Origin of the sequence: Neoakkermansia glycaniphila, assembly GCF_001683795.1 — a bacterium.
Taxonomy (GTDB): domain Bacteria; phylum Verrucomicrobiota; class Verrucomicrobiia; order Verrucomicrobiales; family Akkermansiaceae; genus Akkermansia; species Akkermansia glycaniphila.
Genome location: NZ_LIGX01000024.1, coordinates 1 through 51,170, shown reverse-complemented (window position 1 = coordinate 51,170; position 51,170 = coordinate 1). Strand labels below are relative to the sequence as shown.

36 protein-coding genes, 1 tRNA gene and 1 pseudogene are annotated in these 51,170 nt (G+C 56.0%); 12 read left to right on the top strand and 26 right to left on the bottom strand.

The features are described from left to right. From AC781_RS07530 to AC781_RS07480, 10 genes are all read right to left on the bottom strand, one after another. Nucleotides 1–314, bottom strand: a 314-nt coding sequence (locus tag AC781_RS07530; protein WP_141675816.1) for a hypothetical protein, incomplete at its 3' end; no start/stop codon positions are given. 741 nt (nt 315–1,055) lie between these two features. Further along, entirely contained in the window at nt 1,056–2,153 is a 1,098-nt protein-coding gene (gene hemW / locus AC781_RS07520; protein WP_172801821.1) for a radical SAM family heme chaperone HemW, read from the bottom strand. A 176-nt stretch (nt 2,154–2,329) separates the two neighbouring features. Then, nucleotides 2,330–3,079 (bottom strand): glucosamine-6-phosphate deaminase, encoded by a 750-nt coding sequence (gene nagB / locus AC781_RS07515; RefSeq protein ID WP_067775984.1) that lies wholly within the window; start codon nt 3,077–3,079, stop codon nt 2,330–2,332. A 59-nt stretch (nt 3,080–3,138) separates the two neighbouring features. Further along, the gene (locus AC781_RS07510) at nt 3,139–6,618 is read right to left on the bottom strand and encodes an AsmA-like C-terminal region-containing protein (RefSeq protein WP_067775981.1); all 3,480 of its coding nucleotides are present in this window, start codon (nt 6,616–6,618) and stop codon (nt 3,139–3,141) included. A gap of 25 nt (nt 6,619–6,643) precedes the next feature. Then, nucleotides 6,644–7,030, bottom strand: coding sequence for a 30S ribosome-binding factor RbfA (rbfA, locus tag AC781_RS07505; protein ID WP_172801822.1), 387 nt, complete (start codon nt 7,028–7,030; stop codon nt 6,644–6,646). A gap of 50 nt (nt 7,031–7,080) precedes the next feature. Then, nucleotides 7,081–9,129 (bottom strand): translation initiation factor IF-2, encoded by a 2,049-nt coding sequence (gene infB / locus AC781_RS07500; protein WP_067775975.1) that lies wholly within the window; start codon nt 9,127–9,129, stop codon nt 7,081–7,083. 42 nt (nt 9,130–9,171) lie between these two features. After that, complete coding sequence (gene nusA, locus AC781_RS07495; protein ID WP_067775970.1) at nt 9,172–10,446, bottom strand: transcription termination factor NusA; 1,275 nt, start codon at nt 10,444–10,446, stop codon at nt 9,172–9,174. Nucleotides 10,447–10,718: 272 nt separating this feature from the next. Further along, the gene (locus tag AC781_RS07490) at nt 10,719–13,871 is read right to left on the bottom strand and encodes an efflux RND transporter permease subunit (RefSeq protein ID WP_067775967.1); all 3,153 of its coding nucleotides are present in this window, start codon (nt 13,869–13,871) and stop codon (nt 10,719–10,721) included. A gap of 64 nt (nt 13,872–13,935) precedes the next feature. Further along, nucleotides 13,936–15,054, bottom strand: coding sequence for an efflux RND transporter periplasmic adaptor subunit (locus AC781_RS07485; protein ID WP_067775964.1), 1,119 nt, complete (start codon nt 15,052–15,054; stop codon nt 13,936–13,938). Beyond that, nucleotides 15,051–15,518 carry a MarR family winged helix-turn-helix transcriptional regulator gene (locus AC781_RS07480; protein WP_067775961.1) on the bottom strand — a complete coding sequence of 156 codons (468 nt, stop codon included), beginning with the start codon at nt 15,516–15,518 and terminating at the stop codon, nt 15,051–15,053. Before AC781_RS07480 ends, AC781_RS07485 begins: the two co-directional genes overlap by 4 nt. Before the next feature lie 164 nt (nt 15,519–15,682). On the opposite strand from AC781_RS07480, the gene alr reads away from it, so the two are divergent. Continuing rightward, nucleotides 15,683–16,792, top strand: a complete 1,110-nt coding sequence (alr, locus tag AC781_RS07475; RefSeq protein WP_067775958.1) for an alanine racemase — start codon at nt 15,683–15,685, stop codon at nt 16,790–16,792. Between the two features lie 9 nt (nt 16,793–16,801). Here the strand turns inward: alr and AC781_RS07470 are convergent, their stop codons facing one another. Further along, on the bottom strand, nt 16,802–18,820 hold the full coding sequence (locus AC781_RS07470; RefSeq protein ID WP_067775955.1) for an alpha amylase C-terminal domain-containing protein: 2,019 nt from the start codon (nt 18,818–18,820) through the stop codon (nt 16,802–16,804). A gap of 317 nt (nt 18,821–19,137) precedes the next feature. Between AC781_RS07470 and galA the strand changes: the two genes are divergently transcribed. Next, nucleotides 19,138–22,422: a beta-galactosidase GalA gene (galA, locus tag AC781_RS07460; protein ID WP_083076758.1), complete on the top strand. Its 3,285-nt coding sequence runs from the start codon at nt 19,138–19,140 to the stop codon at nt 22,420–22,422. A gap of 154 nt (nt 22,423–22,576) precedes the next feature. After that, nucleotides 22,577–23,425, top strand: coding sequence for a hypothetical protein (locus tag AC781_RS07455; protein ID WP_067775946.1), 849 nt, complete (start codon nt 22,577–22,579; stop codon nt 23,423–23,425). Nucleotides 23,426–23,461: 36 nt separating this feature from the next. Here AC781_RS07455 and pgsA read toward each other — a convergent pair whose 3' ends face one another. From pgsA to AC781_RS07435, 4 genes are all read right to left on the bottom strand, one after another. After that, nucleotides 23,462–24,055 carry a CDP-diacylglycerol--glycerol-3-phosphate 3-phosphatidyltransferase gene (pgsA, locus tag AC781_RS07450; RefSeq protein WP_067775943.1) on the bottom strand — a complete coding sequence of 198 codons (594 nt, stop codon included), beginning with the start codon at nt 24,053–24,055 and terminating at the stop codon, nt 23,462–23,464. Between the two features lie 43 nt (nt 24,056–24,098). After that, on the bottom strand, nt 24,099–25,232 hold the full coding sequence (locus tag AC781_RS07445) for a prepilin peptidase (RefSeq protein WP_067775940.1): 1,134 nt from the start codon (nt 25,230–25,232) through the stop codon (nt 24,099–24,101). A 13-nt stretch (nt 25,233–25,245) separates the two neighbouring features. Continuing rightward, the gene (locus AC781_RS07440; RefSeq protein WP_067775937.1) at nt 25,246–26,337 is read right to left on the bottom strand and encodes an LOG family protein; all 1,092 of its coding nucleotides are present in this window, start codon (nt 26,335–26,337) and stop codon (nt 25,246–25,248) included. Nucleotides 26,338–26,437: 100 nt separating this feature from the next. Then, nucleotides 26,438–27,157, bottom strand: a complete 720-nt coding sequence (locus AC781_RS07435) for a hypothetical protein (protein ID WP_067775934.1) — start codon at nt 27,155–27,157, stop codon at nt 26,438–26,440. Nucleotides 27,158–27,457: 300 nt separating this feature from the next. On the opposite strand from AC781_RS07435, the gene AC781_RS07430 reads away from it, so the two are divergent. The 5 genes from AC781_RS07430 (at nt 27,458) to rplT (ending at nt 32,198) form a co-directional block, all read left to right on the top strand. Beyond that, nucleotides 27,458–28,510, top strand: a complete 1,053-nt coding sequence (locus tag AC781_RS07430; protein WP_067775929.1) for an L-threonylcarbamoyladenylate synthase — start codon at nt 27,458–27,460, stop codon at nt 28,508–28,510. A gap of 135 nt (nt 28,511–28,645) precedes the next feature. Beyond that, entirely contained in the window at nt 28,646–28,990 is a 345-nt protein-coding gene (locus tag AC781_RS07425) for a histidine triad nucleotide-binding protein (RefSeq protein ID WP_067775926.1), read from the top strand. A 24-nt stretch (nt 28,991–29,014) separates the two neighbouring features. Beyond that, nucleotides 29,015–31,396, top strand: a complete 2,382-nt coding sequence (locus AC781_RS07420; RefSeq protein WP_067775923.1) for a glycoside hydrolase family 31 protein — start codon at nt 29,015–29,017, stop codon at nt 31,394–31,396. Nucleotides 31,397–31,455: 59 nt separating this feature from the next. Next, nucleotides 31,456–31,665 (top strand): 50S ribosomal protein L35, encoded by a 210-nt coding sequence (gene rpmI / locus AC781_RS07415; RefSeq protein ID WP_067775920.1) that lies wholly within the window; start codon nt 31,456–31,458, stop codon nt 31,663–31,665. A gap of 149 nt (nt 31,666–31,814) precedes the next feature. After that, nucleotides 31,815–32,198: a 50S ribosomal protein L20 gene (rplT, locus tag AC781_RS07410; protein WP_067775917.1), complete on the top strand. Its 384-nt coding sequence runs from the start codon at nt 31,815–31,817 to the stop codon at nt 32,196–32,198. A 238-nt stretch (nt 32,199–32,436) separates the two neighbouring features. On the opposite strand, the gene AC781_RS07405 is transcribed toward rplT, so the two are convergent. From AC781_RS07405 to AC781_RS07370, 8 genes are all read right to left on the bottom strand, one after another. Further along, nucleotides 32,437–35,823 (bottom strand): glycosyltransferase, encoded by a 3,387-nt coding sequence (locus tag AC781_RS07405; protein ID WP_067775912.1) that lies wholly within the window; start codon nt 35,821–35,823, stop codon nt 32,437–32,439. Nucleotides 35,824–35,918: 95 nt separating this feature from the next. Then, the gene (locus tag AC781_RS07400; RefSeq protein ID WP_067775909.1) at nt 35,919–37,979 is read right to left on the bottom strand and encodes a DUF6056 family protein; all 2,061 of its coding nucleotides are present in this window, start codon (nt 37,977–37,979) and stop codon (nt 35,919–35,921) included. After that, nucleotides 37,976–38,809: a DUF1796 family putative cysteine peptidase gene (locus tag AC781_RS07395; RefSeq protein ID WP_172801823.1), complete on the bottom strand. Its 834-nt coding sequence runs from the start codon at nt 38,807–38,809 to the stop codon at nt 37,976–37,978. The genes AC781_RS07400 and AC781_RS07395 overlap by 4 nt, the downstream gene beginning before the upstream one ends. A 14-nt stretch (nt 38,810–38,823) precedes the next feature. Then, nucleotides 38,824–39,918 carry a glycosyltransferase family 2 protein gene (locus AC781_RS07390; RefSeq protein ID WP_067775903.1) on the bottom strand — a complete coding sequence of 365 codons (1,095 nt, stop codon included), beginning with the start codon at nt 39,916–39,918 and terminating at the stop codon, nt 38,824–38,826. Nucleotides 39,919–39,959: 41 nt separating this feature from the next. After that, on the bottom strand, nt 39,960–41,174 hold the full coding sequence (locus tag AC781_RS07385; protein WP_067775900.1) for a glycosyltransferase family 2 protein: 1,215 nt from the start codon (nt 41,172–41,174) through the stop codon (nt 39,960–39,962). Next, complete coding sequence (locus AC781_RS07380) at nt 41,171–42,310, bottom strand: glycosyltransferase (protein WP_067775898.1); 1,140 nt, start codon at nt 42,308–42,310, stop codon at nt 41,171–41,173. The genes AC781_RS07385 and AC781_RS07380 overlap by 4 nt, the downstream gene beginning before the upstream one ends. 17 nt (nt 42,311–42,327) lie before the next feature. After that, on the bottom strand, nt 42,328–43,194 hold the full coding sequence (locus AC781_RS07375; protein WP_067775896.1) for a glycosyltransferase family 2 protein: 867 nt from the start codon (nt 43,192–43,194) through the stop codon (nt 42,328–42,330). Continuing rightward, nucleotides 43,191–44,258, bottom strand: a complete 1,068-nt coding sequence (locus tag AC781_RS07370; RefSeq protein WP_083076746.1) for a glycosyltransferase family 2 protein — start codon at nt 44,256–44,258, stop codon at nt 43,191–43,193. Before AC781_RS07370 ends, AC781_RS07375 begins: the two co-directional genes overlap by 4 nt. Before the next feature lie 327 nt (nt 44,259–44,585). On the opposite strand from AC781_RS07370, the gene AC781_RS07365 reads away from it, so the two are divergent. From AC781_RS07365 to AC781_RS07350, 4 genes are all read left to right on the top strand, one after another. Beyond that, nucleotides 44,586–45,638, top strand: coding sequence for a glycosyltransferase family 2 protein (locus tag AC781_RS07365; RefSeq protein ID WP_067775890.1), 1,053 nt, complete (start codon nt 44,586–44,588; stop codon nt 45,636–45,638). A 13-nt stretch (nt 45,639–45,651) separates the two neighbouring features. Beyond that, entirely contained in the window at nt 45,652–46,728 is a 1,077-nt protein-coding gene (locus AC781_RS07360; protein ID WP_067775888.1) for a glycosyltransferase family 2 protein, read from the top strand. After that, the gene (locus AC781_RS07355; protein WP_141675813.1) at nt 46,679–49,117 is read left to right on the top strand and encodes a glycosyltransferase; all 2,439 of its coding nucleotides are present in this window, start codon (nt 46,679–46,681) and stop codon (nt 49,115–49,117) included. Before AC781_RS07360 ends, AC781_RS07355 begins: the two co-directional genes overlap by 50 nt. 251 nt (nt 49,118–49,368) lie before the next feature. Continuing rightward, nucleotides 49,369–49,444 (top strand) — tRNA-Ile (locus AC781_RS07350). A 139-nt stretch (nt 49,445–49,583) separates the two neighbouring features. Here the strand turns inward: AC781_RS07350 and bioC are convergent. The 3 genes and pseudogenes from bioC to AC781_RS14035 form a co-directional block, all read right to left on the bottom strand. Then, nucleotides 49,584–50,345, bottom strand: coding sequence for a malonyl-ACP O-methyltransferase BioC (bioC, locus tag AC781_RS07345; protein ID WP_067775882.1), 762 nt, complete (start codon nt 50,343–50,345; stop codon nt 49,584–49,586). Then, a complete protein-coding gene (locus AC781_RS07340) occupies nt 50,342–50,989 on the bottom strand; it encodes a pimeloyl-ACP methyl esterase BioG family protein (RefSeq protein ID WP_067775878.1) in 648 nt (215 codons plus the stop codon). The genes bioC and AC781_RS07340 overlap by 4 nt, the downstream gene beginning before the upstream one ends. Beyond that, a pseudogene (locus AC781_RS14035) lies at nt 50,971–51,170 on the bottom strand (aminotransferase class I/II-fold pyridoxal phosphate-dependent enzyme); the annotation flags it as partial. The pseudogene AC781_RS14035 and the gene AC781_RS07340, both read right to left, overlap by 19 nt.

Below are 51,170 nucleotides of genomic sequence, written 5' to 3'. Positions count from 1 at the left end.
AGGCCTGTGAGTTTGCTTTTGCCGGTGAGGTAGGCGTCCCAGCTGTTCCAGACGCCGAGGATGTAGGGATTGAAAGAGGTGGAGGTGTTGCCGCCGCTTTCGAAGTTGCTCTGCGTTTTGAGGTCGAGAATGCCGGAATAAGCTGAGACGCGCTGGTCGGAACCGAGGTTGGCCTGAAGGTCGCCGATGGCCATGTCGAGTGCGAGGAGGCATTGAGCGCGTGCTTCGGAATTGAGGAGAGCAGAGTCGGCAATCCTGATTTGAGAGGTGGCGAGAGCCATGAGGCCGACGCAAATCAGGGAAAGCAGTAGCATGAGAGTGACGGTAGCAATGAGGGCAAAACCTTTGCGATTTCGTTTTCTCAGTATAAATTGCAGGTGTTTTGAGAGGTACATGCTGTTCAATAGGTAAAAATATAATATCCCATAAACGCGGGCTGAGGGCAAATCAAATTTCTGGTCTTGTTGTGGCGTTTGCGATGAAATGAGGCTATAAGTTTATTTTGTGCAAATACACGAAAAAGAGAGAGAAGCCGGAAGCAGTTATTATTGAATGGGAATGAAGCCTGATATTCTATGAAAATTTGTGCTGCTTATGAGGATGGAGCATCATCCTCATTGCGGGAAGCAGGCGAGTGATTTGAATTCAGGTTTATTAAACCCTCGTTTTCTTGAAACATGAGTCTGTTTGTCTGACGGAAAAGAGTCAATTGCTTTTCTGCAGCAAGAGCCTCCACGACCTCCATCAGGTCGTTTTCAATGTCGAGAATGATGTGGCCGTTTCGGGCGGAGTCTGTTGTTGGAGGTATGTTTGGAGTTCATGGAGAATGGTTTCCCGGATGATGTCGGTGGGTGTACATTGCCTCATGGTGGCAAGCTTTTTCAGATGTTCGAGAACGGCAACGCCTTCTGCGAATGATTGTCGGCGTTGATTGGAGACAAACAAGGGTTCATATGCCCGGAACGGTTTGACCAAAATTAAATTCTTCGGATTTCTCCGTAGAATCAATGGCTGTGTTGGGATGATGTGGCGGATGTTGAGGGTGGCAAGAATCGTCAATCGATCAATTCGACGGCGATTGCATCGACGAGCAGCCGTCCGCGCCCCGTCAGAACGATATTTCCGTTATCTTGTCTGGCCGCCATGTGTTCGCGTATCAGTTCGGCCACCAACGGGCTGTCTTCCATGCGCAGCCATGAATCCGGCAGGCCCGTATCCGTACGCAGAAGGAGGCCGATGCGTTCCGTACGGTAAGCGGCGTCATCGAGGCGTTCCCTCTGTTCGGGGATGCGGCTGTGTTCCAGCAAGGCAGAGATGTAGTCGGTCGTGTTGCCTGTATTGAAGGAGCGGGTGCGGCCGACAGTGCTATAGGCGCCGGGGCCGATGCCGATATAGTCTTCTCCCTGCCAGTAGGCAAGGTTGTGCAGGGAAAGCGCACCGCCTTGAGCATAATTGGAAGTTTCGTAGTGGCGGTATCCGGCTCCGGTCAGCATGCCATGCGCCAGTTCGAACATGGCGGCATCGCGGTCCTCATCGCTTTCCATCAGCCCGGCGGCGTGCCTGCGGTAGAAATCAGTGTCCTCTTCGTAGGTCAGGTTGTATGTGGAAATGTGATCGGGGTTTTGTTCCAGCGTCGTTTCCAGAGTTTCCTTCCAGGATGCGACGGTTTGGCCGGGCAGGGAGAACATGAGATCGATATTGACTTGGGGCATGCCGACCTGCCGGAGCAGAAGGATGGATTCCCGAGCCTGCTCCGGCGTGTGAGTGCGGCCGAGCATGGACAGGAACGAGGCATCCCATGACTGGATGCCCAGCGAGATGCGAGTGATGCCGAGCTGCCGCCACAACTCTGCTTTTTTGGCGGTAAATGTGGCGGGATTGGCTTCGAAACTGAATTCTTCGACCGAGGAAATATCGGCATACACCCCGAGTCCTTCGACGAGCCGGGACAGATGCGTGGAAGAAAGCATGCTCGGCGTGCCGCCGCCGAAGTAGATGGTCGTCACCGGAGGGCACCCGGGAAGGCGCAAGGAGGCTTCTTTCAACAATGCATCGATGAATCTTTTCATATCCGTCTTGCCCGGTGTGTGCTTGTAGAAGGAGCAGTAGGGGCAGATACGATGGCAGAAGGGAATGTGGATATAGAGATGCATGCGGCAGGCTTGGTTTAGCATGAAACTCAGGCAGCGTCAAGCCGGGGAGCGGAGACCTCCGGGCTATTCATGAGGTGCGTTCGCAACGGGGATGAGGGCAAAATGATGTATCCGGAATCGAAGAAAGCCGTTCCACATGTCATGGAACGGCTTTCAGGTAAGGTGTGCAGTCCGGCTTATTTCTTGAGGTCGGCGGCGGCGGCGCTGTCGAGGTAGAAGGAAGCGTTCGGATGCTTCTGAAGGTAGGAGGCGGCAACGTCGATGGTGACGGGGCCTTCGACGGCTTTCTGTACGATGGAAGCTTTCTTGTCGCCCCAGGCCATGAGGGCTACCTTGCGGGCTCCCATGATGGTGGCGACGCCCATGGTGATGGCGGTTGCAGGGACATTTTCCTTGCCTCCGAAGGCGGGTGCGGCGTCCGTGATGGTGAGGTCGTCGAGATGCACCTGGCGGGTGATGGTGGTATCGTCGGAGCCGGGTTCGTTGAAGCCGATGTGGCCGGTGCGTCCGATGCCGAGAATCTGAAGGTCGATGCCGCCGCAGTCCTTGATTTTCTGTTCGTAGGCGGCGCAGTGGGCCGGGATGTCGGCATCGGCCAGCATGCCGGAGGGCAGGTTGACGTTTTCAGGCTTGATGTCGATGTGGTTGAAGAGGTTCTGGTGCATGAAGTACCAGTAGGATTCCTTGTGTTCGTGGGGGAGGCCGCAGTATTCGTCGAGGTTGAAGGAGACGACGTTGGCGAAGGAGAGGCCTTCTTCCTTGTGCAGGCGGATCAGTTCGGCGTAGAAGGGGAGGGGGGTGGCTCCGGTGGCAAGGCCGAGGACGACCTGTTTGTTTTCCGCCGAGCGGGAACGGATCAATGCTGCTACTTCGGCGGCGAGGGATTTGGCCGCGTCCTGGGGTGTATCGAAAACATTCACTGTCATAGCGGGCGCATTTTACTCCCGTTGGATTGCGTTTTCAACCCCAAAAGCGCAGGGAGGAGTTATCTTTTCCGTTTCGGCTCGGCCGGTTCCTCGGCTGGCGGATCCGGTTTGGACTGGCTTTTGCCGCTGTAAGGTGTCATGGTCCATGAGACGTTTTCAAGCGGGCCTGCGCCTCGGAATTCGAAAATGCCCTTGGTCAGGAGGTAGATGGGAAGTGTGACGATGCCCATCAGCCCGCGGAAGCGGAGCCGCAGGAAGGCATTGACGTAAAGTGTGTCGAGATTGATGTTGCCGTTGCCGGCCAGGGCGATGTTGGTGCCGGAGCAGGTGAAGTTGCCGGTGTTCAGGTAGCCTTTGTCGATGGTGTAGTCGAAGGTGGCCTGCTGGATGTTGTAGTTGACGACATGGTTGAGGCCGGGGATGGCATCGCCGAGGAGGCGTCCGATCATGCTGAAGAGGGAGAATTCGACGAGGTTGCCGTTGCGGATTTCGGCATGTCCCGAGCCTTTGATGGTGGAGGTGCGGCCTCCGCTGGAGGTGAAGGCGATGTAGTTGTTGACGGTGGCGGCGCTGAGCGTGGTGTCGTAGGATTTGGCAATGGCGGAGAGGTCGCATCCGGTGGTTTGCAGTTCCGCATTCAGGGCGTCGCCACCGTCGATCTGGGCGAGTACCTGCCCGCTGAAGGAGCCATTCCAGATGATGCCGTTCAGGTTTTTGACCTTGACCCATTGCGGGCTGATTTCAACCCTGCCGGTCGTGTTGACGAGTTGGAGGTTCGTGCCCAGAAGGGGATAGATGGTCAGGCCGTTGGTGTTGAAATTGATGGCGCTGGACATGCAGCCCATGTCGTCGCCAAGGGGGTAGATCCCCGATCCGGCGAGAGTCACAGCCTGCTGGAACTGAAAGCGGTCCAGAGTGCGGGCTGCGGCCGGAGCGAACATGCGGAGAGAGTAGTCCGGGAAGACGGTGCCGCGGAAGTTGTTGACGGCGACGGTTTCCTTTTGCAGGTCGAAGAGGACGGAGTCGGCTGTCAGTTTGCTGGTGGAGCTTCCTTTTTTCTTTTTAGCTTGCAGGTAGTTGCGGTTGTTGTAGACGATGACGGGAGTTCTCAGCAGGACGGCTCCCTTTTTGGCTTCGACGTACGTGGAGGCATCGTCGATGTCGACTCCTCGGAAGTCGACCTGTTTGATTTGGGCATTTCCTTTGACGGCGTATCCGGTACCGGGATCAAGTGTGTTGAGGCTGACGGTGAATTGTGCGGCAGTTTTGCTGTCCGGTTTCCATTTGAAGTAGGCGGCGATGTCGTGAAGGTCGGGGTCTTCCACGAGTTTGTCGATCACGTCCAGGCGGATGCTGCTTTTGCCTTCGATGAGCGTTTTGTCGAGCAGGGAACCTTTGGCGACACACTGGAGTTCACCGGTGTCGTGCTTCAGCAGGAAATTGCTGACGGTCAAGCGGGCGTCGTTATTCTCCGCCTGTTCGTAAATGCCGTCGATCGTGAGATTTTGGAGGGGGATGTGTTTCCATGAGAAGTCGTCCAGATCGGCACCGAGATAGAGGTATTTCAGCGTTTTGGCATTCGGCTCGCCGTGCAGGATGCTTGCAAGATCGACAGTTGCCCGTGCCTTGATGTTCGCTTTTTTGGGCAGCGTGAGAGCGGACGGCATGTCTCCACCCAGAGAGAAGATGTTCTGATAGACGTGCAGGGGGAAGTCGCTGTCGAGGTTGATCATGCCGAGTGCGCCGTCCGATTCCGCCACGAGGCTGATGGTGCCGTCGTGCCGTTTGAGGGTGCAGGTGCCGATGCGGACATTGTCGCCTTGCGTCGCGGCCTGCAGCTGGAAGTTGCCGAGGTTTTCACCGTTGTAGGAGCAGCCTTCCGTGCTGAGCGTGATGCTGGAGGATCCCGGGTAGGCCAGTTCTTTCCAACTTTTCCAATCGATTTCCCGAATGGTGGCTTGCAGGTTGAGGTCGTCGAGCTGCATGTCTTCGCGGGTAAGGCCTGCCATTTTCAGGTCGACCATGCAATGCTGAATGACGGGAGGGAGGTTCCACCCGCGGGTGAAGTCTCCGGCAAGTTGGAGGTGCAACTCCATGTTTTTCAGGGAGGTGTCTTCGTAGGAGGCATCCTGTAGCTTGACGTACAGGGCGCTTTCGTTCAGGATCATCGGCTCGTTCCACCCGTTGGGGAAAGCCATGTGCGCATCCAGCGTGAAGTCGGTCGTTCCTTCCAGTTTGAGGCCGGTGGGGAGGTTTAGGTCCGTTTTGCCGAGTTCGTTGATCAGGTTCGAGAGGACGGATGCCGGCAGCCTGTTGTCGAGATAGACGTGCATTTGCCGATCATAGGCAAGAAGGGAGCCGGAGAGTCCCTTGGTATGGGTGCGGATGGAAAAGTCGTGGATGTAGAGGGCCTCGTCCTTGTAGTAGAAGGAGCCTTCGATCATGCTGAATTTCTGGGTGCCGACGGAGAAGTCGTTCAGGGCGAAGTCGCCGTAGGCGTTCATGGTTTCGATGCCCTTGTAATCTGCCGTGAATTGCATGCTGACTTCGGCCTTGAGGTCCGGCAATCCTTCGAGTTCGACGGATGGGGGAAGGAGGGAGTCGTTCGTCAGGCGGGAGTACCAGCGGATGAGCGGGATGCTGCTGGTGAGGGTGGAGCGGAGCTCCCGGGTGGTGAGGTTCAAGCGGCCCGTCATGTTGAACCAGCCGATGGGATCGGCGGAGTGGAAGAGGCAGCGGTCAACGATCAGTGCGTCGTTGGTGTAGAGGACGGAGAGGTTGAAGCGATGGAAGACCAAGCCTTGGTAGCCGAGTTGCGGAGCCGTGAGGGAGATTTCCACATGCGGGTCTTTGTCGCGTTCCTGGTTGAAGCGGACTTCGAGGGAAGGCGGATCTTCCTTGTTCCAGGTGATGCGGTCGGTGTAGGCGAGGATGTCGCCGAGCGTCGGCCGTATGTCGTCGATGGATTGGTCGAGGTCGAAGGTGGTGGGCTGGCTTGTTTTTTCAGGTTTCAGGTCCAGCGGAAAACGGCCGACGACGGAGACGTGCATGCCTTGAAGGGTGAATCCGGCGTTTTCAATGGTGGCATTGCCGTCATGTCCAATTTCAATGTCGGCATGCAGATCGCCGATGTCGAGTTGGCTGGATCCGGCGATTTCCGTTTGCGTCGGGATGGTGACTTCGGCATTGCCGATCCGGATGCTGTGGATGTCGAAGTTGCCGGAGAAGAGTTCGCTGATGCTGATGTCGACACGTGCGCTGCCGATGCGGCCGACGGTGCGTTTTTGTCCGTCGAGCTTCGCGTCGAGGCAGATGTCGTCCGCATGGATGACGAGCCCCGAGAAGATGGTGATGCGCAGGTTGCCGATGGAGACCGGTATGCCCGCCTTGTGCAGTTCGTCTTCGATGTAGGTGCAGACGAAGCGGGGCAGGCCCCATGTGGCGACGATGAGGTAGCAGATGCCAAATCCTGCGAGGAAGAGCAGGGCAAGGGATGGGAGCAGCCCCCGTGTCCAGCGTTTCACCGTCCCTTTGTTCATGGCAGCGGAGCGTCCTTGCTGATGGTTATCTGAAGATGTCTTCTTCTCCTTCGGGAGCAGGGGGAGCCTTCGGAAGATTTTTGTCGATGTCGTCGATCAGGTTGACGAGGTCCACGCCTCGGCGGGCGGAGTCGTCGTACAGGAAGTTCAGCCGCGGCGTGCATCGCAGGACGACGCGTTTGGAGACGATGCTCTGGATGAGGCCCCTGTTTTTGTTCAGTTTTTCGATGACCTGCGCAGGGGGCATGGCGCCGACGATGCCGATCCATACCTTGCCTTCCTTGAGGTCTTCGGTGATGGAGACTTCAAGGACGGAGATGATGGTGCCGTGCCAATCGAACTCCTTCTGGATGACGGAGCTGATTTCGCGGCGCATGAGTTCGTTTACTTTGTCGAGTCGTCTGGCGCTCATTTGCGGGGATGGGGTGGTGGCGAGCCGCCGGAGACGGCCCGCCGCTGTGGTTAGAGTGTCTGCTTGATCTTTTCGAGCGTGTAGCACTCGATGACGTCGCCGGGTTCGTAGTCGTTGTAGTCGCCGAGGCGGATGCCGCATTCGAGACCGGCCTTGACTTCGTCGACTTCGTCCTGGAAGCGGCGCAGGGTGGACATTTTACCGTCGAAAACGGCTTGTCCGCCGCGCAGTACGCGGGCTTCGCAGGTGCGCTGTACCTTGCCGTCGGAGACGTAGGCGCCGGCTGCGCGGCCTTTGTTGAGCTTGAATACCTGTTTGACTTCGGCATGGCCGATGATGGTCTCGCGGGTTTCCGGTTCGAGGAGGCCGAGCATGGCGTCGCGTACCTGGTCGATGAGCTCATAGACGATGGAGTAGAGCTTGACCTGTACGCCTTCGCGTTTGAGCATTCTGACGGCATTCGATTCGACCTTGACGTTGAAGCCGAGGATGATGGCGTCGGACGAGGAGGCGAGGAGGACGTCGGATTCCGAGATGGGGCCGGCCGATGCACCGATGAAGAGGCATTCGACTTTGTCGGAGTGGATGTCGAGGATGGCCTTTTTGATGGCTTCGACGGAGCCTTGCACGTCGCCCTTGAGGTAGAGTTTGAGCTGGGCTTTCTGCGAGCCGTCGCCCATCATGGCGAGAATGTCTTCCATGCGGGAGCGTCGCGGCTGGGCGAGGCGGGAGGCGCGGAGTTCTTCTTGGCGTTCTTCGCTGAGTTTGCGGGAGGCGCGTTCGGATTCCATTTCGACGAGTTCGTCGCCGACGTTGGGCGTTTCGACGAAGCCGGCCACTTCTGCGGGCATGCCGGGGAGGACTTTTTTGATGGCTTTGCCCTTGTCATCGAAGAGTGTGCGTACTTTGCCCGAGTACGGGCCGCAGATGAAGGGCATGCCCACTTTGAGGGTGCCGCTCTGGACGATGACGGTGGCGGAGCTGCCTTTGCCCTGTTCCATGCGAGCTTCGATGATGGAGGCGCGGCAGTTGGCTTTCGGGTTGGCCTTGAGTTCCAGCACTTCGGCCTGAAGGAGCAGGAGGTCGAGCAGGTCGGAGACGCCTTCGCCGGTGAGGGCGGAGACGTTTACGCATTCGATATCGCCGCCGAAGTCGGTCGGGACGAGGCCTTCTTCCATGAGCCCGGTGCGGGCTTTGACGGGGTCGGCGGAGGGCAGGTCGCATTTGTTGACGGCGACGATGACGGTTTTACCGGCGGCCTTGGTGTGGGTGATGGCTTCGCGAGTCTGGGGCATGATGCCGTCGTTTGCGGCGACGACGAGGACGACGATGTCGGTGACGTCTGCGCCGCGGGCGCGCATTTCGGTGAAGATGGCGTGGCCCGGTGTGTCGAGGAAGGTGAGCTTCTGGCCGTTGTGTTCGACGGTGTAGGCGCCGATGTGCTGGGTGATGCCGCCCGCTTCGCCCGCGACGACGCGGGTGCGGCGGATGTAGTCCAGCAGGCTGGTTTTGCCGTGGTCGACGTGGCCCATGATGGTGATGATGGGCATGCGTTCCTTGAGGGTTTCCTCAGGTTCTTCTTCGACGGCGACGGGTGCGGGTTCTTCGATGATTTCAGGCTGGGCTTTGACGCCCGCGCCTTTTTCGCGTTTGCCGCGTTCGTAGATGAAGCCGTGTTTTTCGCAGAGGAAGGAGATCTGGTCGGCTTCCAGAGCGGTAGCCGGGTTGGCAAAGACTCCGATCGGCAGCAGGTCGGCGATGAGCTTGAAGGGTTTGAGCGACATGAGCGTCGCCAGATCGGCGACGGTGATGGGCGCCTTGGCCGTGATGAGCTTGCTGTCGGGATCGACGGCGGGTTCCGGAGCCGTGATTTCAGGCAGGGGAGCCTTGGCCGGTTCAACGGCGACTGGAGCCGGAGCCGCAGGTTTCTGTTTTTTCTTCGGAGCGAGAAGGTCGAGAGCCTCAGCTTTCGGTGCGGCGGGTACGGTTGCGGCCTGTTGAGGTTCAACCGGGGTCTCCTTGACGGCCTTTTTCGGCTTTTTGCCGCCGATCAGGTCAAGGGCTTCCTTGCGCGGGGGTGTATTGTCTTTGCTGGGCATAGATATGATTTGGGATGTTCCGTACCGGGGTGGGCGGCGGCTTTAGCCGGCGATGGTCCGGGCGCGGCTGATGATGGCTTCTGCTTCTTCGGGGGTGATGTTCAGGTTTTCGGCGATGTCCGCAGCAGGCATGCCGACGATGGCGGAGGCGGTGGTGCCGCCCATGGTGATGAGGCCGAAGGCGATTTCGTCGCCGATTTCAAGTTCCTTGGCGAGAGCCTTGGCGGCATCCTTGAGGCGCTGGTTGATTTCGGCCTGCGGATCGTAGGCGCGTACCTTGACGTCCCATTTTTCGGAGGGGGTGGAGATGAGGCGCGCGGTGAGGCGGGCGTTCTGTCCCTTGCGGCCGATGGCCTTGGCGACTTCGCGGTCGTCTTCGACGATGACGCGTACTTCGCGGGAGGCTTCATCGACGGTGACGCTCATCGGTTTGACGGGAGCGATGGCGGATTCGACGAAGGCTGCCTTGTCTTCCGTCCATTCGAGGATGTCGATTTTTTCGTGGTTGAGTTCGTTGACGATGCTCTTGACGCGGGAGCCGCGCATGCCGACGCAGGCGCCGACGGGGTCCACGTTGGGATCTGCGCTGCAGACGGCGATCTTGGTGCGGTAGCCGGCGTCGCGGGCGATTTCACGGATTTCGACGGTGTGGTCGGCGATTTCGACGACTTCGGATTCGAAGAGGCGGCGGACGAGGTTCGGATGGCTGCGGGAGAGGATGACTTCCGGGCCGCGGACTCCATCGCGCACTTCGCAGATGTAGAAGCGCATTTTGTCGTTGGGCGCGTAGTCTTCGCCGGGGATGCGCTGGCGGGCGGGCACGATGCCTTCGAACTTGTCGATGTCCACGATGATGTCGCCCTTGTCGAAGCGGCGTACGGTACCGGTGACGATGTCGCCGGCGCGGTCCTTGAAGGATTCCATCAGCATTTCCTGTTCCGCCTTGCGGATGCTCTGCTGCATGGTCTGGCGGGCCGTCTGGACGGCGATGCGGCCGAAGTCGGACGGCGTGATGTTGACGGTGAGGGTGTCGCCGGGCTGGATTTCGGCAGCCTTGCGCTGGGCGAGGCTGAGGGGGACTTCGTTGAAGGCGTCCGTGACGTCGTCGTCAGGCACGACGGTCATGATGGCCTTGATGCGGACGATGCCTTTCTGCGTGTTGATGTCTGCGAAGATCTGTTCGATCTGTTCGGATCCGGGAACCATCTTGCGGTAGGCGGTCAGGAAGGCTGATTCGAGGGCCTGAAGAACGCGTTCGCGGGGAAGTTCCTTTTCGCGAACATAGAAATCGACAAGGGCGGCGATATCGGAAGTCATGGTGGTGTGCGGCTTGTGTGTAAGGTTTTGTGAGAATAAAAAAGAGCGGGCCATGGACCCACTCTCGAGGCATCTCGGGACTGTTTACGCGTGTGAGTATAAAGTTTTGCGCAAGTGCAGTCAAGAGAATAAGGCAGCGCATACGCACTTTTTCCCGCAACGGCTCCGGACGAGCCGTTTTCCGGTCGCCGGAGGAGGTGGTTTTCTGCGGCATCGCCGCTCTTTTTTATCGCCTCCTGGCCAGGAGGTGCTGCCGGGGCAGGAAATTGCGGTCAGGGTGCCTTGTCCGGATCGTCGGTCTTCTGTGCGCCGGGGAGTTTTTTGTCCGGTTTTTTGACGCTTTCCCTCATGCGCTGGAAGACGCTGTAGAGGGAGGGCACGAAGAAGATGCCGACGAGGGTGGCGAGGCACATGCCGTAGAAGGTGGTGACGCCGATGGCCTGTCGGCTGGCGGCTCCCGCACCCGTGGCGATGACCATGGGGAAGACGCCGATGATGAAGGAGATGGCGGTCATCATGACGGCGCGGAAGCGCTGGGATGCGCCCCGGAGGGCGGCGGTCCGGATGGGGGCGCCGCGTTCGCGTTCGCTTTTGGAGAATTCGACCATGAGGATGGCATTCTTGCTGGCGAGGCCGATGAGCATGACGAGGCCGAGCTGCGCATAGATGCTGAGGGACATGGGCGATTCCTTCATGTAGTTCAGGCCGATGAGCGCGCCGAGCATGGCGACGGCGACGGAGAGGATGACGGGGAAGGGCGTGGTCCAACTTTCATACTGGGCGACGAGGAAGAGGTAGCCGAAGACGACGGCAAGGATGAGCAGGTAAACGATCTGCCCTTCGTTCTGGCGTTCCTGATAGCTCATGTCTTTCCATGCGACGCGGTAGCCTTGCGGGAGGTCGAGGTTTTCGATGTATTTCATGAGTTCGCCAGAGCTGGTGCCCGGCTGGAGCTGCACGGTGATGTTGGCGCTCATGAGCTGGTCGAAGCGTTCGAATTTCTGCGGCCCCATGATGTACGAGGGGGTGCTGAGTGCGCTGAGGGGTACCATGTTCCCCTGGTTGTTCTGCACCTGGATGTTCATGATGTCCTGTATGTTGCGGCGTTCGCTCGCTTCGGACTGGATTTTGACCTTGAAGGTGAAGCCCTGGATGGTGAAGTCGTTCACATAGAGTGAGGCGAGCTTGCTCTGCAGGGTGCTGAAGATGCGGTCCACGGGGACGTTCAGGCTTTCCGCCTTGTCGCGGTCGATGTCGAGGAAGAGCTGCGGCGTGTTGGCGTTGTAGGTGGAGAAGGCGCGCATGACGTTGGGGTTTTTGTTGATCATGGCGATGACTTTGTCCACGGTGGCGGCCAGTTCCTGCGGCGTGGCTTCTCCCGTGGCCTGAAGGACCATGGAGAGGCCGTCCGTCATGCCGAGGCCCATGATGGCCGGCGGTGTGTTGACCATGATGTTGGCCGAGGGGACGTCGTAGCAGATGGCTTCGATTTTTTTCTGGATGGCGGCGATCTGCAGGTCGGGGGTGGTTCGTTCGTCCCACGGGTCGAGCCGGACGATGCACATGCCCGTGTTTTCCCCGCGCCCGGTCATGAAGCTGAAGCCGACGGAGGAGGAGACGCTGGCGACGCCCGGCACGTTGAGGATGCGGGTTTCGATCTGGCGCAGGGCGTCGTCCGTGCGGGACATGGTGGCGTCGGGAGCCATCTGGACGATGCAGAAGATGGTGCCTTTGTCTTCGGAGGGGAGGAAGGAGGAGGGAGTCTGCACGAAGAGGGAATACCCGGCCCAGAGGATTCCGCCGAAGAGCAGCAGCGTGAGCCATGCGCGGCGGACGAGCGCTTTCGAGCCGACGATGTAGGCTCTGCGGAAGGCGTTGAGGGAGACGTTGAACGGCTTGAATATCCTGACTTCGGCTCCCGGCTTTTTGTGGCGGAGGAGCAGGACGCAGAGCGCCGGGCTGAGGGTGAGCGCGTTGATGGAGGAGAAGACGAGGGCGATGCACATCGTCACGGAGAATTGCGTGTAGATGGTGCCTACCATGCCGCCGTAGAAGGCGATGGGGACGTATACGGCGATGGTGACGAGCGTGGTGGCGACGATGGCCCCCGTGATTTGCTTCATGCTTTTGACGGTGGCTTCTTTCGGGGAGAGGTTTTCCGTTTCGATGAGCCGCATGGTGTTTTCCACGACGATGATGGCATCATCCACCAGAGAGCCGATGACGAGGATGAGGCCGAACATGGTGAGTACGTTGACGGAGAATCCGAGCGGCTGGAGGACGGCGAATGTGCCGATGAGAGAGACGGGGATGGCTATGGCCGGGATGATGGTGGCGCGCCAGTCCTGCAGGAAGATGTAGGTGACGCCGACGACGAGGACGAGGGCGATGATGAGCGTCCAGACGATTTCCTCCATGGTGGCGGAGATGAAGAGCGTGGGGTCGTAGCCCATGGTCCACGACATGCCGGGCGGGAAGTTCTTTTCCAGTTCCTTGAGTTTGGCGCGCGCGCCGTTGATGGCGTCCATGGCGTTGGCGTCGTCGTTGCGGTAGATCATCATGGAGACGGCTTCTTCGCCGTCCACACGGCTTCCGCCGGAGTAGCTTTCCGCGCCCAGTTCGATGCGGGCGATGTCGTTGAGCTTGGTGATGTGGCCGTCGTCGCTCTGCTTGACGATGATGTTGGAGAATTGTTCGACGGTTTCGAGTCGGCCCGTCGCATTGATTTTGTAGGTGACGATGTTGTTTTCGTCTTCATCGCCGATGGAGCCGGCAGCCGCCTGCATGTTCTGCGACTGGATGGCTTTCGATACTTCTTCCGGTGAGATGCCCATGGCGGACATGCGGACGGGGTCGAGCCAGACGCGCATGCTGTAGTCCTTGGCGGCCATGATGTCTGCCCCCGAGATGCCGTCCACCTGCGCGATCTGGTCGCGTATGTTCATGCGGACGTAGTTGTTCAGCTTGAGGATGGACATGTCCGGCGAGCTGGACCGGAAGGAGAATTGCCCGAGCATGTCGCTCGAGCGTTTCTTGATCTGCACGCCGGTGGATTTGACGATGTCCGGAAGCTTGGGTTCGACGCGTTTGATGGCGTTGTTCGTGTTGACCATCGCCATGTCGGCATCCGCTCCCGGTTTGAAGATGAGGGAAAGGGAGTAGGTGCCGTCGTTGCCGGAGGTGGAGGAGAAGTAGAGGAGGTCGTCCAGCCCGATGAGCTGTTCCTCGATGGGGGAGGCGATGACCTTGGCGATGTCCTGGGCGCTGGCCCCGGTGTAGGTCGCGCTGACGGCGATGGTGGGCGGGGCCACTTCCGGGTATTCGGCCACGGGCATTTTGTACAGGCAGATGGTGCCTGCCAGCATCATCAGGATGGCGATGACGAGGGCGAATTTGGGTCTTGAAATGAAGAATTGCGAGAACACGGAGATAATGTTATGTTAGATGAAAGGGATATATGCTGCCGCTGGTTCGGAGGGTGCGGCTGCCTTATTGCTGCAATGCTTCTCGGAAGACGGGGACGACGGTAGCTCCGGGCCGGGTTTTGTGGAGGCCGTCGATGATGACGATTTCGCCTTCTTTCAACCCGTCGGTGATGATCTGTTTGTTGCCAGTGGTGCTTCCGATGGAGACGGGGCGGCGGACGACCGTGTTTTTATCGTCGAGTACGTAGATGTAGCTCCCCTGCGTGTCGTGCTGCACGGCGGAGATGGTGACGGCCGCCACCTTGTCCGCATTTTTCTTGTTGAGTACGACGGTGCTGATGCCGCCGGGCTGAAGCATCTGCCGGGGGTTGTCGAATTGGGCCCACACGTTGAGGCTGTCCGTGCCGGATTTCACTTCATTGTCACTCATGGCCACGGTGCCGGGTTGCGGGTAGGTCCGGCCCGAGGCGATGACGATGCGGAGTGCGGCGCGGTTGCGCAGTTCCTCATCGTTGCCGAAGAGGGAGAGGAAGTCCTTTTCGCTCATGGGGAAGCGCACGTAGATGGGATCGACCTGCGTGATGGTGGCAAGAGGCTGGCTGGTCGGAGTGATGTAGTTACCCGTGGAGTAGGTCAGGCGGCCGATGCGTCCCGTAAGAGGGGAGTATACGCGCGTGTATTTGAGGTCTTCCTGCGCCAGTATCAGTTCGGCTTTTGCCTGAAGAAGCTGTGCTTCGAGTTCGCGCAGGGTGCTGAGGGAGTTTTCCACCTGATCCTGGGAGACGGCCTTGATTTTGGCGAGCCTGTCCTGACGCTCGTAATTGTTTTTGGCGTAATCGATTTTTATTTCCAACTGTTTGATTTTGGCTTCGGCTGCCTGGACGGAGGCTTTGTAGCGAGCGTCCTCGATTTCGAAGAGCAGCTGGCCTTCCTTGACCATGTCGCCTTCCCGGAATGTGGCGGACAGAAGGGTGCCCGAGACTCGGGGCTGGATGGTGACCTTGTTGATGGCTTCGACCCGGCCGGGGTATTTGCGTTCGATTTCGTCCGATACGGAGACGGCTTTTTCGACGAGTACTTTGCTGGGCAGTTTTTTGATGTCCTGAGCCAGCCCTTGGGCCATAGTAAGGACGGCCGCGAGTGCGGCCGGAAAAATGGTGAAGCGATGGATGAATACGGTCATGGTTTTGTCTGGAAAACGGTCTGGAAAAGTTGTTCGACGATGCGCTCGAAGTCTTTCCGATCCTGCTCGGGGAGGGTGAGAATGAGTTCTTCGGTGAACTGATCCATGGTGGTGCAGATTTCCTTGAAGTTTTTCTGCCCCTTGGCGGAGAGCTTGATGCAGATGGAGCGGCGGTCGTTCGGGTTGGTGCTGCGGTCGAAGAATCCCTTGTTCACCATGCTTTCGACGAGAAGGGATGCGGCGGGAATGGTCATTTGCAGTCGGGCTGCAAGGGTTTTGAGAGGAATGCCTTGAGGCTGCTCTTTGGTGAGTACGCTGATGGTGCGCAGGGCTGTCGCCTGCCGGACGCTGAGGCCGAGAAAGCGCTTCTGGTGCTCCTTGTCCTGCGAGTAGAAGGATTTTTCGCGCAACGAGTCGATGATTTGCGCGAGTTTGATGAAGAGAGTATGCTGGTGCTGCGGCATGGCGGTATTCTGAAGTGAAACATAATAGTTGTCAAGTTTGAATAATTATGTAAACGTAATAATTATGGAAAAGTTTCGCGCTTTTTTTCAGGAATGCCGACATGCCTGCATATCCGGGGGATTTTCTCTTGTCATGGCGGTGAGGGGAGCGTACACTCGCCGTCATGACACACGATAGTCCCCCGCGAGCGTGGGTCGATGTCGACCTCGCCGCCATTCGCCGCAATCTGGAAACGGCCTGCCGCGCCTTGCCCGGTACGCAGATGATGCCTGTGGTGAAGGCGGGCGCCTACGGTCACGGTCTGGAAGCCGTGGCCCGTGCGCTGGATATGGAGGGGGTGACGTTTTTCGGCGTAGCCAATACGGGGGAAGCCCGCCGCCTGAGCCGCGCCGGAGTGCGGACGCGGCCTTTCATTCTCGGCCCCGCATTCCCCGAGGAACGCGAAGAGATCGTGCTGAACGGTTGGTGCGCGACGATTTCCACGATGGAGGAGGCGCAGCACTACCAGTCTCTGGCGGCTATGTACGGGAAGACGCTGCCTATCCACCTGTGCATCGATACGGGAATGGGCCGTGCCGGATTCCTGCCGGACGAGTGGGCGGGGCTGGGAGATGCTCTGGAGGCGATGCCGAATTTGCTGATTGACGGCGTGGTGTCCCATTTCCCTTCGGCGGATGAAGATCCCGTATTCACGGAAGTGCAGATCAGGGAGTATGCCGATGCCGTATCATTGCTGGGCAACAGGTTCCGGTTCCGCTTCTGCCATATTTCGAGCAGTGCGGGCTTGCTGGCCTACAAGGTGCCGGGGGCCAATCTGGCTCGGCCGGGGTTGATGCTGTATGGCGTGTCTCCGGTCGCCAGCCCGTGGAGCGATGCCCTGCTGCCGACGTTGAAACTGTTTTCCCGCGTGACTCTGGTGCGCACGCTGCCCGCCGGGCACGGTGTGGCGTACGGACGCACGTTTATAACGGATCGCCCGACGAAGGTGGCGACGATCGGCATCGGCTATGCGGACGGCTGGCCCCGCCATTTGTCCAATCGGGGCGCCCGTGTCTGGATTCACGGTTGCTCATGCCCGATGCTGGGCCGTGTGACGATGGACCAGATTATTGCAGATGTGACGAATGTGCCTTTCCTTGTGCCGGGCGACGAGGTGGAGCTGATCGGCTCCCATATCCCCGTGACGGAGGTGGCCGAACGTGCGGGTACGATTCCCTGGGAGATTCTGACCAGCCTCGGGCCGCGGCTGCCTCGCGTGTATCACGGGGCGTAAGGGGAGGTTTTAGCGTATTCTGCCGCCCGCGTAGGTGCGCGACAGGACGAGTGCGCTGCGCGGCAGCAGGTAGAGCCGGAGGTTCTGCTTGTCGTCCGTATGGTGTGCGACGGCCGGGTCGAGCCTTCCGAAACCGCCGAATTCGCGTGCATCCGTGTCGAGTATTCTCTTCCATTCGCCGCGGCTTGGCGCGGGAATTTCGTAGTCCGGAATGGCTCGGTCGCCCGACCAGTTGAAGACGAAGAGGAGGTCGCCCCGCTCGAAGGCCATGATCTGGTTGGCTTCGTCGAGGTTGAGAGGCCGGGCGGGCGGTGCGGCGGGCAGCCGGGCTTCTCCGGCCATGGCGACCATGGCTTTGTCGAAGGCCTTCAGGTATTTGTAGCGGAGGTTTCCGTTATCCGCCAGCGACCATTGGCGGCGGCAGTACTGGTAGGACCAGTCGTTGCCTTCGCGGGGGAAGTCGATCCATTCCGGGTGCCCGAATTCGTTGCCCATGAAGTTGAGCCAGCCTTCCCCCCCGGCAGCAAGGGAGATCAGGCGGATCATTTTATGCAGGGCGATGCCGCGGTCGATGACGAGGCTTTGCGAGCCTTCGTCCATGTGCCAGTACATGTCGGCATCCATCAGGCGGAAGGCGAGCGTTTTATCGCCGACGAGGGCCTGGTCGTGGCTTTCGCAGTAGGCGATATTCGGCTCGCCGTAGCGGCGGTTCGTGAGCGTGTACCAGATGTCTCCCATGCTCCATTCCTCGTCCTTTTTTTCCTTGATGAGCTTGATCCAGAAGTCGGGGATGCCCATGGCGAGGCGGTGGGTGAAGCCCATGCCCCCTTCGTCCACGGGGCGGCAGAGGCCGGGCATGCCGGACATGTCTTCCGCGATGGCGAAGGCGCCGGGCTTGATTTCCTGAATGAGCGTGGAGGCGAGCTGGAGGTAGGTGATCGCTTCCTGGTCGACCTGCGTGTTGAAGTAGCTTCCGAGGTCGGAGAACGGTTCATGGCCCCGGTGGTAGTAGAGCATGGAGGTGACGCCGTCGAACCGGAAGCCGTCGAAGCGGAATTCGTCGAGCCACCAGCGGACGTTCGAGAGGAGGAATTCGGTGACTTCGTGGCGACCGTAGTCGAAGCAGCAGGAGTCCCAGTCGGGATGGGTGCCGCGCTCGCCGGGGCGGAAGTACTGGCCGCCGGAGCCGTCGAAATTGTTCAATCCCTCCGCCATGTTCTTGACGGCGTGGGAGTGGACGATGTCCAGCAGGACGGCGAGTCCCATGCCGTGCGCCTTGTCCACAAGGTACTTGAGGTCTTCGGGCGTGCCGAAGCGGGAGCTGGGGGCGAAGAAGGAGGAGACGTGGTAGCCGAAGGAGCCGTAGTAGGGATGTTCCTGAACGGCCATGAGCTGGATGACGTTGTAGCCGAGGGCGGCGATGCGCGGCAGCACGTTGTCGGCGAATTCGCGGTAGGAATGGAGGCGCGGCTCTTCACCGGCCATGCCTGTATGCGCTTCGTAGATGAAGGGTATGGCGATGTGCGACGGGTCGAAGTCGGGATGTTCCCACGCATAGGGCGTTTCCGGCTCCCAGATTTGCCCGCAGAAATCATGGGTGGCGGGGTCTTGCACGGTTCTTCCGATCCATGCCGGGATGCGGTCCATGGCTTGCAGGTCGGAGCCGACGACATGTACTTTTACCCGGTCGCCGTGGTGCAGGGCATCGGCGGGAAGCGTGACGGACCAGATGCCTTCCGAATCGCGGGAGAGCGGGGTGGCGGTGCGGTCCCAGCCGTTGAAGTCTCCGATGAGGTGGAGTTCCCTTGCTCCGGGCGCCCATTCGCGGTAGATCCAGTCTCCCGTGGAGGCCGAGCGGTTGAAGCCCATGCGGCGGTAGCCGAGGGCGCATTTCTCCAGAGAGCCGTACCGCTGCCGAAGTCTCTTCACTTCCATGTCGAAGAGCTTCATGCGTGCTTGAATTTCGCGGGAGTACGGTTGCAGCCAACCGTCTTCCAGCACAAGACCGGGAATGGGGGGGCGTCTCATCACTTCCCAGCATAATACGCTGTTGGAGATTCGTAAAGTTTATTCTGTCGGGCGGCGCAAGTTTCCTGCCTCCGGTTGGTGCGGAAGTGGGGTAATGCCGATGATGGTCAGAATGGAGTTAGGGGGGCGTTTGCAGCTGAGGCGGAAATGGAGAGTCCGCCAGAGCAAATCCAAGGGTATTATGGTAGGGGAGAGTTGTTTCGATATCAAACAGCAAACGGCCATTATGGCGAATACGAGCGGGAGTGTGTCGTTTACCTTCACGCTCCTGCGTCCTGAACTTGACTTGTCGTGTTGATCCTGTATGATGTGGCGATATGCGTTCATCCATTATTCTTTCGTTGGCGGTTTCTATGGCCGGTTCGGCGATGGCTCAGAAGTACGAAGAGAAGATAGCCGGGGAGTCTCCCCGCCAGTTGCTCCTGATCGACAAGGGGTGGAAGTTCCATCGCGGCGCGATCGATATTCCCCAGCCCGTGAGCCATCATGAGACGTATGTGCGCGTGAAGGCCGGGGCGGCTCCGGGGCCTTCCGGCTTCAGCTACGACGATTCCTCATGGCGTACCGTGGAGGTGCCGCACGATTATGTCGTGGAAGGCACATTCGATTCGAAGGAGGGTGTTTCCCACGGTTTCCTCGACAGGCCGGAGGCTTGGTACCGCCGCCAGTTCACGCTGCCGACGGCGGATCGCGGCAAGACGATCTGGCTGTATTTCGACGGGGTTTTCGGACAATCCCAGGTGTGGGTGAACGGTCAGGAACTCCGCAAGAACGATAACGGCTATATCGGGTTCCGGGTGAATATTTCGGATGTGGCGCACTACGGCGACCGCCCGAATACGATCGCCGTGAAGGTCGATCCCCGCGAGCCGCAGGGCTGGTGGTACGAGGGCGGCGGCATTTACCGCCATGTGTGGCTCACGGTGGCGGATCCCATCCATGTGGCTCCCTTCGGCGTGTATGTGCATCCCGAGAAGGGGGCGCACGATACGTGGGATACGCTGGTGGATACGACGATCGAGAGCGAGGAGAAGGAAGAAACATCCGTGACGGTGGTGACGAGTATTCTCGACCCGTCCGGCAAGGTGGTCGGCAAGGAGACTTCCATGGATATCGTGCCTCCCGGCGAGACGTTCACGTTCGAGCAGAAGATCCCCGTGAAGAGCCCGAAGCTGTGGGATATCGATTCTCCCAATCTGTACGGTGTGCGGACGGAGGTGTTCGTGGACGGGAAGAAGGTGGATGCCTACGGCGACCGCTTCGGCTACCGCACGTTGAAGTTCGATGCCGACAAGGGCTTTTTCCTGAATGACAAGCCTGTGAAGTTCAAGGGTGTCTGCATGCATCAGGACCATGCCGGCGTGGGTGTGGCAGTGCCGGATTCCATGCAGGATTTCCGCATCAAGGTGTTGAAGGATTTCGGCACGAATGCCTACCGTTGTTCCCACAATCCGCCCGCCAAGGAGGTGCTGGAAGCCTGCGACGAGCAGGGGATGCTGGTGTTGAACGAGAACCGTTTCTACAACAGCGGCGAGGATTACCTTCGCCAGCTTGAGGAGCAGGTGAAGCGCGACCGCAACCACCCGTCGGTGATGATGTGGTCCGTGTTCAACGAGGAGCCGTGGCAGGGAGACGAGCGCGGCCGCAAGATGGTGGAGCGCATGAAGCATTCCATTCTTCGGCATGACAAGACGCGCCCAGTGACCGGAGCCATGAACGGCGGCTACAATAAGGACGGAGCCTTTGGTGCTGTCGATGTGCTGGGCATCAATTACGCGCTGCCGCAGCACGACCATGCCCACAAGCTGTACCCCGACAAGATGGTGTTCAGCTCGGAAGCGGTTTCGCACAGCGCATCACGCGGCGAGTGGAAGACGGATCAGGGCAAGCATATCTTCAACAATTACGATAACCACTGGGTCGGCTGGGGTTCCAGCGTCCGTGAGGCATGGAAGCATGTCGATACGCGCCCGTGGGATGCCGGGGTGTTCATCTGGACGGGCTTCGATTACCGCGGTGAGCCGACTCCGTTCGCATGGCCGGCGATCAGTTCCTATTTCGGCATTGTGGATACCTGTGGTTTCCCGAAGGATTCGTATTATCTGCTGAAGGCTCTCTGGACGGATGAGCCGATGGCCTATGTGTTCCCCCACTGGAATCTCGGTTCGGAAATGGTCGGGAAGACGGTGAAGGTGGGTACCTATACGAACGGCGACGAGGTGGAGCTGATTCTGAACGGCAAATCTCTCGGCAAGCGCAAGCACGACCGCTATGCCCAGACGTTCTGGGATGTGGTGTACGAACCGGGCGTGCTGGAACTCGTGGCTTACAAGGACGGTAAAAAATATGCGGAACATTCCGTGGAGACGACGGGCAAACCGGAGGTGCTTGAGCTGACGCTGATGTCCAGCTCCGGCGGAACGGCTTCCGGGGATGCTTTGCAGGTGGGTGTTTGCGCCAAGGATGCCAAGGGCCGTACCGTGCCCGATGCGAAGGTGAAGGTGACGTTCGATGTGGACGGCGGCAGGCTGCTCGGGGTAGGCAACGGCGATCCTGTGTGCCATGAGCCGGATGCATCGTCGGAACGTTCGCTGTATAACGGCTATGCCGCCGCTGTCGTGAAGCCGGAAGGCGGCCGCGTCAAGGTGCGTGCAGCCTCTCCGGGATTGAAGCCCGCCGTGCTGAATGTCGATGTCAGGAAGCCCGGCTCCGGCCATGTTTCCTGTCCTGAAGTGGCGGCGTCCACGGTGCTTTCCGATTGGCGCATGTCCGAGATTACGGACAAGCCCCAGGATCCGAACCGCACGATTGCGGATAACGATATGAATACCTGGCAGCCTGTGACTGTGGGCAGCGGTCCCCAGTCCCCCTGGGCGCAGAAGCAGGGTTGGGCGACGTACCGTGCGACGTTTACGATGCCGGGCGGAGGTTCCCTTTGGGATCTGCAATTCAACAATCTTGCCGGAAGGGTGGCTGTTTATGTGAACGGCAGGAAGGTGGCCGAGAGGAAGTCGGCCGACAAGGCGACCTTTACGGCTCCGGTCGATTTGCCTGCGGGCACTCCGGTCACCGTGTCGGTGCAGATGGAAGGCGTCTCGCCGCAATCCGGCATGACCGGCGCAGTACGTCTCGTGCCCGTGAAGGGCGAACGTCAGGTGCCATGGGATGCTTCCGGCTGGAACAAGGCTGGCAAGGGAACGGTGCAGGAAGGCCGGGCCTGGAGCGAGATCAAGCTGGACAAGCCGGTGAAAGTGCGCCAAATCGCTTTGAAGATCGATTCCATGCACAAGAGCGGAACCTTTGCCCATGTGGCCGAGATCGATGTGGTCGATGCTGCGGGCAAGCCGCTGGACAAGAAGGGCTGGAAGGTTTCCTTCGCCAGTTCGCAGGAGGTGAAGAAGGAGCAGGCTCCCGCTTCCCGTGCGATCGACGGCAATACCGATACATTCTGGCATACGCCTTATGAAGGGCAGGTGCCGAATCCCCCGCACATCATTGCCATCGATCTTGGCAAAGCGGAGAATGTATCCGCCGTACGCGTGTTCGGCCGCGATGCACAGAAAGTCGGCGGCGCGAAGGATGTGGAAGTTCTGGTGCGCTGACAAAGGGCAACGGCTTCTGTAAAATAATGAATATCGCAGCGGTTCGTCCCCTTTTTCGAGGGGGCGGACCGTTTTGTTACAATGAAAGTTGCTCATGGAGGCAGATACGTCTTGCACGTCCTGCGAGCCTGCTTTAGAATGAGTGCGACGCGCGATGAAACTGATACAAGGCAAGACTGTCGGGCTGGCGATCCTCAGTTACAAATCTCCACAGACTCTTTCCAAGACGCTGGAGAATTATGCCCGTGTGCATTTGAAAGAGATGTTTGACGATGCCTGTGTCGTCTTCCAGTCCGTGGGGCCGAAGGATCTGGCCGTGGCCGACAAGTGGGAGTACCGCACCGTAGCTTCCGGGCACTATCTCGGCGTGATCGAAGATTTGCGGCTGACGCTGGAGAATATGAGGACGGATTACATTCTTCTGATGGAGAATGATTGTCCGATCGAGTCGAACTTGTCCGAACGCGATGTGCGTGCGGAGCTGGAAAAGGCAGTTCGCCTTCTGGCGGATGGCGAGGCCGATATGGTGCGCCTGCGCCATGCGTGGAGGCCGGGAGGCAGTTCCAATGCGGCAGCCAAATATTCGAGATACTACGATGTGAACCAGTTGTCCGCATCGTGGCAGAATGCCGAGAAGCTCAGCAATTCTCCCCAATGGGTGAAGAAGATGCGGCGCCTGCTGTTCCCGAAGGAAGCGCGCCACAGCATCGGCCGCGCCGTGTATGTGGAGGAGAATCCCCATTTGTGTTTCCCGGACGATATCCGCAAGGTGGGTTCTTTCTATATTGTGGATAGCGCCGTTTTTCCGTGGACGAACCAGCCTTCGCTGATTCCCCGCCGTTTTCTGGAGCAATCCCTCGTGCGCCTGTCTCGCGTGCAGCAGGGACTCGTGAACATGTCTCCGGATGATCTGGAAAGGTTGTTCAATTCCCGGCGCTGGGATTCGGAGCATTTCCGTATCGCCATTTCCAAGGGGATTTTCACCCACACGCTGAAGGCCTGATTGTCCGGCTTTTTCCGCCTGTGCAAGACGGCGGGTTCAACGCAGGAATTTCCAGGACTGGATGCAGTAGTGAAGGCCCGACCACACCGTCAGCAGGACGGAACCCCACAGGGTGATCTGGTAGGTATACTCGCCTGAAACTCCCTGTGTGAAGAAGGCAAAGGGCTGGCAGGCGCAGCTGCCGTAGGCGATGACGATGAGGCATTGCGTACAGAAGGCGAGCTGGAAGGCGGTTTTCCATTTGCCGGTCCAGTCTGCTGCCATGATGACTCCCTTGTCCTGCGCGATTTGCCGGAGGCCGGTGACGAGGAATTCGCGGCAGATGATGAGGGCGGTGACCCAGAAGGGGCATTGGCCTGTGGTCGTGAGGAAGATGAAGGCGGCAGAGACGAGTATCTTGTCCGCGAGAGGGTCGATGAGTTTGCCGAAGGTGGTGACCATGCCGAGTTTTCGGGCGAGGTAGCCGTCCAGCCAGTCGCTGACGGCGGCGAGGACGAAGGCATACAGGGCGATCACATTGCCCGAGATGCCGGCCAGGCGGATGCCCGACATTTCCAGACTCAGGGCGACGGTGAAGACGACGACGAGGGCGATGCGCGCCAGAGTGATGGAGTTCGGCAGGTTGAACATGGTGCGGCAAGCGTAATGCAATTCCGGAGCGGAGTCAAGGGAACTATGTAAAATAGCCGGTGTACCAGTTCCACAGAGACGAGCCTCCGAAGACCCAGATGATGGCCGCCGCGAGCAGGTAGGGGCCGAAGGGCATCGGGTTTCCCCGGCCCACTTTGGTGGCGAGTCCTCCGACGATACCCAGAAGGGATGCGGCGATCAGGGTGAAGACGACGCCTTCCCATCCGCACAGGGCGCCGATGGCGAGCATGATCCAGGCATCGCCGGAGCCCATGGCGGCGCGTGAGGTGCGGAGGCCACGGAAGGTGCCGGAGAGAGTGTCGCAATCTTCGAGCGGGTAGGCCGTTCCCGTTTCGGTCGAGACGCTGTCTGCGGTGAAGGTGAGCGTGCCGCCGGGTACTTCCGCGCCGTCGATGAACAGGGTGGCATCTTCAAGGATGAGCCTGTTGCCGGGTTCGGCGAACAGCTCGGCCCAGCTCATGGGGCCGTCCGGCAGGGTGAGGATGATGTCTTCTCCGTCGTCGCATTGCCTCAGGCTCCAGGGTGCGGGTTCTTCGTGGCGTATCCGGCGGTGGCCGAACAGAAGTTTGCCGGCGAAGGCGACGGCTTTCATCAGGATGAACCCCGCGATGGCGCCGGCTGCGCTCCACATGAGGCCGTCGGAGGCTTCCAGCGCGGTGCCGTCGATAAGCCACGGGGCGAAGGCGGCGAAGCCCAGTCCGGCAGCGGTGGCCAGCAGGGCGTGTTTGGGCAGGACTTCCATGCGTTCGGCATCAATGGCGATCATGACGACGGCCATCGCAAGCCACAGGCAAAGCATGAGCTGGGCGAGCAGGTCTTCCTGCGCGTAGTACATGGTGGCGGCGACGAAGAGACCGGCCGTGGCGGCTTCCACCAGCCAGTAGCGGAAGGGGATGCGGCCGCCGCAGGAAGCGCATTTGCCGCGCAGGATGAGCCAGCTGAGGAGGGGGATGTTCAGGTACCAGGGGATTTCCTTTTCGCACCGGGGGCAGAAGGAGCGGGCGGGGTCCGAGAGGGACAGACCGCGCGGCGAGCGGTAGATGACGACATTCAGGAAGGAGCCGATGCACGCGCCGAAGAGGCCGAAGCACAGCGGGAAGAGCCACGGCATTTCGGCGCGGAGGAGGCGGAGGGTGTCTTGCAGCAGTGCGTACATGGGCGGTTCGCGGTTACTCCGCGTCGTTGATGGCGTCGATGAACTGGCGGAGCCTGCCGTAGTTGCCGCGTTTCAGGTGGAAGACGAGGCGGGGCAGGTCGGCGATCAGCGGTTCATCGTTTTCCTCGGCGAGCGGGCCGCGCTGGACGATGCAGCCGTCCTTCACGAGGTCGGCGAAGTCGTGCTGAAGTTTGGCGATCGCTTCCGTCGAAAGCGAGGATGTGAGGCGGATGGAGATCATATCCCCGACGAAACGGTACGAGTGGAAGATGTGGTAGAAGCGGTCGATGTGTTCGATGGCTTCCTGAGGATTCTGGGTAACGAAGAGGAAACTGAGGTCTTCCGGGGAGATGAGGTGGGAATCGACGAGTTCCGTTCTGATGAAGGATATCCACTGTTTCCAGAAAGTTTTGCCGGGAGCATCGAGCAGCACGACGGGGTAGATGGTGGCTTTGCCCGTCTGGATCAGGGTGATCGTTTCGAAGATTTCGTCCATCGTGCCGAATCCGCCCGGGAAGGCGACGAGGGCGTCGCTTTCGGAAACGAAGTTGAGCTTGCGGATGTAGAAATAGTAGAAGTTGATCAACCGGGGATTGCCCTGCATGACCGGATTGGCTTCCTGCTCGAAGGGCAGGGTGATGTTCAGGCCGAAGGAGTTGTCCGCTCCCGCGCCTTCGTTGCATGCCTGCATGATGCCGGGGCCGCCGCCCGTGATGGTCATGTAGCCGTGTTCGGTCGCCAGTTTGGAGAAATCGCGGGCGACGATGTAGGAGGGTTCGCCTGCCTTGATGCGGGCGGAACCGAAGATGGAGATTTTGCGGATGTGGCGGTAGGGTGTGAAGGCCTGGTTCGCGTGGAACATTTCCGCCAGCGTGCGGTTCATGACCTCAAGATCGTGCTCGGAAATATCCGATGAGGCGGCTTGAATGGAAGTGGAAAGCAGCTGTAGCAGAATTTCCGGATTGTGGCCGTTGGAATGGCGGTTGGAGATGTCGTACAGGGCTGCATCGAGAAGGGGAATGCCTGTGCTTTTGGGGACGGTGAAGGTCCAGGTCGAATCGCCGCCGGAAAAGTCGCGCTTGTCGAGATAGGGAGGATGTTGCATGGATGGAATCGCAGATGCGGGTTGAAGGCTGCTACTATGCACGAAGCCCGGCGTTTTGTCACTGCGAAAATGCGGGTGTATGCCGCAGGGCGATCGGCAGTCAGTGGAGAATGGCTCCCTTGTCGGATATTTGGATGCTCCATTCGGATCGTCTGTTCGAATTGTCCGCATCCTGATGGATGTAGATGTATTCGCGGATATGGGGGTGCGGCGATGTTTTGTGCATGCGGATCAGGCGGGCGTTGCTGTCGGCAAGAATCCGCCGTTCCCTGTAGGTGCTTTCCGCCTGCCTGTCCAGCGCCTCCTCTGACGGCCTGTAGAACAGGACAACCGGAAACAGTGCAAGAAGGCCGAAGTGCAGCGCCAGATAGGCAGGCCGGCAGTACCGCTGGAGTGTGGTGCCCTGAACGATGCCGTATTTCAACGGTATGTACTTGATCAGGGCGTACAGGATGATGCCGGCAGGCAGCGACAGCCATGACGCAATCAGAAGGTACTCCCAGAAAGGGTCTTCATTAAGGAAGGAGAAAGGGTCGTGATTCGGCATGCCGATCAGGCTGAATATCCACCAGCCCCCGGATATCAAGCCCACCTCAAGGATGAGTATCGGGATCCACAGGCCGTGCACATGCAGGAAGGCAAGCCGGCACAGCAAGCCCATCAGGGTGATGCCGCCGGAGAGCAGGACAATCATCAGGCCTTCCATCAGGTGGTTGTATTGCAGCGCTCCTTCGGGATTGCCGAAGACGGTGAACAGGAAGAAAGCCGCAATGAAGGCGGCGGTGGCCGTTTGCATCGTTCGGGTGCAGAGGGGGGACATGGGCAAGGATGGGCTGTGATGCAGTATAGGAGAAATTTGCCGCCATGCAAAGCCGTTTTTTTATTCAAAAATGCCCGGACAAGACGGGAAACGGAATAGCGAACCGTTCGGTTTGCTTGATCATGCAGCCCAATATTATTGGGAGAATAAGTTGGAATTTTGCCGAAAATCCGGGAAATCGGTGAAATCTGTGTTTTGTCAATTTCTTCTGCTGCATGCAGGGTTCATGTGGAATTAGATGTGCCGCCTTTGTCTGCGGGATTGACCTTGTGCTGTTTTTCGGGTAGGCTCCGTGCAGAGATGGAAACTCAAGTGATCGAAGTGGATCCGTTGGAGGACGGACGCAAGGTGTACCAGCAGGCCGCCGCCGTGCTGGCGGAAGGGGAACTCGTCGCGCTGCCGACGGAGACGGTGTACGGCCTCGGTGCCGACGCCTACAATTGCGATGCGGTGGCGCAGGTGTTCGCCGCCAAGGAGAGGCCTTCCTTCGACCCCCTGATTCTGCATCTGGCGAATGCCCGGCAGCTGGATGAAGTATGCACGGTGCCGGAAGAACTCAAGGAGACGGTGGAAAAGCTCGCCCAGGAATTCTGGCCGGGGCCGATGACTCTGGTGCTGCCGAAGAAGGATGTGGTGCCCGATATTGCGACGAGCGGCTTGCCGACCGTTGCCGTGCGGGTGAGCGCCCATCCGGTGATGCGCGGCGTCTGCAAGGCTTTGGGCCGTCCCGTGGCCGCGCCGAGTGCGAACAGATTCGGCCATATCAGCCCGACTTCCGCAGGAGCCGTGCTGAAGGAATTGGGTGGCCGGATTCCGTGGATATTGGATGCCGGAGCCTGTTCCGAAGGTTTGGAAAGCACGATTCTGCGCCCGATGCTGGATGAGAAGGGCAAACCCGCCGTCGAACTGCTGCGCGAGGGCCCGCTGGTGCGCGACCGCATCCGCAAGGTGGTTCGCATCGCGAAACCCCGCAAGCCGCGGGCAGGCGAAGGGGAGGAAGCCGAAGCCGCGCCGAATGCTCCCGGCCAGCTTCCCAGCCATTACGCGCCCACGAAGCCGCTGCTGCTCTGGGATGCCAAGGAGGAGTTCACTCCGGAAGAAGGTGTAGCCTACGGCCTGATCAGCTATCAGGGCGATTCTCCTCTGTCCATGCAGGAATGCTGGGCGAATACGATTTCCCTGAGTCCCGGCAGCGGAAGGCTGGCGGAGGCTGCCGTGCGTCTGTTTGCCGTGATGCGGCAGATGGACGAGGACGAGGATGTGCAGGTGATCGTGGCCGAGAAGGTGGCGGAAACCGGGCTCGGTTGCGCCATCATGGACAGGCTGCGCCGCGCTTCGGCCGCTCGCGGTTGATGCGCCACCTGTTCTTTCTGAATGTTTCCCGCTTTCCTTCCGGGGGAGGCGGGTTTTTCTTTCGTGGGATTGGAGCTTCCGGCACCGGAATTATTGTGGACACTGCCGCGCATTTTTGCTATCTTAGCGGGCGATATGGAAAAGACACTTTTTCAGAAGATCGCTGACGGGGAGATTCCCGCGACGATCGTCTATTCCGACGACCGTTGCGTCTGTTTCCGCGATATTCAGCCGCAGGCTCCGTCCCATCTTCTGCTCGTGCCCCGCAAGCCCATTCCCCGCATCGAAAAGGCGGAGGAGGAGGATGCCGGCTTGCTGGGCCACCTAATGCTTTGCGTGGGCAGGATCGCCCGGCAGGAAGGGCTGGACGAAGAAGGATTCCGCGTGGTGATGAACAACGGTCCGGCTGCCGGAGAAGCGGTGCCCCATCTGCATATCCACATTCTCGGCGGGCGCAGCCTGCAATGGCCTCCGGGCTAGGATGACGGTTGCCGCAAGCCTCCCATGAGTGAGACGTTCACAGCATGGTCCCGTGCCGAGTGGGTGGATCCGCACACACTGGAGCTGGCTTTGCCGACGAACAACCTCCGCATCTACTTTCTGGACAAGGGGATTGTGCGGCTTCGGTATGTATCCGGCGCCGTGTTTGAAAACATTCCGAGCTACGGAGTGGATCCGGAATACGAGCCGGATTATCCGGAATTGGCCGAGGAGGAGACGGCGTATGCCCTTGAAGTACGGACGCCGCGTCTGATCGTGCGCATCCGCCGGGCCGATGCGGGGCTGGAATTCATCCATCGCCGCACCAATACGGTGCTGAACCGCGATGCCGAAGGCATGGGCCACCGGAAAATCGAGTGGAACGGCGAGGAAAAAGTCTGGGTCAGCAAGCATCTGCCTGAAGGCGAACACGTCTTCGGACTCGGGGACAAGCCTTGGGCGCTGAATCTCCGGGGCAGGAGGTTTGAAATGTGGGGTGCGGACTACTATGCCTTCAAGGAAGGTTCCGACCCCCTTTATAAGAACATACCGTTCTATATGGGGCTGAACCGCGGCGTGCAGTACGGCATTTTCTTCGACAATACGATGCGGAGCTACTTCGACATCGGCGTGGCGAATCCGGAAAGGCTCATCTTCGGCGCGGACGGCGGGGTGATGGACTATTACTTCGTCTGCGGCAAGTCGGCGGTGGATACCGTGCGGCTTTACACCTGCCTCACGGGCCTGCCTCCTCTGCCTCCGCGCTGGGCGCTGGGCTACCACCAGTCGAAATGGAGCTACGGTTCGGAAGAGGTTGTGAACGCACTGGTAGCCAAGCTGCGCGAGCAGCGCATCCCCTGCGACTGCGTGCATCTCGACATCCACCACATGAACCAGTACCAGGATCTGACGTGGGACCGGACGAAATTCCCCGATCCCCCCGGCATGATCAGTCGGCTCGAAGAGCAGGGGATCAAGGTGGTGACGATCGTGAACCCGGGCATCAAAATCAACCCGGACAATTATGTGTGGCGGTCAGGATTCGAGCGCAACGTCTTCTGCCGCCGGCACGATGGCGCCCTGCTTGAAGGCAGCGTGTGGCCGGGGCTGTGCAACTTCCCGGACTATACGGCGCCCCGCACGCGCGCCTGGTGGGCGCACCTCTTCAAAAGGCAGATCGCGGAATACGGAGTGCGGGGCATCTGGACGGACATGAACGAGCCCGTCATGTTTCCCGACAAAACATTCCCGGACGATACGCGGCACGATTACGACGGCTACTCCTGCTCCCACCTGAAGGCGCACAACGTGTACGGCCACTGCATGGCGCGGGCCACGCGGGAAGGCATGGCGCAGTTCGCCCCCGATCGCCGCCCCTTCGTCCTCTCCCGCTCCGGCTACGCGGGCATGCAACGCTATGCGGCCACATGGACGGGAGACTGTGAAGCCGATTGGGACAACCTCAAGATGGCGAACCTCCAGTGCCAGCGGCTGGCAGCGTCCGGCGTCTCCTTCTGCGGAAGCGATGCGGGCGGCTTCCTCAAGCACCCGACGCCGGAACTCTTCTGCCGCTGGATGCAGATGGCCGCTTTCCACGGCTTCTTTCGCAACCACTCTTCGGGCGAGTTCGGCGGGCAGGAGCCCTGGCTCTTCGGCGAGGAAATACTGGGTTATGTGCGCCATGCCATCGAGGAACGTTACCGGCTGATGCCCTACATCTATACCCAGTTCTACAAATACTCCACGCAGGGTATCCCGGTCATCCGGCCTTTGGCCCTTCAGTGCGAAGAAAACCCGGACACCTTCTGGCGCAGCTCCGAATTTTTCCTCGGGGACGATCTGTACATCGTTCCCGTCCACCATCCCGGAGAAACGGGCCGCTTCATCTACATACCGGACGGTCGCTGGTACTCCTACTGGACGGATGAACTTGCCCCCCGCTCCCTCAAGGAAACATGGGTGGAAGCTCCGCTATCCCGCCTCCCCGTCTTCGTGCGGGGTGGGGCCGTCATTCCGCGATGGCCCGTCCAGCAATACATGGGTGAACTTCGTAACCCGCCTTGCATGCTCGACATCTGGTGGGCACCCAACTACGAACACTCCAGCTCCTGCTTCTCGGATGAGGGGGACGGCTACGGCTACCTCGAAGGGCTGTACCGCTACATGACCTTCAACTACATCGGGGGCAGGGACTATTTCACGCTCGTGCGCACCGACCAGGGCCACAAGGCCTTCTCGCTGCCCGTGCTGATGCTGCGCATCCACTGCCTCCCCGCCGGAGCGAGGAACATCGTCTTCACCGTCGACGGACAGCCCCGCGACATCCGGGCGGACGGGAAAGGCGTGTACGAGGCGGAAATCCCCGTCTGCTTCACCCGCATCGAAGTATCCTTCACAAGGGAATAACGGGGTAAATTGCAAATTTTTCTTGCTATTGGGACGAACTGGTGTATTGTACTCCCACCATGACCCGTAAGGCAGGTATTAACAAGACCCGTAAGGCTGTTGCCAAGCGATTCAAGGTTACCGGTACGGGCAAGGTTCTGCGCCGCCATCAAGGCAAGCGCCACATCCTCCAGAAAAAGTCCAGCAAGCGCAAGCGTCAGCTGGGCAAGGTCGCACTCGTGGCCTCGACGGACGTGTGGGCTGTGAAGCAGAATCTGCCCTTCGCCTAAACCGCTGAATCCCTCAGCAACAACTAGACTATCGCTCGCACCACGAGCGACCTTCATGCAGCCTTCCTCCCGACGTGGAGGATACTGAGCAGACGAGACTGCAAGGAGGTGAGGAAGAACAGTCTGTTCGACAGAAATAGAGATAAACTATGCCACGTGCAACAAATGGGCCGGCCTCGCGCCAGCGTCGCAAGCGCATCCTTCTTCGCGCCAAGGGCTTCCGCGGATTCCGCAGCAAGCTCTACCGCTATGCCAAGGATGCTGTGTATAAAGCATGGCAGTATGAATACCGTGACCGCAAGAGGAGGAAGGGCCAGTTCCGCCGCCTCTGGATCGCTCGTATTTCGGCTGCCGTTCGTGATCGCGGATTGACCTACTCCCGCTTCATGGAAGGCCTCAAGGCTGCGAACATCGAAATCGACCGCAAGGTCCTTTCCGACATCGCCATTCAGGATGCCGCCGCTTTCGACACCATCTTTGCCTCCGCCAAGGAAGCTATCGATGCCAAGGAAGGCGCCGCTCTCAAGGCCTGATCGCGAAAAACGCTATTAATATGAAAGGCTGTCCGGTTCATTCGGACAGCCTTTCATGCGTTTGGTATCAAGAGTAGGATTCAATCAATGAGACAGACTTTGATCAATATGGTGTCACCCTTCAATTCTGATCCTTACGGCTGAAGAAATGAGGAAATGAAGATATGCAGTTCAGGGAATCAGTGAGTAGCCGATTTCAATCATGCGAGAATGATAAGATTGATTCTTACCGCCATCGTCAGAATTTGAATCGGTAACGATCACGGAATTTTCGGCGTGCCTTCGGAAAGATAATAAATTTGGAAAGAATCCCAACGATTCTGTTGAGTTTTTTGATTCGTTTCGATGCTTTTTTTTCTATAAACAAATTGTTTTGCGTCAAGTACGATTCAAGAATATCCTTTTTGATGGACTCCTGTTGTAAATCTTTATTTAACGTTGTGATGAGATGCTGCTTAAGCTCAGGATTCGTTTCAATGAATGTGTCGGTTAGTTTCTTGAAGGCAGACAAAGTTTCAGCCTTCTGCATGTTTTCTTGCATGAATCGGATGCTTTGCGTTTGTTGCTGGCGGAAATCATGTTCAGCCAAGATGTTCTCAAGCTGCAGAACCCACCACAATCCTCCTTTGCCTCGCTGTTTCGCCGCATGGATAATATCAAGATGGAAACTTGCATGATCAATGATTTCCGGCCGTATCTGTTCGAGCATCTCCGGCGTCAATGTCGGCATATTAGGGCATTCGGTGCCACATGCCAGAAAATTGAGCTGTGTGCGAATACACTCCTCACAGTGCCCACAATTTGTTTGGCCTTTTTCGTTTTTCCAACAGACGCGAAGTGCTTGTATACCTGCTTGCCATTGGGTAATGAGAGCCGCTTTTGACGTGCTATCATATTGAAGGCCATCGGTTTGAATTCGGAAATTTCTGGAAGTCAGCAGAGAGGCGCTGATGGGATTGGAACCCCATCGCATGAGGTCGTGCGCATCCGAAATGGCAATGTGATATGGATACGAGCCACCGATAAGGCAGTCGGAATATTTTTGAGATAAAAATGACGCACATGATGTTATACAAGAAATGTGCGTAATGGTATCCCATTCCATACCGTGTGGAATGCCTTTTACGGGCATATCCCTGAAGTTGGTTTTGATCAGGTGTGTTTGGCTGATACCCAGATCGTGCAATACGTTCACAGTTTGTTCAAAACACTCTTGCTGAAAGTCTTCGCGTGACAGAGGGATGTCAACGCCCGCAATCATGAGCCCTGCCTGGATATTCAGGTTCCTGTATCCGGCTAATCCTTTTGTATGCCGATAGGCTGCGAATTGTGCATCCAATCCTCCCGAAAAATGGACAATGGCTTTTCGATGTTGGACGGCACATGAGTCGTCTTCCTCAATGTTATCGGGAACGATCGTGACGGGATGGAATATGCCGGGAGAAATGTCGATCCAGTACTCAATCATCTGCTCCATATTTTCCAGTAGTGATCGGCTGACTGTTCCTTTGATATGGAAGGTTCCTCCGGTTGCCATCATATGGAAGATCAGCATGCGTATCCACGGATTGCCATTGAGTTCGATATCCTCTTTCTGTTCTACATGGCATATTTCAGCATGTACATTGAAGTTGCCGGTTGGAGCGATAAACCGGACACCCATCAAATAACTGGTGGCGGATGTTTGCATGATATCCATCGGTACAATGCTTTGTTCGAATGGATATTTTGTTCTTTCCATCTGTTCCCAATAAGGGAATTCATTCGGATGATTCAGGAGATGGACATTGGTTTGATGGTTGAGAGAATGCCTGTATACACCGGACAATTTCCCGTAGCTGTTGTCCAGCATGTATACTTCTTTGTTCATCAGCAGAGAACCGATGGCCCCGTGAAGTCGATCAGTGAGGACGATGTCCGCTTCATCTATACTTGACAAGAAGCGTTGCACAAAAGAAGCATTGCTGCTGAAGTCTTCGCATTCATCACTATTCAGTGCAGACAAATCCAGGGTCTCATAACTGTTGATGATGCTCTGGGTTTTGGCGATGGCACTTTCTCTGTCTTCGCGAATGAATAAAAGAACTTTTCGGCCGTCAGGCAGCGTTGACAGGGCGTTTTTGACCCGCTGTTTCAGACAAAGATCATCGAATGTCGGTTGTTTGACGTTTTGTGCGAGAAACGCCTGAACATCAAGTGAGATAGCCATATCATCCGCCAGAAGGAACCGTGTTTTATGGTTGTTTGTTTTGCAGTAGAAGAAACTTTCCTTGTCTCGACAAAAAACGGTAAATCGCTCATCCAGTACATGCAGCAGAGGCAGGCAATCATGGAAACTCTGAGGCAGAATGACGCATCGGCGGATGCGAGGATCGGTAAACAAGTTGATCAGCCAAGGCAGAGCACCCCAATCCGGAATGCAGGCTCCACCTCCTCCATAAACGAGATCGTACGCCGTGATACCCTCTTCCAAATTACTGTAGGGTTGGAAACGGAGCCCATGTTTTTCGAATAGGCCCAGTGTGGAGACGGCGATCAAGGCATCGCCAACATTACCTGGATTCGGCTTGTAATAGAAGGAATCCAGCTGTTGGAGCTGTTCGGCGATGGCATCTGCAGAGCGTGAATAGGATTGAAGAAACGATTCGTAGTCTGCTGCCTGTCGCAGAATGTCTGGAAGCTCTTTGAAGGCAGGAGGCAAGGAGTTTTGAAAATGGTGTTCCGGGCAATGGTCAAGCAGAGAAAGATAGGTTTCCTTGAATGCGATGTAGATATTCTTTTTATCGCGATGCGGTGTATGCCAAAAGGCCCAGTAAAGATGCCCAAGAGCTCCATGATAGAGATAATTCGACTTCAACGACTGATCGTGGAGATGTTTGAAGACGAATTCGGCTTCCAACCCGATAATTGTACATAGATCGTTGAAATGACGACTGCGGTCGTTTGTGATGGAGTCGGTTCTTTGTCGGTAGTAATAGAAACTATGTTCCAAAATGGCTATGGTTTCGGCCTGAAGGAGAGCTTTTTTGAAGAACAGATTGTCTTCAAACGATAAGCGAGGGGGAAACCGTAGATGCAACCGTTCGATGAAATCCCTTTTCCACAAGACCGTACATACCATGACGGGAAGTTGCCATAACAAGTGCCAATTATCAGAAAACGTTTGATAATTGAAATGATCGACCGGAAAATCGTGCGGCAATAAGGCCGAATAATTTGTATAGTCGTAAAGCCTCGTTTCTCTGGTTTTTTCATCGTATAAGTCGGCTTGAAACATGAGCATGTCTGCATGGCTTGTTTCAGCTTTTCGGACAAGTGTCTCAAGCGCATCCAATCTCAGCCAGTCATCGGAATCGACAAAGGCGATATATTTCCCTTTTGCTCTGTCGAGTGCATTGTTGCGCGATGCGCTCAGTCCTTGGTTCGACTGTTCTATGACGATAATATGGGAGTGATGCTGGGCATATTCCTTGAGAATGGCTCCACTATCATCCGTCGACCCGTCATTGACACAGATGATTTCCGTGTGTTGCCACGTCTGGTTGACGATGCTATCCAGACAGGTGCGAAGATATTTGCCCGTGTTGTATACAGGGATGATGATGGAGATGGTTGGTGAGATCATACTTCAGAGAAAAATAGTACAGGATGAGAGAAGGGCCGGGATACTATATATTGGCATAGCCGATATCCGGAATGAGAAGATCATGACAGATACATTTATGGGCGAATAGCATCTTTTTGTTGGTGCGGCGGCCGATATTGTTCTTCGGATATACTTCGGACTCGGTAGTATTGTGCCGCCGTTGTATTGGGCCAATTTTTCCCGTCAGGAGAAAATTCACTGAAAATTAATCGACCACGTTGATAGTTATAAGGGAAAGGCAGTGGGTACGCAAGTTTAATATCCTGTTCCCCTCGTGAGATGGCTGCTTCGATTTGATGCTGCCGTTGTTGTTCATACGGTTTGATCAAACGTGCATAATCAATGGCTCCGTAGACATAGGCAAACGTATAGAAACATAACAGCGCGAGAGGTATGCAACTCCATGCCGTACCCAGTTGCCGATGTGATCCGATGATTAATACGGCCGCTGCAATAATGAGCAGGTAGCATGCCGGCAAGATAGACATGGGGTAGGGAATGGCTCCGGCAATATAGGAGGAGAAACATATCCAGGAGAAGATGATACACAGTCCAGCTTTACCCTGCAGCCGGAGAATCGCAATGCGTTTTTGTTTATTGGCAATGGCGGCGATCATCAATAGGATAATATATGCTATTATTAAATAGTATGTTATATGCGAGCATTTCCAATATATCGAAACTAATTCCGGGTAATGTGACAGCTTTTCACTCCATGGCATATGTTGCAGATTAAGAGGGACGGAACCCGTACCGGAAGCCCGGGCGCTCAAGGCTGGGGCAAAGAGTAAAAGTGCCGTCCCCATGATAAACCCTATCCCTCCCATATAGAGCATGGGAGGGATGAGGGATCTCCGCCGATACTGTATAAAAACATATAAGCACAAGAAACAGCATCCAGTAATACTGAGACTCTCGCTGCCCATACCGGCAAGAATGCCCCACAGGCAGAACCAGAAGGAGATGCCTGCATTCCAATAAGATGGGGAAGATATGGTGCTTCCGAAGGAAAACGAACGTCTATAGAATGAGAAGAACCAGAGAGTAATGGCTGTCGACCAGATGTAATTGATCGCAGCGGCCTGGTCACATATATTGATCAGAAAATCATGGGAAATACCGATGATCAGTAAACAGCCAATCCCCAAATAACTGAGTGCAGCATAGGGCGAACGGAAAGATATTCGCCCTGCGGCCAAACGACAGATGATATAGGGCAAGAGAATCATCCACAAGGGTGTAACGATGCGATGGATGAATCTATCGGAACTGTTGACGGCAAACAGGAAAAACTCACCGATACGCGAATTCCAACATTTGTAACTATTGCAATATGAATCCCATGCAGTAAAGAGATCGAATCCGTTGTTGTCGTAATTCTGGTGTACGGCAAGTGCTGCACCGTAGTCGTCATGTCCGAACCACGAGAGGGTAATAATCTGGTAAATCGTTGTATAGAGCAGGGCGGCCGCGCATAGTGCAAGTATTATGCCTGACCATGATCGTATGTCCTGCAGTGGTGGTAATATTTGGTGTCTGGATGCCAGAGGTACGAGTTTCGGTGTGTGTTCTTTCCACAGGCGGAAGGGGGCAAGGGCAATGAGTGAAAGAATACCCCAGATTGCCAAGGCCAAAGACCATCTGATATGGTATTGTCCTTTGACTGTGGTATTTTCTTGTTTAAGCCGAAAGCGCATCTGTTCGCCCGTGAGCGGGGTAAACTGTAAAGTGCCATCTTGTTCGGATACCTGCTCAATTGGTTGTTCGGGAGTCCATGCGTGATGTGCGGCGAATGGCTGTTTGTTTTCAAGGATGACATTGCGCAATTCCATGGGAGAGGAGCCGTCTCCCAATAAAATATTCATGACGTCTATCCGCTTGACGGGGATACGAAATTTGAGTTTGGTGAAGGTTCCTGCCACGGGATTTTGTCCGGATGTAGCTTTCATGATCGGCCATGCGTCAGGTTTGTCCGGAGAATGATATGCGATTTCAACCAATTGCACTTTTCCCGTGCTGCGTGCTTCCATTGAAAGATCTACGTATGGAATCCGGTAGAGAGAATGGAGGCTCAGAGTTATCACTGCTGAGATGAGCAGGCAAAAAAGGATTTTTTTGGTAGAAGATATGATCATGGCTTTATTGGTTGAGCCGCTTTTTGTGCATGATGCAAACGATTGCGCAGTTCCGCAATTGCTTGTTTGAGAATACGTCGCCGTTCTCCAAAGGATATGTAACGGAGAAGACGTTTTTTTTGCATTTCATACTTCAGTTGAGGTATATGTGTACGATCATAGGCAGGTGAATCAGGGAGGTTTCTCAATGAAAAATTATCCAGCAGGGCTTTTTCCCAGAGCTGTGCGTTACCGATCCATGCCCATCCATTCGTGGTCAAATCATCGCCCTCGGGATGGATATCGCGTGCCCGGAGTTCTCTGATGGATCCATTGGCATGAAGCAGTATGTCCCTGTATACGATAGTTGATGCATCGGGATCATGGTTGATATTCAATATATGCAGAGTCAGGTGTGGATAAAGAAAGCGCAATGATTCAAAAAATTTAATGAGTGCCTGATCTTCAAGCGCTGGTCGATTCAATACCCACCCGACTGCACGAGCCTGTTGGAGAAGTCGGCAAAGTCGCTGAGTGCGCCTTTGCATTTTTTTCTGCATGGTCTCAAGTTGATTTTGAACGGAATCTTCCCGTCGAAATTCATGCATCGAAACCATACCGGAAGGGATGTCGGTAATCCAACGAGAGAAGCCGCCCCAGTCTTCCTTTTCTTGCCACTGGTCAAAATATCCACGGAATTGTTTTTTCAAGACATCGATATAGGTTTCAAGAGAATAGGACATCATCCAGTCGAGCGGTGAGGAAAATTGGCGGTAACCGCTTTCTCGAAGATGATAGCTTGGACGACAAGCCGGTCCAGCGGATAAGAGAAAGTCGCAGGTTTTGATCATAAACCGGGAGAGGATTAATGGTTGTGTGAGGTATTGTGTTGCTCGGCCAAACAGCATTTGAGTTGTTGTTTGACAGCGTATTTTTTTTGCTTGTAGTAGTTTCTTTTATTTCCCCAACAGATTTTGGAAAGGAGACGATAACGAAAATAGTCTTTTTTGAGCTCATTTCGTTTTTGTTGCAGTTCTGCACCGCGAGTTTGCTGCTGGCGTATTTCTCGAGATAATATTTCCGTTTTTTCGAATTGCATGAGATCATACTGCATGCGCAAAAGCTTACCTCGCAGTGTAATGGTATCTATGCCCCTGTGAAGGGTGGCGCATTGCTTCAGTCTGATAATTTGATCTTGTAAATTATATTTGACGCGCTGGTACATATGCGGATACTGGATGACCTTCATCATGAGGTAAGGCCAGTATTTCTCGGTAAGAAGAACGTATTGATCTGCTACGGTGACAACACAATCGGTGGAACATCCTCCTTTACGGAAAATCACATGGTCCCCGGTGACGCTGGCTGGTTTGTACGGATGCGCTGCCAGTTTGGCCATGAGGTCCCCATCAGCGATGACGGGGAAGGTTTCACCTTCGAATCCTCCGAGATTTTGTATGATGTCAGTTTTGCAAAAAAGGGTCTGATGGCAGCAAAAGGCTCCCATAAAGGCATTGTCGGGGTCCGGCCAGAGACGCACGGTGAATTCTCCGTTGTCCAGAACGCGTGCCGTGCCCATGGTATAGTCGGCATTGCCTTCGAGGATGGGGGCAGATAGGGCAGCGATTGCACCCGGAAGAAATTCGTCATCCGCATTGAGGAAGGCGATGATTTTTCCTTTGGCGAGGGCAATGCCTTTGTTCATGGCATCGTAGAGGCCGTCATCCGGTTCGCTGATGTAGGAGGTGATATGGCCTCGTTCTACAGACTGTTGCAGGTAGGCCTGAGTGCCATCTGTGGAATTACCGTCGATGACAAGATGCTCAATATGTAAGCCTGAATCGCGTTGGTTGACGACAGATGCAATGCAACCATCCAGATGGGCAAGGGCATTGTAGCAGACAGTGACAATTGTTACATCGGGAAGGTTGGCCGGAATGTGTTCGGTTGAGTTGTTCATGTGTCGGGTCATAATGCTGTTAGCAGTTGCGATTGGTGTGTTCAAAGCGATTGTGAAGCAAGCTTCGCTTTAAGTTCTGTTTTCTTGCGTCGATACCTTCGGCGCATGGCTCCGAAGGTACAATGTGACAAAAGACGGTATTTTCGATATTGGCGGCGTATCGAATTTCTCAATAGTGTCTGTAAAACTATGTTTTCCTGCTTAAGCGTTTGCAATGCCTGCACGTGCTGAGCTATTTGATTGTTCAGAGCGTCGCAGGCTGCGGTCTGTTGTTTCAATTCATGCAGGAGATATTCGGACTGGCTGGTCGTAGTCAGATGCCGGAAGATGTCGGCATACCATTTGGGAAGTGCGTAGGCGCGGTTTGGTCTCCGGGTCTGCTCATGCTGAAGTTCCCGGGAAAGATTGGCATATACCGATTGAAATCCTTCCCACGAACGCATTAGGAACATGTAATAATGTCCGTTGCCGATCAGTAATTTAAGATAACTGTCATAGACGAAGTCAAACCCGCCCTTGCTCTGCAATGCCTCTTTGAGTTGCAGCATGACATGGTACCAGTCAAGGGGTGTCAGATCCGTTCCCGATTGCTGGTTGCCGCCATGGGCTTGCCGGTAATGGACAAATGGTTTGTCGACAATTGTGATTCTGCTTGCATGGTACATGGCCATGCTGGCAAAGAAAGTGTCTTCGCTGCGTTTTGTACTCGGATAAAGCAATTGATGCTTTTCGAGCATGCTTCTGCGGTATAATTTATTCCACGGTGTGGGCGCACTGATCTGGAAGATGCAGTCTGGCATGTCCTGTACGGAAAATGGCAGGGTGGGGGGAATCAGCGCTCGATCGAGGCAATAATCGAAAGGTGTGCTTAATCCGGTGTTCGTATCGTAGTAATCGGCTGACCACAGGCAGAGATCCGCTTGATCCTGTTCGCATTGGTCATAGGCCTTTTCCAGCATGTCCGGTTCAAAAAAATCATCTGCGTCGAAGAAGGCCAGATATGTACCTTTGGCATGCTGCATGCCATTGTTGCGGGCCATACCTGCGAATTGATTTTGCTGACGAATGATGAAGAAACGGTCATCTTTGTCTGCATATTCTCTTAAAATATCGAGAGATGTATCTGTCGAACCATCGTCTACACAGATGATTTCAATATTATGCAATGTTTGTTCGACAATACTGTCCAAGCATTGCCGGAGATGTCTTTCTGCATTGTAGATGGGAATGATAACGGAGACTTTGGGGAATATCATGATGGAGTATTGGAAGTTGCATCCATATCAGGATGGTGGATTTTTGCACAGGAAATACCGAAGATGCGTATTTTGGTGAGGTTGCCGAGCCGTTTGAACCGAGCAACGGGGATTCCCCATATTCGAACCGTCCATTCCTTTTTGTTGGAAAAATCGGGTCTGCAATCATGTTGCACATAAAATGATGCGAGTTGCGACGGTTCCAGATCGAAGATGTGGCGGTAGAACGGATCCGGATAATGGTAATAGAGCTCATACGAATACCCTCCTCGGAATAAAAGTCGCCTTACTTGAGAGAAGAAGCGTGTGTAGAAGTCGGTATTCTCTCCATCGGCAAGGTGGAGATGATGGGTCAGCAAGGGCTGCATGATGGCGAACTGCCAGTAGTCGATGATGTCGCGCCGGGGCTGGCCGGACTGTTTCAGCAGGTCGGCAATCATTTCATAATGCCGGAATAGTGAATCATAGTAGCGGGATGAGATGGCTCGGCTGGTCGAGCCGTCATGCTGGTTATAGTAGTAGACGGCGCCGTCTTCCAGAACGAGTTTGTTGGCGTGGAGCAGGGCATTGACGAGGAATACCATGTCTTCCCCATGCGTCAAAGAGGGGAAGATGATATGGTGGCGGCGCAGCATGTCCGTGCGGAACAGTGTGTTCCAGAAGGCATAGGTGTAGGCGATGCCGGGGAAGGAGTGCCGGAGCAGGCATTGCCGGATGCCGTCGTTCATGCGGGAAGGTTCGGCACGATCGGGCCATACGGCAGTGAAGGAACCTTTGACCATGTCCGCCTGTTCAGTGACGGCTTTGTCGTACAGGAGTCGGAAGTAGTCCGGTGCAAGCCAGTCGTCGGAGTCGACGAAGGCGGTGTATTCGCCCCGGGCCGTTTCCATGCCTCTGTTGCGAGCTTGTGCGACTCCGGTATTTTCCGTTCCTTCCAGAATGCGGATGCGCGCATCTTCGGCAGCGTACCGGTGCGCGATATCCATGGAACGGTCTGTCCCGCAATCGTCTACGAGGATGAATTCGATTTCCCTCATGGTTTGGCTGACGAGGGAATCCAGGCATTTGCCGATGTACGCCTCCGTGTTGTACACGGGGACGATGACGGAGATGCATGGTGTGTCGTTGCTGGGCATGGCCGGGTAAGGAGAAATTATTTGCGAAGAATGATTTTCAGGAAGGGAATGGCATTGAACAGGTAAACTTTCCATTTCCGATTGTCGGCGCTTTGTGTGATGCGCAGCAGGGGAAGGAAATTGAACAAGGTGATTTTGCTGACCGTGGTCGCCTGTTTTTTACGGGTAGCGGGTGTGCCGGACAGTTCTCCACCGGGTGCGAAAAGCTCCGGGTAATACTGGCGAAGGACGTCGAGCCGTTCGTTGCGGTGCTCCGGAGTGTCGTGGGACGAGACGCCCGTGTAGTTATGAATGGAGAGGATGCGGTCGAAGTGGCGGCACGAGGCATGGTGGACGACGATGAATTCGATCCACTTTTCCCAGTCGCTGACGATGCGCCTGTTTTCGTTATAGCTGCCGTAGCGGGTGAAGAGGTCTCGCCGGATGATCGTGGCTTGGTGCGCGAAGCTGTCATTGACGAAAAATTCGGGTTTCAACGGAAAATCCTTGCCGAATTCCTTGAACAGGGGTATTCCGCCTTCCTTGAGAAAGAGTGCGTCGCAACAAACGATGTCTTCCTGCCAGTCTTCATGGGTGAACAGTCGTTCCAGAGAAAAGGGGTCAAGGAAGTAGTCTCCGCCATTCAGGAAGATGACATATTCGCCTTTTGCGCGGGCAATGCCTTTGTTCATGGCATTGTAGATGCCTTTGTCCTTCTCCGAGATGAAGACGGCCATGCGCTCGCGATATTGCTCCAGCGTGTCGAGTGTCCCATCGGTGGACCCTCCGTCGATGATGAGCCATTCGAAGTTCTGCCATGTCTGCCGGACGACGCTTTCGCACGTGGCTGCGATGTTTTTTTCGTTGAAGCAGACGGTGATGATGGAGAGCTTGGGCGTGTTCATGCGGACGGAAACTGATGAGATGAAACGGTTGCGGGGAGAGAATCCATCTGTCCCAGAGTTTGGTGCCGGTCGATGCGCCATGGAAACCATTTGCAACGGCGGAGCGGTCTGTTTGGATAAAGCATGGCTCGAAGTTTGACAAACTGCTTTTTATGAAAGGATTCCCCATAGGTGAAGGAAGCGATATCCAGCATTTGAAGGCCACTGGCTGCCAAGGTTTCTATTGTCGTTTGTTTGGCCTCCTCTTCCACGGTTTTCAGGTTCCACAGGCTGTATTCGACGGCCCAGTCGGCAAAGCTTTGGTGCAACATGTGGCGGATGCCGCGTTCTGACAGCAGATCGTGCAGAGCCTGAAGTGCTTGATAGAAGGCCAAAGGCGCTTTGCTGCGGCGGTGTGAAAGGGAGCTGCGGTTTCCTCCCCGTTGAGTCAGGAGGATATCGTCAACAGTGGCAATGCGGGAAGCGAGGGCAAGCGCTCCGAAAACGAACAGCATGTCTTCGCTGTTCGGCAACAGGGGAAACGTGAGGCATTGCTGCCGGATGAATGAAGTTTTGAACAGTTTGTCCCATGCCCAGCCTTGGAATATCTGGAAGAGTTTGTCCGAAACGTCCTGGCCTGAAAAAACATTCCGATCAGGCATCCATTGTTGTTGAAAGGCTCGGGTGTGCTCTCGCCGTTTTCCCGTGTGTTCGTCGTGGATGCATGAGCGGAAGACGCAGACGTCGGCATCGTGTTCTTGGGCAGTAGACAGGGCTTTGGAGACCATGTCGGGCGCAAAGATGTCGTCTGCATCAAGAAAGGACAGGTATTCGCCTTGCGCCAGCGAAAGGCCGGCATTTCTCGCTGCGGCTGCGCCGGAGTTGGCTTGAGTGATGAGCCGGATCTCCGGAAACCGCGCGGCATAGTCTGCCAGAATGGAACCGGAAGCATCCGTGGAACCGTCGTCGATGCAGATGATTTCCTTCCCGCTCAAAGTTTGCCCGACGATGGAATCAAGGCACGCCCGCAGATAGGGAGCTGCATTGAAAACGGGCACGATAATAGAAACCTTGGGGCTAGGCATGGAACAAAGGACGATAGCATGGCAGCCGCAAACTGCTCGGAATTCCTAGAAACGATAACTGTTTTGGAATCTGCTGTCAAGATTCATATGTGTTTGCTTCGTGTAATATATTGCAATATAATGAATAATTTTTGAATGTTCCCGGTTTGTATGGAAAGAACGATTTGGTGAATGAAAAAGTATTGTTCTCATAATGATCTTTTTTCAAGTATTTTATGATTTTTTTTAAGAAGACGGATTCCAAATCCGCTATACTGGTTCGGACAGCCTTGGACCGTAATGGTGCAGGGACAAAACGAAGGTTAGATTCTCGTCTATTGTCCTTTCATGAATGTACTACCTCTGATTTCCGTTATTATACCCGTTTACCGCGTAGAGCTCTATTTGCGCGCATGCATGGATTCCATCGTGAATCAGACATATGCGAATCTTGAAATCATCTGTGTGAACGACGGTTCTCCGGATGGCTGTGGGGAGATTTTGCGTGCTTATGCAGTGCGGGATCCAAGAGTGCGCGTGATCGACAGGGTGAATGGAGGGCTCGCTTCTGCCCGTAATACGGGGTTGGCGGCGGCGCATGGCAAATATGTGGGGTTTGTCGATTCGGATGACTGGATCGAGCCCTGCATGTATGCATCGCTTGTTGAGGCGATGGAAGCGGATGATGCCGATCTGGCCGTTTGTGGCGTTTGTCTGGAATACGAGGTGGCTGCCGGTGAAAAGGAGCGTGAATGCGATTGCCGCTATTTTGCAAGGCCCATGGCCGGGCTTCGTCCTCTGGATGCATCGGTGATGCGTGTTCTCGACGTTTGTGCCTGGGATAAATTGTATCGGCGCGACCTGATTGAGCAATACGGGATCCGGTTTCCCGACGGATACCGCTACGAGGACAACGTGTTTTTCTGGGCCTATGCGATCCGTTGCCGATCTGTAGTAATTCTGGAAGGTGAATGGTATCATTACCGGCGGCGGCCCAGCAGCATTATCAGCGAAGTCCGGAACGGCGGCTGTTCGCATTCCACCGAGGCGGTGGAGGTATATTCACTGATTGCGGAAGATTTGCGCTCATGCCGTTGCTTCGATACGTATGCCGTGCCGTTCTTCGTTCTTCTGGCCGGGCAGGTAGGGCTGTCCAGCGCTGCGGACAGGAAGCCTGCGGAAATTTTGGCGGGGGCGATATTGAAAGCATGCAGATTTCATCAATACCTTCATCTCTTCGACGCAGGGGATGAATGGGTGGTGCAGAGGCTTCTGCCTCTTTGCCGGAAGCCGAGGTGGAGGGAACGGTTCGTTTCCCGGCTATTTCGGCGCCATGTGTCTCCCGGCGGTACCGTTCGCTACAAAGTGCTTGGTATTCGCTGCCGAAAAATCAACCCCTGATGCCTTGCCTGCCATGAAAGCTATTGTTTCCGTTGTCGTACCGATCTATAATGTACAGAACTACCTGCGCCAGTGTCTGGATTCCATTCTCGGACAGAGTATGAGCGAACTCGAAGTCATTTGCCTGGATGACGGTTCGACCGATGGCAGCCCGGCCATCATCGACGAGTATGCCGCACGGGATGCCCGCATCGTGCCTGTGCATGTACCCAATGGCGGCTATGGCAAAGCCGTCAACCGAGGGATCGATCTGGCTTCCGGAGAATGCCTCTGTATTGTGGAACCGGACGATTTCATTGACAGGGATATGTTCCGGATACTGTATGCCGCGTTGAAACGGTTTGAGGTACCCTTGGCGAAATCAGCCTGGTATGATTATTGGGATGGGGAGCCGGAAAGGAAGGTCTATCGTTCCGTGACGCAGGATAAACGGGATGGCCTGGTCGATGCATTCGAAACGCCCGTCTTGTATGTCACCAACCCGTCCATTTGGACGGCCTTGTATGATTTGGCATGGTTGCGTCGCTGCGGCATCCGGTGTAATGAAACTCCCGGAGCTTCCTATCAGGATGCCGGGTTTGTGCTGAAAACCTATCTTTCTGCCGGGAAGTTCTACGTGAGCAACCGTCCTTTTTATTGGTATCGGCAGACGAATGCCAATTCTTCAGTCAAAAACACCTCCAAGGTATATTGCATCTTCGATGAATTCACATGTATGGACGCATACTGTGCGCAGGCCGGATTGCAGGGGAATGTGTTGTCCGCCATACTCTGCAAAAGGAAATTGTCCATGTACTTTTGGGATCTTGCATTGGCTCCTGCCCATTTGCACAAGGAAATACGGTGCCGCATGCGCGGTGCCGTGCAGGAGGATTGGCGGCAGGGAGGAAGGACGGCTGGAATTCTGACGATGGAAGAAAAAGAGATCCTGTCGAAATTGTGCGATTCTTTCTTTCGCAGAATCGCGCTCCGTTTGTGTTCGGCCTGTTATTCCCGGATAAAAAAAGACGGTAGGGTGCGTATTCGCATCTTTGGAATTCGTGTTTTCAAAGGACGGTTGGCTTCCAAACAATCTTCCCGATCCGTTTGAACATTTATTTGCCGTTGTCATGCATTCTTCCTTGAATCCCGATGTTTCGGTCATTATTGCCGTGTACAATGCAGACCGTTTTCTGCGCCCTTGCCTGGATTCCGTTTTGGCACAGACTCTGGTCAATCTGGAAGTCATCTGTGTCGACGACGGATCGACGGACAAATCTTTGGCGATTCTGGAAGAATATGCCGCACGGGATGCCCGCATTCAAATCATCCGGCAGGAAAATGCAGGTGCAGGCGCGGCTCGCAATGCAGGCATGGGCAAAGCACGGGGTGATTATCTTTCTTTCCTTGATGCCGACGATATATTCCATCCCGATATGCTTCGCCGCGCATGTGAACAGGCCAAGCGTACCGCTTCCGATCTGTGCATCTTCAGGACGCGGCAGTACAGCGAGAGAACAGGGCGCAAGACGGCGGCTTCTTGGACGTTAAAATCGCATCTCCTGCCGGATTGCCAACCGTTTGCTCCTGAAGATGCCGCTGCATCCCTCTTCCAGATATGCATGGGATGGGCGTGGGATAAGGTGTTCCGGACGGAATGGATCAGAAGGGAAGGGATAGCCTTTCCCCCCTTGCGCAACAGCGAAGACATGTATTTCGTATTCACGGCTCTCTTCAAGGCGGAGCGTATTTGTTGGCTGGACGATATTCTGGTTACCCAGAGAATTGATGTCGGCAATTCCTTGTCGAACTCGCGCAACAAAGCTCCATTCTGCTTTTATGATTGCCTGATTCTTCTCCGGGAAGCACTGGAGAGGTCGGAACGTTGGCCGCTTTATGCAGCCAGCTACACCGATTGGGTCATCGAATTCGCCTCTTGGAATCTCAAAACACTGGATGAACCTGCACGCAGCGAAGTACGGCAGCGTTTGCGCCGCGACGGAATGCGGGAACTGGGAATCGTGCAGCAAATCCGAAACGGAGAATATGATCGGAAATGGGAATCAACGGTGGCGGATATTTTCGGAATATCCGCCGCCCGGAACGGCAAAGTATGCACAACAAAAGATCGGAAGAATGGGAAACGGAATTGGCTCGAAAGAATATATTCTATGCGGTACGATGGCTGGATGAAAATCGTCCGCGTCATGGGCTTCCGGTTTCGGCTCATCCGGAAAAAACGATTGATAGCGGATTGGAACGGCATCAACGATCGATTGGCTGAGATGCAGAACCGGATGGATGCCTTGCAGGCATCCGCCGAGGAACGAGAGGAAAAACTGCTGGGCAGAATTAACCTCTTGGAAGAGGATCAGAAGGTGGCGAGTGAACATAGTCGACTGATTGATATTCAGTTGTCGGAAGTCGGGACGCGTGCAGAGAAACAGGAACGGGAAATTGGACGGCAGCATGCAACAATCTGCGAAGAACAGGAGCGCATGCAGAGTGAAGCCGGAAAGTTTCGCGCGGAAATCAATCTCCTTTACAAACAGATCGCGTATCCGGAACGCGCCAGAGAACAGAGAGAAGGATGGGCTCTAATGTCGTACAACTATACCGGTGAAGATTATTACGATTGTGATTGTGTCAATCTGGGGGACTATATCCAGTCTTTGGCTGCCCGCCAGTATCTTTCGCGAATCGATACATACATTCCACGCGATGAAATCGCCTACTATGCGGGACTTCCGGTCAACATGATCATGAACGGTTGGTGGTGGGTATGTCCGGGCGTGCATGAATTGTCTGCCTGCATTAATCCTCTGTTTATTGCATACCATGTGAATAATCCCTGCAAGTTGACGCCCTCCATGCTCGGCTATCTGAAAAGAAACGAACCTGTCGGGTGTCGGGATCTGTCGACGCAGAAAATCCTTCTGGAACACGGTATCAAAGCTTACTTCTCGGGATGCATGACCTTGACACTGGGGAGAAGCAGGCAGTGGGCAGGCGGGAACGGTCGCGTCTTGTGCTGCGATTTCGACATAGCCGCCGATACGCCTATTGCGCGCTGCCTGCGTGAAGAGTGGGGGCACATCTACAACCTGCGTGATGTCGATATCTGTACCCAGTTGACAACTCTGGAAACGAGTCAGGATGAACGTTTTCAGGCGGCCGAACAATTGCTGGAAACATACAGGCAGGCCGCACTTGTGATTACGTCGCGCATTCATTGCGCTCTACCGTGCCTGGGCATGGGGATACCGGTCATCCTCGTCATATCACAGTATGACCATTTGCGATTCGATGGGCTGGTCGATTTACTCAATCGGTTGATCCAACATGAAGATGGGAGGATTGAAAGCCATATCTGCCGAAAGCTCGATCAGGGTGGCAGCGTGGTGGGCATACGCAATCCGGAGGATTATCGAACGTACCGAGATTTGCTTGAAGATAAACTACATACGGCATGGCCTGGATCCATGATCCGGTTTGACTGAGGGAGAACTTGCTTGATGTTGGTGAAAGCAGGCAGAATATCGCAACTGACGGGCAAGTGGCCTCCGTACTCATACGGCAAGCAATCTGTTTGTTCGGAGGAATCACGTTTCGGAAAGAATGATACATGCTCTCATCAAAATGCCTCAGGACAGGCCTGCAGGCTGAAAAGTTGAAAAGCAATCCACATGACTAATTTCAAACTTGCTGAAAAGGCCATCCTGTTATATCGTCCTGTATCTTCTTCATTTGAGGGGGTGTAGCTCAGCGGTTAGAGCAGAGGACTCATAATCCTTTGGTCCAGGGTTCGAACCCCTGCGCCCCTACCACTCAAAAATATTGAAAATAAATAGGTTGACGTGTTTTTGGTTTGGCCCAGATTAAAGGTAATTATGGCTTAAAATAAGTCTAAAAAGTCCGAACTGGGTTAAAAAAGTGTAGCAAACCGTAGTCCGAAATGGTTGCAGATCATTTTTGCAGGATCAGGACGATGGGGTGGTAGCTGAGGGGGATGTTGCCTTCCGGGTCGGCGTAGCGGGTGTTGTAGTTGGTGTGGAAGTCGGCAAGGGTGCGGCGGTTCCATGTTTCGGACCGGGTGCCGTTGACGCCTGTTTTTTTGATGTGGCGGAGGACATCGAGCGGGGTGCCGAGGGTGAGGCGGCGGGTCCAGCCGTGGGCGTGGAGGATGCGGTAACCGGTTTGTGAGGCCCATTGCCGGAGGGTTTCGAGTGTGGGGTATTCGAGACCCCGGTTGAGGATGTGGCGAATTTCCACGAAGTTTTCAGGTCCGAAGGTGCTGACTGCGAGGATGCCGCCGGGAACGAGGGCGGCGTGTGCTTTCGCCAGGAAGGCGGGGATGTCGTCGAACCACTGGACGGCGGAGGCCGAGGCGATGAGGTCGAGGCTTTCCGGGTAGGGGATGGTTTCAGCGTCGCCGGGGTGGTAGTGGATGGCACCTGGGTGGCCGAGTTCGTCGATCCATCGGAAGGCTTCCGGGGTGATGTCGTTGAGGTGCCATTCGGCTTCGGGGCAGGCGGCGAGGAGGTGGCGGGTGAGGAAGCCGGTGCCGATGCCTATTTCCATGGCACGGCGGATGTGCAGGGCGGGACTGGCGGCGAGGAGCGATGAAGCGAGGGTGTCCGCTATGTCTCGCTGGACGACGGCCTGTTCGTGGTAGGTGGCGAGGTTGCGGCCGAAGCGTTGGCTGACGAGTTGTTTGTCGATGTTCATTCCGGCAGTTCGTTCAGGACGATGGCGGGGTCAGCAAAGGGGTAGTGGTAGGCATGGAAGGGGGTGCCGAGGCCGCGGCTGTGCCAGTAGGCTTCCATTTTGGCAGGGGGAAAGATTTCGTCTTGGTCGGCGATGTAGGCTTTGTCCCACGGGATGATAGGGGTGGAGTCGGCTTTGGCCTGTTCGGCGAGGTAGTTGAGTTCGTCGATTTTTTCGTCGATGCTGCGGTCGGGGTATTGGAGGGCGGGCATGTTTTCGAGTCCTCCGTATGTTTTTTCGTTGAAGGGTGCCATGCCGACGCGTTTGAGGCCCTGCATGGTGCGGAGGACGACGCGGAGGCGCATGCCGTATTCGTCGCTGACGGGGAGGGGGGTGCCGTTGAGGGCGATGGCTCGGGCCAGCGGGAGGCCGGAGGCGATGCGTTCGGAGACCCAGACTCCGAAGGACCAGGCGAAGAGGGTGATGTGGCTGTAGCCGGAGAAGTCTTCGGGTGTGAGGGGGGAGATGCTGCGGTAGTCGTAGAGGCAGAGGATGTCGTAGTCCGGTGTATGGATGTGTGCGACGGCATCGGGTGTACTGGCCCAGCCGAGGGCGTAGATGATGAGTTTGCCGCTGTTGCTGCGGTTCAGCCAATGTTGTTGCATGTGCTGCAGAAGGTTCGGATGTCCTGTTCGGTGAGGGCGGCGGTGAGGGAGAGGCGGATGCGCGCGGTGCCCTGCGGTACGGTGGGGTAGCGGATGGCGGTGAGCCAGTAGCCTGCCTGCCTGCCTTGTTCGGCCATGGAGAGGGCGCGTTCGTTGCTTCCGGCAGGGAGGGGGATGATGT

Bases quoted from the DNA above. Each gene is read 5' to 3' on its own strand.
- hemW (WP_172801821.1), bottom strand. From the start codon at position 2,153: ATGCATCTCTATATCCACATTCCCTTCTGCCATCGTATCTGCCCCTAC.
- nagB (WP_067775984.1), bottom strand. From the start codon at position 3,079: ATGACAGTGAATGTTTTCGATACACCCCAGGACGCGGCCAAATCCCTC.
- AC781_RS07510 (WP_067775981.1), bottom strand. From the start codon at position 6,618: ATGAACAAAGGGACGGTGAAACGCTGGACACGGGGGCTGCTCCCATCC.
- rbfA (WP_172801822.1), bottom strand. From the start codon at position 7,030: ATGAGCGCCAGACGACTCGACAAAGTAAACGAACTCATGCGCCGCGAA.
- infB (WP_067775975.1), bottom strand. From the start codon at position 9,129: ATGCCCAGCAAAGACAATACACCCCCGCGCAAGGAAGCCCTTGACCTG.
- nusA (WP_067775970.1), bottom strand. From the start codon at position 10,446: ATGACTTCCGATATCGCCGCCCTTGTCGATTTCTATGTTCGCGAAAAG.
- AC781_RS07485 (WP_067775964.1), bottom strand. From the start codon at position 15,054: ATGACCGTATTCATCCATCGCTTCACCATTTTTCCGGCCGCACTCGCG.
- AC781_RS07480 (WP_067775961.1), bottom strand. From the start codon at position 15,518: ATGCCGCAGCACCAGCATACTCTCTTCATCAAACTCGCGCAAATCATC.
- alr (WP_067775958.1), top strand. From the start codon at position 15,683: ATGACACACGATAGTCCCCCGCGAGCGTGGGTCGATGTCGACCTCGCC.
- AC781_RS07470 (WP_067775955.1), bottom strand. From the start codon at position 18,820: ATGAGACGCCCCCCCATTCCCGGTCTTGTGCTGGAAGACGGTTGGCTG.
- galA (WP_083076758.1), top strand. From the start codon at position 19,138: ATGCGTTCATCCATTATTCTTTCGTTGGCGGTTTCTATGGCCGGTTCG.
- AC781_RS07455 (WP_067775946.1), top strand. From the start codon at position 22,577: ATGAAACTGATACAAGGCAAGACTGTCGGGCTGGCGATCCTCAGTTAC.
- pgsA (WP_067775943.1), bottom strand. From the start codon at position 24,055: ATGTTCAACCTGCCGAACTCCATCACTCTGGCGCGCATCGCCCTCGTC.
- AC781_RS07445 (WP_067775940.1), bottom strand. From the start codon at position 25,232: ATGTACGCACTGCTGCAAGACACCCTCCGCCTCCTCCGCGCCGAAATG.
- AC781_RS07440 (WP_067775937.1), bottom strand. From the start codon at position 26,337: ATGCAACATCCTCCCTATCTCGACAAGCGCGACTTTTCCGGCGGCGAT.
- AC781_RS07435 (WP_067775934.1), bottom strand. From the start codon at position 27,157: ATGTCCCCCCTCTGCACCCGAACGATGCAAACGGCCACCGCCGCCTTC.
- AC781_RS07430 (WP_067775929.1), top strand. From the start codon at position 27,458: ATGGAAACTCAAGTGATCGAAGTGGATCCGTTGGAGGACGGACGCAAG.
- AC781_RS07425 (WP_067775926.1), top strand. From the start codon at position 28,646: ATGGAAAAGACACTTTTTCAGAAGATCGCTGACGGGGAGATTCCCGCG.
- AC781_RS07420 (WP_067775923.1), top strand. From the start codon at position 29,015: ATGAGTGAGACGTTCACAGCATGGTCCCGTGCCGAGTGGGTGGATCCG.
- rpmI (WP_067775920.1), top strand. From the start codon at position 31,456: ATGACCCGTAAGGCAGGTATTAACAAGACCCGTAAGGCTGTTGCCAAG.
- rplT (WP_067775917.1), top strand. From the start codon at position 31,815: ATGCCACGTGCAACAAATGGGCCGGCCTCGCGCCAGCGTCGCAAGCGC.
- AC781_RS07405 (WP_067775912.1), bottom strand. From the start codon at position 35,823: ATGATCTCACCAACCATCTCCATCATCATCCCTGTATACAACACGGGC.
- AC781_RS07400 (WP_067775909.1), bottom strand. From the start codon at position 37,979: ATGATCATATCTTCTACCAAAAAAATCCTTTTTTGCCTGCTCATCTCA.
- AC781_RS07395 (WP_172801823.1), bottom strand. From the start codon at position 38,809: ATGATCAAAACCTGCGACTTTCTCTTATCCGCTGGACCGGCTTGTCGT.
- AC781_RS07390 (WP_067775903.1), bottom strand. From the start codon at position 39,918: ATGAACAACTCAACCGAACACATTCCGGCCAACCTTCCCGATGTAACA.
- AC781_RS07385 (WP_067775900.1), bottom strand. From the start codon at position 41,174: ATGATATTCCCCAAAGTCTCCGTTATCATTCCCATCTACAATGCAGAA.
- AC781_RS07380 (WP_067775898.1), bottom strand. From the start codon at position 42,310: ATGCCCAGCAACGACACACCATGCATCTCCGTCATCGTCCCCGTGTAC.
- AC781_RS07375 (WP_067775896.1), bottom strand. From the start codon at position 43,194: ATGAACACGCCCAAGCTCTCCATCATCACCGTCTGCTTCAACGAAAAA.
- AC781_RS07370 (WP_083076746.1), bottom strand. From the start codon at position 44,258: ATGCCTAGCCCCAAGGTTTCTATTATCGTGCCCGTTTTCAATGCAGCT.
- AC781_RS07365 (WP_067775890.1), top strand. From the start codon at position 44,586: ATGAATGTACTACCTCTGATTTCCGTTATTATACCCGTTTACCGCGTA.
- AC781_RS07360 (WP_067775888.1), top strand. From the start codon at position 45,652: ATGAAAGCTATTGTTTCCGTTGTCGTACCGATCTATAATGTACAGAAC.
- bioC (WP_067775882.1), bottom strand. From the start codon at position 50,345: ATGAACATCGACAAACAACTCGTCAGCCAACGCTTCGGCCGCAACCTC.
- AC781_RS07340 (WP_067775878.1), bottom strand. From the start codon at position 50,989: ATGCAACAACATTGGCTGAACCGCAGCAACAGCGGCAAACTCATCATC.